Consider the following 57,671-nt stretch of genomic DNA (forward strand, 5'->3'; position numbering starts at 1 on the left):
CCCAGCGTCCCCCACGCCCCCACCGGACCGAGAATCCCGAATCGCACCGCGCCCCCCAAGACACCCGCCGAAGATTCCTCTATAGCGCAGTCCGGCGTGGAGGCACAAACGGGTTAACGCGGGCGTGGGGCCATCGACGAGCGCGAGGTCGTGCCTGCCAGCTCCTTTCCATTCCGGTGCAATGCCGCCGCCTTACCGTTGCCGACACGATCGAGGGCTTCCCGTCCGAAAGGCGACTCACCGGAATGCCGCTGCACATCCATTTCTCGGCCGCCGACCTGGCTCGTGTCATCCTCTCCACCGAGCCGGATCCCCTATGGGAGGTGCTTTTGAGTTTGCACGTCCTGCAAAGCCCGGCGGTGGAACCGCGTCATGAACGCTGGCGCACCGGAGTCAAGTCGAGCCCCGCCATGCGAGCCCTCTTCGATCTGGCGCCGCCACGGGGCTATTCACCGGATTTCCTCACGCCACCGGAATCCGCGGCAGGTCTCGAAAGCGGGCTCGCCGCGCTGCGGCGCACGCCGCGTCATCGGCTTCGGGCCGAACTCGCGCGGCTCGCCGGGCGGGCGATGCCGACACGGTGGGCCGCCAGACTGGCCACCGGCGACCGCGCCGCCCTGGCCGACCTCACGCGCGGGCTCGCCGACTACCACCGGACAGCGGTGGAGCCGTCCTGGGCGCGGATCGAGCACCACGTACGCGAGGACGCCACCGTCCGGACTCGGGTGCTGGTGACGCGTGGAACGGACGGGCTACTGGCGACGCTGCACCCGGCGCTCACCTGGCGTGGTGACACGCTCGAACTGGACGGCGACCACATCGTCCGGGACCTGTGGCTCGGTGGACGGGGATTGCGCTTGTTGCCGTCGTTCTTCTGTCACGGACGCCCGACGGTGCTCGCCGACCCCGCCCTGCCGCCGGTACTCGTCTTCCCCGCCACCGCGCGTCCGGAGCCGGCGACCTGCCCTCCCCAAGCGCGCGCCGCGGACGCGAAGTCACTGGAGGATCTGCTGGGGCCGACCCGCGCCGGGACACTCCGTGCCGTCGGCGACGGCTGCACGACGACGGAGCTGGGCCGGCGAGCGGGCGTCACCGTCTCCGTGGCCAGCTATCACGCGTCGATCCTGCGCTCCGCCGGGCTGATCACCACCGAGCGGGCCGGACCGGCGGTACGTCATCGGCTGACCCGCTTGGGATCGGATCTTCTCGGCCACCGGCACCCGGTGTGAATGCGCGGGGCCGCCTCCGCGGTCGTGGAGACGGCCCCTGTGCTGTGCGCATTCAGTCGATGTTCACCTTGTAAATGGTGCAATCACCGAGCGATTCACTCTGCCAGGCGATGAATCGTTTGGCAGGGTAATGCGTCCCGTGGCATTCGTGCCAGAAGTATCCGGTGTTCGCACCCGACTGCCAGTGAACGGTGTTGAACGAGCGCGCGAGGCTCGACCCGGAGTTCGCGTAACACGTCCAGGAGCCGTTCTTGTTCTTGGCGGCGAAGAAATCCGCCGGGCCCGCACAGGGCCACGCGTCGGTCTGCACCCCGGCCTCGGAGGCACCCGCCGGAGCGGCCGCGATCGAAACCGCCGCGAAAAGCGCCGCGGCACCGGCGACGACCCCCGTCATCCGCCTGCTCGGAACCTTCATTTTCCATCCCTTTCCTCGGTTGCCCTTGCCAACCGAACATAACCGGACGAAGAAGGAGGAGCCAAGCCTTTCCACGACCGTTCAAAAGCGGACGGAAATCGCCTTACTCAATGGCTTTGCAAGGTATTTGCCATGTGCTCGTCGTAAAGTCCGCGAACGCCAGGGAATCATCGCCGTTCAGGAGGAGCCGCTCATGACGATTCTGGTCACCGGTGCCACGGGCACCGTCGGCCGCCACCTCGTGGCGCGCCTGGTCAAGACCGGGCACGGAGTACGAGCGTTGACCCGCGACCCGGCGAAGGCGCACTTCCCCCGGGGAGTGGAGGTCGTCCAGGGAGACCTCACCGAGCCCGGCAGTCTCGCCGGCGCTCTCGAAGGTGTCACCGGCCTGCACCTGATCACCTTCGGCGGCGATTACAGCGCGCCGCTGGAAACCGGCCCGCGACTGGTGGAACTGGCCCACCGGGCCGGAGTACGCCGGGTCAGCGTGCTCTCCGGCTTCTACCCGGGCGGGGTCGAGGCCGCACTCGACGCGAGTGAACTCCCCTGGACTCGTCTGCTACCGGTGGAATTCATGGCGAACGCGCTGGAATGGGCGGATTCGGTGCGTACGGAGGGAGTCGTGCGGGTCTTCGGCAACCTGCCCGGATCGGTGGTGCACGAGTCCGACATCGCCGACGTGGCGGTGGCGGCCCTCACCACCGACGACCATGCCGGGAAGGCCTATCCGATCACCGGGCCGGAACCGGTCACGCCCGAGCGGCGTGTCGCCCTGATCGCCGAGGCGATCGGCAGGCCCATCCGGTTCGAGCAGTTGTCCGAGGAGCAGGAACGAGCCCGTCTCACGGCGTTGGGCTGGGGGCCGGACGACGTGGAGTTCGGCATCCGGCTCGGCCTGAACCCACCCGAGACGGGCGCCGCGGTCGAGCCGACCGTGCGGGAGGTCACCGGCAGACCACCGCGTTCCTTCGCCCAGTGGGCCGCCGAGAACGCCGACCGGTTCCGGTAAGCGCCGGCGATCCGAAGGAGGAAACGATGAACGCCTTGGGCCCCGCCGCCGCGCTGCGGCTCGGTTCGCAGATCCAGGTCTCCAAAACCGTCAGCAGGCTGCTCGGCGGGCTCGGCGACCTGCTCGCACAGGTGGAGCATCCGAAATGGCGGGACGACCCGTATCCGTTGTATGAGCTGATAAGGGCGAAAGGCCCGCTGTACCGCGGTTTGAGCGGGTCGTGGGCCACGGCTTCCTTCGCGCTGTGCGATCAGGTCCTGCGGGATCGCCGGTTCGGCATGAAATACGCGGACGGCACGCCCGCGCTCACCGGCGCGCTGGGCATGGTGTCCCAGACCTACCCGGAGAGCTTTCTCGACCTGGATCCACCCGACCACACCCGGCTGCGCCGGCTCGCCGCGCCCGCGTTCAAGCCCGGGCGGGTGGACCGCTACCGGCCGGCGGTGCAGGCGGCGGTGGACTCACTCCTGGCCAAGGTCGCCGGGCAGGAGACCTTCGACCTCATCAAGGATCTGGCCGCGCCGCTCCCGATCACGGTGATCAGTGACCTGCTCGGTATCCCGGCCGCCGAGCGGTCGGTCTTCGCCGAGTACGGCACTTTGATCGGCGAAGGCCTCAGCGGGGTGCACTCGGTCCGGCAAGCCGAACGGCTGATCACCGTCGGCGAGAACCTGGTCGTGTTGTTCGACCGGCTGCTTCACGAACGGACGGCGGTGCCCGGCGACGACGTGATCAGCGATCTCGCGGCCGCCGTCGGGGACGAAAGGATGACCGCGCGGGAACTGCACGGCACCGCGTTGCTGTTGCTGATCGCCGGTTTCGAGACGACGGTCAATCTGATCGGCAACGGCGTCCGGGCCTTGCTGGGGCACCCACGGCAGTGGGAGTCGTTGTGCGCCGACCCGGGCCTCGCCTCCGCCGCGGTGGAGGAAGCGCTGCGCTACGACCCTCCGGTGCAGGCGTCGCTGCGGATCGCGCACACCGAGGTGGAGCTGGCCGGGCGAACGATCAGGCCCGGCCAGTTCGTCGCCGTGCTCCTGGCCGCGGCCAACCGTGATCCGGAGGTGTACGAAAGGCCGGACGAATTCGACATCACCCGCTCCGGCTCACCGGACCACCTGGCATTCTCCAGTGGAATACACTATTGCCTCGGCGCCAGGCTGGCGCGTATCGAAGGCGAAATCGTCTTCCGCACCCTCGCGGAGCGAATGCCGCTCCTGCGCCAGGCAGGTCCGCTTCGACGCCGGGAAGGCAATTCCATCCGAGGCATGAGCCACTTTCCCGTCACGGCCTGAATTCGTTCCTCGCGCCGGCCGGACGGTGGGTTCGCGGACCCGGCCGAAACGAGCCGTGCGGGGATGACATCGCAAGTCGACTGTCACCAACGAGGGAAAGAGCCGTTTCGTGCCCGATGCGCCACGCGGTTCGCGCTCGTCCGACAACGCGGGGCGCCCACCTCTGACCGAAGCGCCTGCGCCGAATTGATCGGCTCCGCGTGCCCGGGTCACTGGGATCTTTCAATGGGTGCGGGCCACTCCGGCCAGGCCGCGCGACCGTGCCGCATCCTTGACCGGGTTCGGGATATCCGGGCGCCATTGGGGCAGCCACACCAAGCCGGGCTCGACCAGCTCCAAGTCCCCGAAGAACTCGCCGATCTGTTCCCGCGACCGCATGACCGCGGCGTGATTGGTCCGCCGCCCGTACTCCCGCGCCACCTTCTTGCCCGCGTCCTGTGTCTCGACATCCTCGGGCGCGACGTGGATATGGGAGACCGCCAGGAAACTGCCCGGCGGAAGCATCGCGCGGTGGAAACCGAGCGCGGCGTGCGGGCCCTGGTCGTCGGGCATGAAATGCAACAGGGCGACCAGCAGCAGCCCGATCGGCTGGGTCCGGTCGATCAGGCCGGTGTCGAGCACGCGGTCCCACAGCAGGCGCCGGTCGAAAAAGTCGGCGTCCAGTGCCGCGTGCCGGTGCGGGTCCGCGGTCTCCTCGAGCAGGATCTGCGCGTGTGCCCGGGCGATCGGCTCGTTGTCGATGTAGACCACCCGGCATTCACCCGGTGCCACCTCGTCGGCGACCTCGTGCACGTTGCCCTGTGTCGGCAGACCGGAGCCGATGTCCACGAACTGCCGGATCCCCTGCGCGACCATGAAGCGGACCGCTCGGCCGAGAAACGCGCGGTTCGCGCGGGCGAAGTCCCGGATCTCCGGCAGGACCTCGAGCTGCTTCTCGGCGAAGGCCTGATCGACGGCGTAGTTGTGCGTCCCGCCGAGCAGATAGTCATACACACGCCCCACCGAGACCTTGTCCACCGATGCGGCCACCCGTTCGCCGTCATCCATACTCATTCGTGTTCCCCAGTGTCTTCCCGCAGAAGGTCCATCCAGTAGCGGCACAGTACCCGGTCCGGCGGTCGGGCTCGACGTCCGAATCGTCGCCGTGCGGACCGCGGCGACGCCGCATGCTGTCCGGCCGCCGACAAATGGGTCGGCCAGTAACCAGATGGTGTTCGCGCCCGTCAAGCCGGACAACGTGACCGTGGGATATGGCAACGGGCACGTCGTTCACCGGCTTCGAATTCACCAGGTCATAGCGTTCGACTCACCACTTGTGCCGACGCCCTCGATGAGCGCGGCACCAGGTTTGTCCTGACCACTCAAGGCATGTGCGCGATCACCAGTCCAAGGCGCTGTCTTCGCTCACCGATTTCAGCGGGGTCACCGTCGCGTGGCCCTGACCGAGCAGATGGGCGTCGCTGCCCGGCGACAGCTCGCCCTCGCCCGTCACGGCGGTGAGGGTGAACGCGCCGTCCTCGCCGTTCTGGACGTGACTGCGCACCGCACCGAATTCGGCCAGCCCGGTGCGCCTCACCGGTCCCGTCTCGGCACGATCGGGCACGTTGAGGTTCAAGACGGTGCCGGCGGGCAGGCCCGCGAGCCTGTCGAACAACGTCGCGGCGACCGAGACTGCGGTGTCCCAGTGGGGTCGCGGGCCGGGATCCAGTCCCACGTCCAGGGACACCGCGAGAGCCCTGGCACCGTTGAGCGAGGCGGTCAGCGCCGCGCCGACCGTGCCCGAATGCAGGATCGCGCGTCCGACGTTCGCCCCGTGGTTCACCCCGGACAGGACGATCTCCGGTGGATCGCCGAACGATCCCTGCGCGGCCGCCAAGGCGATCAGCCCAGGGTGCGCGGAGACGGCGAACACCGGGATATCGGGCAGGCCGGGCAATTCCCGCCGTTCGACCGCGACACGGCCTTCGCCGCCGGCGCCGGTCAGGCCCGCACTGGTTCCGCTGGCCTCCGCCGCGGGCGCGGCTACCACCACGTTCCAGCCGTGGTCCGCCGCACCGCGGGCCAGCGCCGCCAGGCCCGGCGAGTCGATACCGTCGTCGTTGGTGATCAGGGCGCGCATCAGGACGCCTCCCACGGCTTCAACCGTACTCGCCCGGTGAGTTCACGCACGGCCTCATCGCTCCCCGAGCCGAGACCGTGCCGGGTCACATTGATCGCGCCCGCCGCGGCCCCGAGCTTCACCGCGTCCTCCAGTGACCGGCCTTGCGCCAGGCCGACCGCGAGCCCCGCGGTCATCGAGTCTCCGCCGCCGCGGGTGTCGACCGGGGTCAGGTCGGGTGATTCGACCAGGACCAGCCGTCCTTCGAGGTAGGCGAGCGTCTCCTCGGCCGCGCGGGACACGACGACGGCGCGCGCGTTGCCCGACGCCAGCTCTCGGCAACCGTCCGCGAGGTCGGTCAGCGAATCCGATTTGGCCAGCCCGTCCTCGACCATCTCCTCGTGGCTGACCTTGATCACCGCGGGCTCACCCGCGAGCGCACAGGCGAGCCGCTCCCCGGACAGGTCCACCACGACCGGAGTGCCGTGGCTGCCCAGATCGCGGGCGAGCCGCTCGTACACCGAATGCGGCACGGGCACGTCGTCCTCGTCCGGCCCGCTGAGGATCGCCACGTCCGCGCGCAAAGCCTGAACCAGGGTCAGCTCATACAGATCGTCGAGTTCGTGCCGGGTCAACGCGTCGGCGGGCATCCTCACCACCTCGTCGCGACGGCCGTCACGCCGATCGTGCACGTAGGCGCCGTTGCGCGCCGCGACTTCACGAACCTCGGCGGCTATGCCGATCAGGTGCCGCAACACCCGTCCCGTCTCCCCGCCGAGCGCGCAGCACAACACCGCCTGCCCGCCGAGGGCGTCGATCATCCGCGATTGCCATACCCCCTGTCCGCCCGCGTGCACGTGGACGTCCGGCGCCCCGTCCAGTTCCTCCACCGTCACCGTCAGCTGCGGAGACGGCGCGAACACCGCCACTCGACCCTCAGTCATACCGGTCTATTTACCCATTTCGCCGGATTCCACTCGTGAGTCCGAGGAGTGCCGGGGCGGTGCCCGGCGCGGTCATCGCCCCGGGCACCGCGACCGGTCATTCGGCCGCCATGCGCTCCCTCAGGCTCCGGGGGCGCATGTCCGTCCAGACCTGGTCCACGTGGTCCATGCACTCCTGGCGGGTGCCCGTCTTGCCATCGGGACGCCAGCCCTCGGGGATCTCCTTGCCCGCGGGCCAAAGCGAGTACTGCTCTTCGTCGTTGATCAGGACCTGGAACGTGGTGTCGTCGTCCATCGGTTCTCTCTCCCTAACTTGCGGTGGTTTCCACTTCGGATGGTTCGGACGTGACGGAAAGCCCGCGCAGCGTGCGGTTGAAGGTGGTGAGCAGCGTGACGACCGCGATGGCGCCCGCGCACGCCAGTACCGCGGTGGAGCCGGGCAGGAGTTCGACCAGCCAGCCGCCCAGCGCGGGGCCGAGCGCGGCGGCCAGGCCACCGGTCACTCCCAGCACGCCGCCGAGACGGCCGCGCAACTCGTCGGGTGTGTTGAGCAACTGGTAGGTGCTGATGGCCGTGTTGGCGGCGGGCGGCAGGAAGGCGATCCCCGCGAACAGCAGGCCCATGAGATATCCGCTGTGCACGAAGATCGCGAGGGGTGTCAGGACGGTCAAGGCCCAGAACACGCCGGCGATCAACAGATACGGGCTGAACCTGCGGTACAGGACGGGCGCGGCCAGCGCACCGAGCACCCCGCCGCCGCCGAGCATCGCGGCCATGACGCCGATCTCCCCGGATGGCATGCCCCGGCCGTCGGCGAGCACGATGATCACCAGGTAGTAGGCCGAGAAGAACAGGTTGAGACCGACCACGCAGAACGTCGTGACGCGCAGCCGAGGTTGCCGCCACACCCACTTCAGTCCTTCCGCGATCTCCTTGCCCAGATGCGCGGGCGGCCGGGAAGCGGTGGTCCGGCGGACCGGGAGGCGGACGAAAAGCAGCGAAACGAAGGCGAAGAGGTGGGTCACGACGTCGAAGACGAACGGCACGAACCGGCCGAAGGAGAACAGGAACCCGCCGAGCGCGGTACCCGACAGCTGCCCGGCGCTCGTCCGCGCGGCGTTCAGCGAGACCGCCGACGGGACCTGGTCGGCCGGGACCAGCAGCGGCAGGCTCGCCTCCTCCGCCGGCTCGAACAAGGCGCGGCACACTCCCATCACCACCGCGACGACGACCAGGAGACCGACTCCGGCCGCGTCCCACCACAGCGTGAGCACGAGCGCGGCGGCCGCGATCGCCTGCGCGGCCTCGCAACCGAGCATGATCCGCTTGCGGGACCAGCGGTCCGCGAGCGCGCCGGCGGGCAGCCCGGCGGCCAGCTGGGCGATCGCCACCGCGCCGACCACGAGTCCTGATTGGACACCGGAGCCGGTGATCGCCAGCACCACCAGCGGAAAGGCGATCATGGTGGTGCTGAACCCGGCCTCGGAGACGACCTGCCCGGTCCACAGTAGACGGTAGTCGCGATTGTTCCGCAGCCCGCTCACGTCTCGTCACCACGGCAGTCGGACGCGATGGCGCGCAAGGCGTCGGCGAAGTCCGCGGCCACGGCCGCCACCGTGTCCCGCGTGTTCAGGTGTGGCTGGTAGTACCAGGAGAACTCCAGCCGGCCGTCCCGCACCCCGCCGACCACTTCGAGTACGTGCGGCGGGCGGTTCCCGGGGTCCTGTTCACGCCCGAGCGGCGCGTGCGCCCGGCGGTAGAAACCGCTCCCCTCGCTCGCGTGGTCGCCTTGGCCCAGGTAGTTGAACGCGACCTCCGGAGCCGTGTCACCGAGTTCCGGAAACCGGAAATACCGCAGGGCGCCATAGCCGAAACCGTTGCCGGGCAGGGCACGCAACTGCTTCCGGGTCGCCTTGACGAGTTGCCGCCAGCCCGCCGAGTCGTCGACCATGAGCCCGACGGGGAACAACGTCGTGAACCACCCTACGGTCCGGGACAGGTCGACGCCTTCGAGGATCTCCTCCCGGCCGTGGCCCTCCAGATCGACCGCGACGGCGGATTCGCCCGTCCAGCGGGTGAGCGCCCTGGCCAGCGCGGTCAGCAGGACGTCGTTGATCCGGGTCCGGTAGGCGCCGGGAGCCAGGTGCAGCAGGGCGTCGGTGTCCCGCTCGCCGACCTCCACGGTCACCGATTCCGGTGGCGCGGGCGGAACTCTGGTGCGGTCGCGCGGAATCGTGTGACCAGGAAGCTCCCTCGACCAATGCCCGTGTTCACCGTCCAATCCGCCGGCTTCGACGTACTCGCGCAGCCGGTGCGCCCACTCGCGGAAGGACGTCGTCTTGGTGCCGAGATCGGTCTTCTCGCCGGCTTCGATCTGCCGGTACGCGCGTTCGAGGTCTTCGAGCAGGATGCCCCACGACACCGCGTCGACGACCAGGTGGTGCGCGGCGAGCAGCAGCCGGGGATTCTCCGCGCCGTCCGGTTCCGTCAGCACCGCGCGCAGCTGCGGCGGCCGTGCCAGGTCGAAACCGGCCTGCGCGTCTTCGGCCTCGTCCGCCAAGTCGGCCGCGGGCACCTTCTTCAGCACCGGCCTCGGCTCCGGCGGTTCGTTGTACTGCGTCCACCCCGCGTCGGTCCGCTCGAAGCGCAGACGCAGCGCGTCGTGCTGGGTGATGACGGCGTCCAGCGCGAGCCGCAGCGATTCCTCCGCCACCGGTCCGGCGAGTTCGACGAGCACCGACTGGTTGAAATGCGCCGGGTTGGCCGGTTCGGAGGCGAAGAACCACCGCTGGATCGGGGTCAGCGGGACGTCACCGACGACGGCCTCGCGGTCCGCGTCGGCGGTGTCCACCGGTTTCACCACCGTCGCCAGCTCGCCGACCGTCTGGTGGGTGAACAGGTCCTTCGACCGCATCGCCAGCCCGGCCTGCCGGGCCCGGTGGACGACCTGGATGCCGAGGATCGAGTCGCCGCCGAGATCGAAGAAGTTGTCCGTGGCACCGACCCGGCCCAGGCCGAGGACTTCGGCCCACAGGTCCGCGAGCACCGCTTCCGTCTCGGTGCGTGGCTCCACATGGCCCGCGCCCCGCACCGAGGACGGGTCCGGAGCCGGGAGCGCCGCGCGGTCGACCTTGCCGTTGGCCGTGATCGGGATCGCGTCCACGGGTACGAAGACCGACGGCACCAGGTAGTCGGGCAACGTCTCGCCGAGGAAGGCCCGTGGCTCCGCCACCTCGCCGACGACGTAGGCGACAAGCCGTTTGTGGCCATCGAGCTCACGAGCGACCACCACCGCGTCCCGCACGTCGGGATGACGGCGCAACGCCGTCTCGATCTCGCCGAGTTCCACCCGGAAACCGCGGATCTTGACCTGCTCGTCCACGCGGCCCGCGAACTCCAGCGCGCCCCGGGCGGTCCAGCGGACCAGATCCCCGGTCCGGTACATCCGGCTTCCCCGGTCACCGAAGGGATTCGCCACGAACCGGTCCGCGGTCAGTCCCGGCCGGTGCAGGTAGCCGCGGGCCAGCCCGGCGCCGGAGACGAACAGCTCGCCGGTGGTCCCGATCGGCACCGGCCGCAGCGCGGTGTCCAGGACGTGGACCTCGGTGTTCGGGATCGGGGTACCGATCGGCGGTGGCCCGCCCGGGGTCAGCGGCTCGCTCCACGAAGTGACCACAGTGGACTCCGTGGGCCCGTACGCGTTGATCATCCGCCTTCCGGGCGCCCACCGGTCCACCAGCGCCGCCGGACAGGTGTCCCCGCCGACGATCACCGTGCGGAGATCGGGCAGCTCCGCCTCGGGCACGGTGGCCAGCGCGATCGGCGGGATCAGCGCGTGGGTGATCCGGCGCCGTCGCAGGACGTCGGCGAGGTGGGTGCCGAGCAGCGGCCCCTCGGGCGGGACGACGAGCGCGGCGCCGGCGGGCAGGGACAGGCACAGTTCCAGGATCGAGGCGTCGAAGCTGGGCGAGCTGAAGGCGAGCACACGATCACCCGGCCGCACCTCGCAATGCTCGATCTCGGCGGCCGAGAACGACGCGAGCCCGGCATGGGTGACGACGACCCCCTTGGGCCGCCCGGTCGAGCCGGACGTGTAGATCACGTACGCGGGCTGCGCCGGGTCGACCCGGACACCGAGGTCGGTGTCGTCGTATCCGGCCGCGTCGAGTTCGCCGTCCACCACCAGCACGGGGCCGGCGTCCCGCAGCATGAACTCGATCCGTTCGGCCGGATAGCCGGGATCCACGGGCAGGAACGCGGCGCCGGTCTTGGCGACGGCCAGTTCGGTGACCACGAGCGCGACCGATCGCGGCAGCCGGACGGCCACGATCCGCTCGGGCCCGGCGCCCCGCTCGGCGAGCGACCGAGCCAGCCGGTTCGCCCGCGCGTTCAGCTCGGCGAAGGTCAGCGAACCGGCGTCGGACACCAGCGCGGACGCGGTGGGGGTCCGGCGGGTCTGTGCTTCGACGAGTTCGGCGAGGGAGGCGGCCGGGATCTCGCGCGCGGTGTCGTTCCAGGTTCGCAATCGGTCGAGTTCGCTCCGCGGCAATGACGGCAGAGCCGCCATCGGCTGGTCCGGCTCGGCGGCGAGCGTGGTCAGGAGCGCCCGCAGCCGCGCGATCAGCCGGTCGATGGTCTCCGCGTCGAACAGTCCGGTGTTGTAGTTGATCGCCCCGTGCACCGTGTCGCCGTCCTGCTCGAACTGCACGAGGAGGTCGAAGGGGGCCGACACCGCGGGCAGCGCGACCTCCCCCGCGACGAGCGTGCCGGACCCGGGCCGGTCACCGGTGTTCTGCAGGACCACCATGGCCTGGAACAGCGGGGTCCGGCTCGGATCGCGGACCGGTTGCACGGCGTCCACCACGCGCTCGAACGGGATGTCCTGGTGGTCGAAGGCGTCGAGCACCACGGACCGCACCTGGGTCAGGAAGTCACGGAACGACCGTGCTCTGTCCACAGTGGACCGCAGGGTCAGGGTGTTGACGAAGAACCCGACGAGGCGTTGCAGTTCGGCGCGTTCCCGCCCCGCGGTGACCGTGCCGACGGCGACGTCCCGCTGGCCCGCCCACCCGGCCAGCAGGACCTGGCAGGCGGCCACCAAGGTCATGAACAGAGTGCCGTCCTGGGCGGTGGCCAGCTCCCGGAGCTTCGCGACGACGTCGGCGGGAAGCTCGAACCCCATCCATTCACCCTCCGTCGTGCGCACCGCAGGGCGGGGCCGGTCGGTGGGCAGCTCGAGGGGTTCCAGTCCGGCGAGACGCTCCCGCCAGTGGTCCAGCTGACCGGCGAGTTCGGGCCCGTCGAGGAGTTCCCGTTGCCAGGACGCGAAGTCCGCGTACTGCACGGGAAGTTCGGGCAGTTCCGGGTTCTCGCCGCGGACGAGGGCGGTGTAGACCTCGTCGAGTTCGGCGGCCAGCACACCCGCCGACCAGCCGTCGGTGACGATGTGGTGCAGCGCCAGCAGCAGGATGTGGTCTTCGGACGTCCGCCGGAAGAGCCGCGCCCGCAGGAGCGGTCCGGTGCGCAGGTCGAACGGGCGCGACGCTTCCCGGGCCAGCACGTCTTCGTCGAACTCCTCGACTTGGAGGTCGACGCCGTACGGCTCGTGCACGACCTGGACGCCGCGGCCGTCGATCGCGTCGAACGTCGTGCGCAGCGACTCGTGGCGCGCCACCAAGAGCTCCAGCGCCTGTTCGAGGGCGGTGACGTCGAGTTCCCTGCGAAGCAGCAACGCCGTGGGCGACAGGTATCCGGTGCCACCGGGCTCGAACTCGTCGAGGAACCACAATCGCTGCTGGGCGAAGGACAACGGCAAGGCACCGTCGCGGGCCACGACCGGGATCGGCCGCGTTCCGGCCCGCCGGTCCGGCAGCGCCGCGGCGAACCGGCCGAGGGTCGGTGCGGTGAACAACGCGCGCGGCGAGACGTCGGCGTCCAGTTCCGTTCGCACCCGCGACGTGATCCGCATGCTGAGGATCGAGTCGCCACCGAGTTCGAAGAAGTTGTCCGTCACACCGATCCGGTCGAGTTTCAAGACCTCCGCCCAGATGACGGCGACACGGCGTTCGGTCTCGGTCCGCGGTGCCACGTACTCGGCCGCGGCGTCGCGACCGGGCGACGGCAGCGCGCGCTTGTCGACCTTGCCGTTACGGGTCAAGGGAAGGGCGTCGAGCGCGACGAACGCCGACGGGACGAGGTGGCCGGGCAGGCGGTCCCGCAGCCAGTCCCGCAGTCCCCGGGTGTCGCCGACGACGTACGCGACGAGGCGTCCGTCGCGGGCGGCGACCGTGGTGCCGGTGACCGCCGGGTGCTGCCGCAGCACGGCCTCCACCTCCCCGGGTTCGACCCGGAACCCCCGGATCTTGACCTGGTCGTCCACGCGGCCGAGGTAGTCGAGCCGTCCGTCGGTGGTCCAGCGCACCCGGTCGCCGGTGCGGTACATCCGGGTGCCCGGCGGGCCGAACGGATCGGCGATGAAGAGGTCCGCGGTCAACCCCGGGCGGCCGAGATAACCGCGGGCGAGCTGGACACCGGCGAGGAACAACTCCCCCGGTATGCCGACCGGGACCGGCGTCCCGGTGGCGTCCAGGACGTAGGCCCTCAGGTTGGGCAGCGGGCGGCCGATCAGCGGCCGGTCTCCCTCGACCTGGGTGTGGACGGAGTCGACCGTCACTTCGGTGGGGCCGTAGTAGTTGTACGAGGTGACACCGGACGCGACCAGCTCGCGCCACAGCCGCTCGCCGGCCGCCTCACCGCCGACGAGGACCGTGCCGGGCCGGTGCTCCCCGCTCAGCAATCCGGCCTCCAGCAGCTGCTGGAGGTACGTCGGAGTCAGGTCCATCAGGTCGATCCGGTGGTCGCGGACGTAGCCGACCGCGGCGTGCGGGTCGAGGCGGGTGTCGTCGTCGAGCACGTGCAGCTCGTGCCCGTCGACCAGGGCCAGAAGCGCTTCCCAGGACGTGTCGAACGACAACGACGCGGTGAGCGCCACTTTGCGGCGCTCCTCGGTGAGGAAGACCCGGCGGTGTGCGGCGAGCAAGTTCAGCAAGCCGCGGTGGTCGATGACGACACCCTTCGGCGTCCCCGTCGAGCCGGAGGTGTAGATGACGTACGCCGCGGTGTCCGCGCTCGCCCTGGTCGCGGCCGAGGTCGCGGGACCCGGGTCCGTCCCGTCCAGCACGACGACCGGTCGCGCGTCCTGATGCAGGAACCGTTTCCGGTCCTCCGGAAGGCCGGCGTCGATCGGCAAGTAGGTCGCGCCCGCCTTGAAGATCGCGAGGATCGCGATGACGGCTTCGGCCGAACGGGGAAGCACGACGGCGACCACCGTCTCCGGACCCGCGCCCCGGGCGGCCAGGTGTCCCGCCAGCCGTGTGGCGCGGGCGTCGACCTCGGCGAAGTCCAGCACGGTGTCACGGAAGACCAGCGCGGTCTCGTGCGGCACCCGGGCGACCGTCGCCTCGAAGGCGTCCAGCACCGTGCCGGACGGCACGTCGATCAGCGGACCTCGCCCCGCCGACAGCAGTTCGCGCCGTTCGGACGGCGACAACGGCGAAAGCGCGTCAAGGCGGCACCGCGGGTCCGCGGCGAGGGCACGGACGAAACCGGCGAGCTGATCCGCGAGACGGCGAACCGTGTCCGCGTCGAACAGCCGCGGGTCGTAAGAGAGTTCGAGCCCGAGCTTGTCGTGCAGGTAAGCGGTGAGGTTCAGCGGGAAGTTCGTCGTGTCGAGCGATTCGACGTCGAGCACGCGCACGTCGGCCTGGCCGCTGTCCTCGATCGGGTAGTTCTCGAACACCACCACGCTGTCGAACAGCGCCGTACCGGCGGGAACGGCCGTGAACGCCTGCAGCTCGGACAGGGCGAGGAAGTCGTAGCGGCGCGCATCGGCCTGCGCCGCCTGGGTTTCCCGCAGCCAGTCGAGCGCGAGGTCCCCGCCGTGGACCTCCACGCGCGCCGGGACCGTGTTGATGAACATGCCGATCATCGACTCGACACCCGGCATCCCCTCCGGGCGGCCGGACACGGTCGTGCCGAACAGGACGTCGGTTTCCCCGCTGTAGCGCGCGAGCAGCAACGCCCACGCGCCCTGCACGATCGTGTTGACCGTGAGCGCGGCGGACTTCGCCGTCTGGTGCAGTTTCGCCGACTCCTCCGGGGAAAGCTCGACCAGTACCGCCTCCGCGGACTCCGCCCGGTGCGCTTCCGCCGGCCGCCGATCGAAAGGCAGCGGGGTCGGGGTGGTGAATCCGTCCAGGACGGTGCGCCAGTGCGTCTTCGCCTCGGCACGGTCCTGCGCGGCGAGCCAGGCCAGGTAGTCGCGGAACGGGCGTCGCGGGACCAGCCGCGCGGGGCGGCCTTCCACGATGGCCGCGTACTGCTCGCACACTTCACCGAAGACCTGCGCCGTACTCCAGCCGTCGAGCAGGACGTGATGCGAGGTCCACACCAGCTGCACCTCGTCCTCGGCGAGCCGGGCGATCGCCAGCCGCATCAACGGCGGCGCGGTCAGATCCATCCCCGCCGCCACGTCGCCGGCGAGCAGTTCCTCCAGTTCCCGGTCCTGCTCGTCCGGGGTGAGCGCGCGCCAGTCGCGGTGCCGCACCGGCACCACGACCTCGCGATGGACCCGCTGGACCGGCTCCTCGATGCCGTCCCAGGCGATACTGCTGCGCAGGATCGGCGTGTGGTCGACGACGCGCTGCCAGGCCTCGGCCAGCGCGTCCGGCAGGCTCACGCCCGCCAACCGAAGCCGGAACTGGTCGAAGTAGGCCGTCGATCCGGTGTCGACCAGGCTGTGGAACAGCATGCCCGTCTGCAACGGCGTGAGCGGGTAGATGTCCTCGACATCGCGGCCGTCGCCGGCGAAGCGGTCGACGTCCGCCTGCGAGAGCCGTGCCAGCGGGAAGTCCGACGGCGTGCGCCCACCGCTTTCGGCGCAGTGCGCGATGATCCCGCGCAACGCGCCGAGCATGGCCTCGGCGATCCCGCGCACGGTGGCTTCGTCGTGCACTTCGTCGGAATACTGCCAGGTGAGATGCAATTCGCCGGCTTCGACGACGCCGACGATATCGAGCAGATACGGACGGACGCTTTCCGGATCGCTGTCGTGTCCGAGGGTTTCCCCTCTGCCCCGGATCCATCCGCCTGCCGGGCTCCCCATGTCCCAGCGGCCGTGGTAATTGAAGGAAATCCGCGGTTCGGGGGCCGCCCGTAAAGCGGAACCCGGTGTTCCGTCGCCGCTCGAGTAACGCAAAGCCCCGAAGCCCGCGCCTTTAGCCGGAACCGCACGAAGTTGCTCCTTCACGGATTTGAGGACGCCTCCCCAATCTCCTTCGGGCACGGCGAGCGGCAGCGGGTACTGCGCGGTGAACCAGCCGATCGTGCGCGAAAGGTCCAGCGGACCGGCGATCTCTTCGCGACCGTGGCCTTCCATGGCGATCACGACCCGGGACCGGCCCGTCCAGTGGACCAGCGCCCGGCCCAGCGCGCTCACCAGCACGTCGTTGACCTCCGTGCGGTACGCGCCGGGTACGTCGCGGAGGAGCGCGGTGGTCTCGGCCCGGCCAAGTGACACCGAGACACCGCGCTCCGACTTCACGGTGTTGCGCCCCGGACGGTCTACCGGAATGTCCGCCCGAGCTCCGCGAAACGCAGTTTCCCAGTACTCGATTTCCTTGTCGAGTCTTCCCATTTTCACGTATTCGCGCAGCGAACGAGCCCAATACGTGAACGATGTTCGCACCGGCGCCAGGGTTTCTCCCCGGTACGCGCGTTCGAGGTCGGACAGCAGGATCCGCCACGACACCCCGTCCATGACGAGATGGTGGGCGGTGAGGAACAACTGCGGAGCCCGGTCCCGGAAGGTGAACAGCACCGCACGCCACAGCGGCCCGGCGGTCACGTCGAGCGACGTCTGCGCCCGCACCGCCTCGGTGTGCATGGCGGCGGACACATCGTCCACTTCGGACAGGTCCACCTGTCTCAGCAGGTCGTCCGCGCCGAACGGAGCAGGTTCCTGCACCCACCCCCCGGCCGGGCGGGAGAAACGCATGCGCAGCGCGTCGTGGTGCTCGCCGACCCGGTTCAGCGCGGAGATCAGTCTCGCCATGTCCACAGAGGACAGCACGACGTGCACGGACATGGTCAGCCGCCACGGCTCGTCCAGCCGCTCGAACAGCCAGGACTGGATCGGGCCGAGCGGCGCCGGTCCGGCGTCGTCCACCTCGACCTGCTCCGCCGGTGCTTCAGTACGGGCGACATGCGCGAGTTCGGCGATGGTCTGGTTGCGGAACAGATCCTTCGACGACAGCGTCAACCCCGCCTGCCGGGCCGCCGCGACGACCTGGATGCTGAGGATCGAGTCTCCCCCGAGACCGAAGAAATTGTCCCCGACGCCGACCCGGTCGACGCCGAGCACCTCCGACCACACCCCGGCCAGTACGGTCTCGACGTCGGTGCGCGGGGCCACGTACCGGTTCTCGGTCCGGGCGCCGGGCTCCGGCAGCGCCCGGGTGTCGAGCTTCCCGTTGGCGTTGAGCGGCAACCGCTCCAGCGGGACGAACACCGCGGGAACCAGATGCGCGGGCAGGGAGCGGCCGAGGAACTCCCGCAGCGCCGTCGTCCCCGGCACGGGCCCGGTCAGGTACGCGACGAGCCTCCGCGCGTCACCGGTCCCGTTGGCGACGACGGCGGCCGCCTCGACGTCGGGATGCGCGACGAGCGCCGCTTCGATCTCGCCGGGTTCGATGCGGAAACCGCGGATCTTCACCTGGTGATCGGCCCGGCCGCGATAGTCCAGCTCACCGCCGCCGGTCCACCGCAGCAGATCGCCCGTGCGGTACATCCGCGTGCCGGATCCGCCGAAGGGGTCCGCGACGAACCTCGACGCGGTGAGGCCGGGACGATCGAGATAGCCGCGAGCCAGGCCCGCCCCGGCGACGTAGAGCTCACCGGTCACCCCGGGCGGGACGGGAGCGAGATCGGCGTCGAGCACGTAGGTCCGCAGATCCGGGATCGGGGCCCCGACGGTGGCCGTCCCGTCCGGTTCCAGCGCCCGGTACGTGACGTGCACCGTGGTCTCGGTGATGCCGTACATGTTCACCAGCCGCGGCCCGTCCGGATGCCGCCGGTACCACTCCGTCAGCCGTGCCGGATCCAGCGCTTCGCCACCGAAGATCACGTATCGCAGGCTGAGCTCCGGAGCCGGCAGCGTGCTCAGCCGGTAGAACGCCGACGGGGTCTGGTTCAGGACCGTCACCCGCTGTTCGGCGAGCAGCGCCACGAAGTCCTCCGGTTCGCGGACCGCGTCCTGCGGGACGACCACGAGCCTGCCGCCGTGCAGCAGCGCGCCCCACAGTTCCCAGACCGAGAAATCGAAGGCGTAGGAGTGGAAGAGCGTCCAGACGTCGTTCTCGTCGAAGCCGAACCAGTCCGCGGTCGAGGAGAACAGGCGGGTGACGCCTGCGTGCGGGATCAGCACGCCCTTGGGCACACCGGTGGAGCCGGAGGTGTAGATGACGTAGGCGGCGTTGTCCGGCTCGACCCGCACCCGCGGAGCGTTGTCCGGGCGGCCGTCCGCCTCGACGGAGTCGACCACGGTCACCGGACGCGCGTCGGCCAGCGTCGACTCGATCCGCGCCGCCGGATACGCCGGATCGATCGGCACATACGCGGCGCCCGTCTTCAGCACGGCGAGCACCGCGACGATGAGGTCCGCCGAACGCGGCAGCCGTAGCGCCACCAGCCGCTCCGGCCCCGCCCCCTCTTCGATCAGCCGATGGGCGAGGCGGTTGGCGCGCCGGTCCAGTTCGGCATAGGTCAGCTCCGTGCTTCCGCTCGTCACCGCGACGGCGTCCGGAGTACGCGCCGCGCGCTCGGCGAACAGTTCGTGCAGTACGGGCGAAGGTTCCGCGTCCGCCTTGCCGTTCCACTCGAGCAGCACCCGGTCGCGTTCGGCCGGGCTGATCCAGGGCTGCCGTCCGAGCGGCAGTTCCGGGGCCGTCGCGATGCCGTCGAGCAGGCGGCGAAGCCAGCCGGTCAGCCGTTCGATCGTGGCGGGGTCGAACAGATCGGTGTTGTAGTTGACGAGCGCGTCGAGCAGGCCGCCGGTCTCCTGGAAGTGGATCGTGAGGTCGAAACCGGCGGTCACCACGGGCGGCGCCAGCTCTTCGACGGCCAAGCCCGCCATCGACGGCTGGGGGTCCGGGGTGTTGTGCAGTACCACCAGCACCTGGCACAGCGGGGTGCGGCTGGTGTCGCGCTCGGGCTGCAGGTCGTCCACGACCCTGTCGAAAGGCACGTCCTGATGCGCGAACGCGTCCAGGACGGTGTCCCGCACGTCGTCGAGGAAGGCGTCGAACCCGAGCTTCAAGTCCACTGTGGACCGTAGGACGAGGGTGTTGACGAAGAACCCGATCATGCCTTCGAGGTCGGTCCGCTCACGACCGGAGACGACGGTGCCGACGGCGATGTCGTCCTGCCCGGACCAGCGCGCGAACAGGAGTTTGCTCGCGGCGAGCAGCGTCATGAAGAGGGTGCCGCCCTGGTGCCGGGACAGCTCCTTGAGCCGCGCCGTGGTCCCGGCGGGCACGCTGAATTCGTGCAGGGCACCGTTCTTGGTGCGCACGGCCGGACGGGGCCGGTCGGTGGGCAGGTCGAGCGCGGGCACGCCCTCGAGGCGGTTGCGCCAGAAGCTGAGCTGGGCGTCGAAGTCCGTGCCTCGCAGCCGTTCCCGTTGCCAGACGGCGTAGTCCGCGTACTGCGCCGGCAGCGGCGGAAGAACCGGCTCCTCGTCGCGGCGGAAAGCGCTGTAGCACGTGGCCAGCTCGGCCAGCAGCACGCCGGAGGACCAGCCGTCGGTGACGATATGGTGCAGCACGACGGTGAGCACGTGGTCGCCGGGCGCGAGCCGGGTCAACGCCACCCGCAGGGACGGTCCGGTGTGCAGGTCGACGGGGCCGGTCGCGGCGGCGAGGGCGCTGTCCAAGTCGCCTTCGGTGACGGGCACGTCGACGGTGTAGGGCGGATGGATCACCTGGACGCCGCGGCCATCGACGGTCGCGAAGGTCGTCCGGAGGGACTCGTGCCGGGCCACCAGTGCGGTCAGTGCGCGGTTCAGCGCGCCCGTGTCCAGCTCACCGCGCAGCCTCAAGGCCGTCGGCGACACGTATTCGGCGCTGCCCGGTTCGAATTCGTCGAGGAACCACAACCGCTGCTGCGCGAAGGAAAGCGGCGCCTCGAACCGGCCGCCGTCCCTGGGCAGCACCGGAATCGCCGTCCGCGGTGTGGTGCGTTCGGGCAGCCGCAGGGCGAGGCGCGCCGGAGTGGGCGCGGTGAACACGAGCCGCGCGGGCACCTCGGCGCCGAGCCTGTCCCGTAGCCGCGCGAGTACGCGGATGCCGAGGAGGGAATCACCGCCGAGTTCGAAGAAGTCGTCGTCGACACCGACGCGTTCGACCCCGAGGACGTCGGACCAGATGGCGGTCACCAGCCGCTCACGGTCGTTCCGGGGAGCGACGTACGGCGTCGAGGTGGTGTGGCCGGGGTCGGGCAGGGCCCGCCGGTCCAGTTTCCCGTGCCTGGTCTGCGGCAGCCGGTCCAGGCCGACGAACGCCGACGGGACGAGATGGCCGGGAAGGACGCGGTGCAACACGGTCCGAAGCTGGGCGAGGTCGGCGTCACCGACGACGTAGGCGACCAGCTTGCCGTCCCTCGCGTCCACGGCGGCGTCCGTGATCGACGGCTGGGCGCGCAGCACCGCTTCGATCTCGCCGGGTTCGATCCGGAAACCGCGGACCTTGAGCTGCTCGTCGAGGCGGCCGAGATGTTGCAGCCGCCCGTCGGCGGTCCAGCGGGCACGGTCGCCGGTGCGGTAGAGCCGGGCGCCGGGCGGGCCGAACGGGTCGGCGGTGAAACGGTCCGCGGTCAGCCCCGGGCGGCCGAGGTAGCCGCGGGCGAGCTGGGCGCCGGCGAGGCACAGTTCGCCGGGAACCCCGGCGGGTACGAGCCGCGACCCCTCGTCCAGGACGTAGGCGGTCACGTTGCCGAGTGGCCTGCCGATCACCGGCCGGTCACCGGTCACCGGCGCGCACGTGGCGTCCACAGTGGACTCGGTGGGCCCGTAGTAGTTGTGCGCCTCCGTTCCGGAAGCGGCGAGTTCACGCCAGAGGTCACCGTCGAGGGCCTCCCCGCCGACCATGAGGAACTTCGGACGGCGCTCTCCGTCGAGCAGCCCGGCGGGCAGCAGCTGCCGCAGGTAGGACGGTGTGACGTCGAGGAAGTCGACGTGCTCGTCCCGCACGTAGCGGGTCAGCCCGTCCGGATCGAGCCGGGTCTCTTCGGTGATGACGTGCAGTTCGTGGCCGTCCGCCAGCAGGAGGGGGCCTTCCCACGACGTGTCGAACGACAGGGTCGCGGTCAGCGCGACACGCATCCGGTCGCGGCCGAAGACGGCGCGATGGTTGGCGAGGAGATTGACCAGGGCCGCGTGACCGACGACGACACCCTTCGGCGTGCCCGTCGAACCCGAGGTGTGGATGACGTAGGCCGCGTCCGACGGCTGCGGCGGAGCCGGTCGCGGCCGGTCGGTGGTGACCGCGAAGGTGTCGTCGAGGACCACGACCGGCCGGGTGTCGTCCAGCAGCGTCCGGATGCGCTCGGCCGGCAGGCCGGGGTCGATCGACTGGTGCACGGCACCGGCTTTGAGCACGGCGAACAACGCGACGATCGCGTCCGCCGAACGCGGCAGCAGCACCGCGACGACCTGATCCGGACGGGCGCCGCGAGCGGCCAGTTCCGCGGCGAGGCCGTCGGTGCGGGCGGCGAGTTCGGCGAAGGTCAGCCGGGTGTCGCCGCAGACGAGCGCGGTGTCGTCCGGCCGGGTGCTCGCCTGGTGGTCCAGAAGATCGACGATGGTCGTCGCCGGGACCTCGAGCTCGTTGCTCCCCCACGACAGCAGGCGGCGCTCTTCGTCCTTGTCGGTGAGCGGCAGGTCCGCGATGCGGCGCCCGGGTTCGGCGGCGATCCCGGCCAGCAGCCGCAGCAGGTGGCCGACCAGGTCGTCGATCGTGGTGGCGTCGAACAGTTCTGTGCTGTATTCGACGAGCCCGGCCAGCCTGCCACCGGATTCCTCGAACTCGATCGAGAGGTCGAAGTTCGCCGCGTCCCGCGGGACGTCCGCCGGTTCCACGGCCAGGCCGGGGAACTCGGGACCGTCGCCGGAAGCGGAGTGCAGCAGCACCATGACGTCGAACAGCGGGTTCCGGCCGGGGTCGCGGCCCGCCCGCACGGCGTCGACGACCGCGTCGAACGGCACGTCGTCGTGGGCGAAGGCGTCCAGAACGGTCCGGCGGGCGTGAGCCAGGTGCTCGGTGAAGGACACCGACCGGTCGACGGCCGAGCGCAGGACGACGGTGTTGACGAAGAAGCCGACGACCCGTTCGAGTTCCGGCCGTTCGCGGCCCCGCACGACCGTGCCGAGCGGGATGTCCTCCTGTCCGGTGTAACGGGCGAACAGCACTTGGCACGCGGCGACGAGCACCGTGAACAGCGTCGTCTCCGACGAGCGCGCCAGCTCCGCGAGGCGGCCGGCGACCTCCGTGGGCACGGTGAACTCCCGTGTCGCGCCGTCGGTGCTCCGGACGGGCGGCCGGGGCCGGTCGGTGGGCAGCTCCAGCGGGACGACGCCGTCGAGGTGCGACTTCCAGTAGTCGAGACCCGCTCCCCGGAGCGGCCGGTTTCGTTGCCATACGGCGAAGTCCGCGTACTGCACCGGCTGCGCGGGCAAGCGGGCGCGTTCACCGTCGCGGTAGAGCAGGCCGAGTTCCTCGGTGAGCACGCCCATCGACGCGCCGTCGGTGGCGATGTGGTGCACGCACACCAGCAGCACGTGCTCGGTGCCGGTGAGCCGCAGCAGCACGGCGCGCAGCAGTGGCCCGCGGTGGAGATCGAACGGCCGGGTGTACTCGGCGCGCAGGACGTCGTCGAGCTCGCCGGGCCTGACGTCCACGACGGGCAACGCGACCTCGTGGGGCTCCCGGACGATCTGGAAGCCCTCGCCGTCGATCTCCTCGAAGGTGGTGCGCAAGGGTTCGTGGCGAGCGACCAGCGACCGCAGCGCGGCGGCCAGCGCGGCACGGTCGAGCGGTCCGGTCAGGCGCAGGGCGAGCGCGCTGTTGTACTCCGGGTCGTCCGGCCGCAGCCTGCTGAGGAACCAGAGCCGCCGCTGGGCGGCCGAGAGCGGGATCGGCCGGGAACGGTCGGCGGCGGCCGGGATCTCCGGCGCGGGTCCGGCCGTTCCCGCCATCCGCGCGCGCAGCACCTCCCGCAGGTGGGCGGGCAGTGCCACGATGCGATCCTGTCGGGACGAGGTCATGGTGGCGTCCTCACGCTTCCGTTTCGGAGGCGAGGCTTTCGAGCTCGCCCAAGATGAGTTCTTCGACCGTTCCGGCCAGCCCCGCGACGGTGCGCGCGGTCAGGACGTCGGCCGGGGTGAGCCGGACCGCGAACAAGGCGCCCGCCTTGGCCGCGATGTGCAGGCTCCGCAGCGAATCCCCGCCGAGGGCGAAGAAGTTGTCCTCGACGCCGATCCGCTCCACGCCGAGCACTTCGGCCCAGATCGCGGCCAGCGCCAGTTCGGTTTCGGTTTCCGGCTCGACGTACCCGCTCTCCGGCGCGGCGGGTGCGGGCAGTGCCTTGCGGTCGAGTTTTCCGTTGGCACTGACCGGGATCCGGTCCAGTGCGACGAACGCCGACGGCACCAGGTACTCCGGCAGCCGTTCGGCCAGGAAGCCCCGCAGGGTGTCCTGCCCGGCTTCCGACACGACGTAGGCGACGAGTTGCTTCAGGCCGGGCTGGTCTTCGCGGACGACGACCGCGGCCTGCGCCACGGCGGGATGCCGGGCCAGCACGGCTTCGGCCTCACCGGGCTCGACCCGGAAGCCGCGCAGCTTCACCTGGTCGTCCACCCGCCCGAGGAATTCGAGGGTGCCCACTCCGGTCCAGCGGACGACGTCGCCGGTGCGATACATCCGTTGCCCGCCCGGGGCCGCGAGGAACCGGTCGGCGGTCAGACCGGGCTGGTCGCGATAGCCACGGGCGAGACCAGCACCGGCGAGGTACAGCTCGCCCGGCACACCCGGCGGTACCGGGCGCAGGTCCGGATCCAGTACGCGGGCGACCATGCCGTCCAGCGGCGTGCCGATCGGGACCCGGCCCGGAACCGTCTCGTCCATCGGATGGGCGGTGGCGAAGGTGGTCGTCTCGGTCGGGCCGTAGCCGTCGACGACGCGCAGGCCCTGGCAGGCACCCAGCACGCGCCGCACCGCCTCGGCGGGCACGACGTCGCCGCCGGTCCACACCTCCCGCAGTCCGGTGAAGCAGTCCGGGCTTTCCTGCGCCAGCCCCCGGAACAGACCCGCCGTGACCCACATCCCGGTCAGGCCGTGCTCGCGGATCAAGGCCCGCAGGCGGTGCGCGTCGAGGTCGCCGTCCGGGGCCGTGACGACGCGGCCGCCGGTGAGCAGCGGTACCCACAGTTCGTAGGTGGTCGCGTCGAAGGCCGCCGGGGAATGCAGCAGGACCCGCTCGTGTGCCCCGCCGCGGAACCGGCTGTCCGCGGCCAAGGCGGCGACGTCGCGGTGCCGCACCGCGACGCCCTTCGGCGTGCCGGTGGACCCGGAGGTGTACATGACGTACGCCAGCTGGTCGGGATCGACGACCACGACGGGGTCGCCGTCCGGCTCATCGTCCACTGAGGACAGCCGGATGGCGTTCGGGTGGTCCATGTCGGACACGACGAACCGCACACCGTCGAGCAGCGCCTGCCGCCGTTCCGCCGGGGCGCGCGTGTCGACCGGCAGATACGCGCCGCCCGCCTTGACCACGGCCAGTTCCGCCACGACGGTGCCCGCCCTGCTCGTGACGAGGCCGACCGGTTCCTCGGGGCCCAGGCCGAGTCCGATCAGGCGGTTGGCCAGCCGGTTCGCCCGCCGGTTCAGCTCGGCGTAGGTGACCGGCTCGCCGTCGAGGACGGCCGCGACCGCGTCGGGCCGGGCGCGGACCTGCTCGGCGAAGAGTTCCGGCAGCGACCGGGCGGGGGCCGCCGTGCCGGTTCCCGTCCATTCCGCCAGGAGCAGTGCCTCCGTCGGGGTCAGCATCGACACGTCGGTGATCGCCCGACCGCCGTCCACCGTCAGTTCCCGGAGCAGCGTGAGCAGGTGACCGGCCAGCCGGCTCACCGTTTCGGCATCGAACAAGGCCGGGTCGTAGCCCAGGTCGACGTTCAGCTCACGACCGGGCGACGCGACGACCGTCAGCGGGAAGTTCGTCGTCTCGCGGGCCGACAGGTCTCGCACGGTCAGGCCGTGCCCGGCGTCGGCGCCGGTGATCGGATAGTTCTCGAACACCACCAGGCTCTCGCAGAGGTTCACTCCCCCGGGCAGCTCCGCCCAGCCTTGGACCAGCGCGAGCGGAAGATGTCCGTGGCGGCGCGCCTCGGCCTGGCTCGCCTGAAGACCCGCGAGCCAGTCGGCGACGCGGGCACCACGGTCGATCCCGATCCGGACCGGCAGCGTGTTGATGAAGATGCCGGTGATCGCGTCCACGCCGGTCACTTCGGGCGGGCGGCCGGAGACGGTGGACCCGAACACGACGTCGTCGTGGCCGCTGTAAGCCGACAGCAGCAGAGCCCAGGCCCCTTGCAGAACCGCGTTGTGCGTGAGGCCGTGGCGTTTGACGAACTCGTCGAGCCCGCTCGTCGCCTCCTCGTCCAGGCGTACGGGCAGCCACTCGGAGGAACAGGCGATGAGCCCGGCCGCGGGCGCCCGGTCGCCGGGAACGGGCGTCGGCCCGTCGATCCCCGAGAGGGTACGACGCCAGAAGCGTTCGGCGTCGGTCCGGTCGAGATCGCCCAGCCAGGCGAGGTAGTCCCGGAACGGTGGCCTGGTGGGCAGGGTCTGCCCGGCGTAGGCGCCACAGACGTCGGAGAGGACATGGAAGACGCTCCAGCCGTCGAGCAGCGCGTGGTGGAACGTCCACAGCACCTGGACTTCGGTCTCCGACAACCGCACGAGCGCCACGCGCATCAGCGGCGCCTCCGCGAGGTCGAGCCCTTGTTCACGGTCCTCGGCGAGGAGCCGCTGGAGATCGCGACCGGTCCCGTCCAGCACGCGGACCGGCAGCCGTACCTCGCCGTGTACCACCTGCAGCGGCTCTTCCACCCCGGCCCAGACGAACGCCGTCCGCAGGACCGGCGTGCGGTCCACGACCCGCTGCCACGCCGTGGCGAGCCGGTCGAGGTCGGTGACACCTTCGAGGACGAATGTCGCCTGCTCGACGTACATGCCTTGCGCCGTCTGGGAAAGGCCGTGGAACAGCATCCCGCCCTGCATGGGTGTCACCGGGTACACGTCCTCGACCGCCCGGCCGTCGCCGACCAGCGTGTCCACTGTGGACTGATCGAGGGCGGCGAGCGGGAAATCCGACGGCGTGCGGCCACCGGCCTCCGGTGACCCGCAGTGCGCGATGATCTCGCGCAGGGCGGCCAGCATCCGCTCCGCCAGCTCTTCGACGGAGCCGCGATCGTGCCGGGCCTCCACGTGCGTCCAGGTCAGCTCCAGTGTCCCGGCCACGACACGGCCGACGATGTCGAGCGTGTGGCCGGCGGGAGCGGCCGGGTCGACGTCGGCGCCGAGGGCGCCGGTCCGGAACGCGCCCGCCTCGGCGTCGCCGAACCGGCCGAGGTAGTTGAAGCCGACCTCGGGATCGATGACCGGCGCGGTGCCGGTGAGGTACCGCAGGGCGCCGTACCCGATCCCCCGCCGCGGCACCGCCCGGAGCTGTTCCTTCACCGCTTTGAGCGCGGCACCCCAGTCGTCCGGGACGTCGAGTGCGACGGGGAACATGCTGGTGAACCAGCCGACGGTGCGGGAGAGGTCGACGTCGCCGAACAGGTCCTCGCGCCCGTGGCCCTCCAGGTCGATCACCGGGATCCGCCCGGTCCAGTCCCGCAGGACACGGCCCAGCGCGGCGAGCAGCACGTCGTTGACCTGCGTGCGGTAGACCTCGGGAACGTCCTGGAGAAGTGCCCGGGTCTCCTCGGCGGTGAGCCGGACCGTCACCTCGCCCGTGTCGGCGACCGTGGCCGGTCCGGCGGCCGGCGTCGGCGCCGGGATCCCGCGCCAGTACGCCAGTTCGTCGTCGAATCCGCCGGACCCGGCGTGCTCGGCCAGCCGCCTGGCCCACTCCAGGTACGACGTCGTCTTCGGCCCGAGTTCGCCGCCGCGGTAGGCGGTTTCCAGGTCCTCCAGCAGGATTCGCCAGGAGACGCCGTCGACGACCAAGTGGTGCGCGGCCAGGGTCAGCCGCCGCCCGTCGAGCACCGCCGCCAGCAAGGGACCGCGTCCGAGATCGAAGACGATCTCGTCGGTGAGGAGGCCCGCCTGCCACACCGGTTCGCCGTGCTGGACACCGTCGCGTCCGAACCGCAGCCGCAGCCCGTCGTGGTGCGCCCACACGGCTTCCAGCGCGCGGCGCAGCGCGGCTTCGTCGACGTCCTCGGTGAATTCCAGCACCACTCGCTGGTCGAATCGGTCCGGCAGGGTGTCGAAGTACCAGTGCTGGATCGGGGTGAGCGGCGCCGCCCCGGTCACCGGCCCCTGTTCGGCGCGCGGCCCGGCGTCGCCACCGGCGTGCGCGGCCAGCGCGGCGAGGGTCGGATGCCGGAAGACGTCGTGGGGCAGCAGGCTCAGCCCGGCGCGGCGGGCACGCGACACGACCTGGATGCTGAGGATCGAGTCGCCGCCCAGTTCGAAGAAGTCGGCCTCGGCGCCGACGTCCGCGACGCCGAGCACGTCGGACCAGATCGCGGCGAGCGCGCGTTCGGCGTCGGTCGCGGGCGCGGTCCTGGCCGTCTTGCCGCCGAAGTCCGGCGCGGGCAGGGCACGACGGTCGATCTTCCCGTTGGCGTTCAACGGGAAGCGGTCGAGCCGGACGAACGCGGCGGGCACCAGGTAATCGGGCAGGGTGCGGCCGAGGAATTCGGCGAGGCCGTCCGCGTCGCCGGTGTGGTACGCGACGAGCCGTTTGACGCCGTGATCCTCCCTGGTCAGCACCGCGGCCTGGCCGACGCCCGGATGCGCGGTCAGCGCGGCCTCGATCTCCGCCGGTTCGATCCGGAAACCGCGGACCTTGACCTGCTCGTCGGCGCGCCCGGTGTACTCCAGTTCCCCGCGCGGGGTCCAGCGGACGAGGTCACCGGTGCGGTACATCCGCTCCCCCGGCGGGCCGAACGGGTCGGCCACGAACCGGTCGGCGGTCAGCGCCGGATCACCGGAGTACCCGCGAGCGAGTCCGGCCCCGGCGATGTACAGCTCGCCGGGCACACCCTGCGGCACGAGCCGCAGCTCGGCGTCGAGGACGTAGGTCCGCATGTTGTCGAGCGGTTTCCCGATCGGGACGGCATCGGGGACTTCGGCCGGGATCGGATACGAGGTGGCGAAGGTCGTCGTCTCGGTCGGACCGTAGCCGTCGACGACGACCGTGCCCGGGCATGCCTCCCGCACCCGCCGGACCGCGGCGGCCGGGACGACGTCGCCGCCCGCCCACACCTCGCGCATCCCGCGGAAGGTCTCCGGCGCCTCCTGTGCGAGCAGGCGGAACAGCCCGGCGGTGAAGAACGCCCCGTGGACCTCGTACTCGGCGATGATCCGCCGGAGGGTGTCCACGTCGAGGTCGCCCGGGGGCGCCACGACGACGGTGCCGCCGTTGAGCAGCGGAACCCACAGCTCGTAAGTGGAGGCGTCGAAGGCGGGCGAAGCGTGCAGCAGTACCCGCTCGTGCGCGGCGAACCGCCGGTCGGCGGCGAGGGCGACGACGTCACGCTGGCGTACGGCCACACCCTTCGGCCTGCCCGTCGAACCGGACGTGTACATCACGTACGCGAGGTTGTCCGGCGCCGCCTCGGGCAGCGCCACGTCCGCCGTCCGGCCGTCGGGAACGACAATCTGTCCACTGTGGACCATAGACTTGGCGCGGGCTTCGTCGGTGACGAGGATCGGCACGCCGTCCAGCAGGGTCGTCAACCGTGGTGCGGGCGCCCTCGTGTCCAGCGGGAGATACGCCGCCCCTGCCTTGATCACGGCGAGTTCGGCGACGACCAGGTCCGGGGAACGGTCCATGAGCACGCCGACCACGGTTTCGGGCCCGGCGCCGAGCGACACCAGACGCCGAGCGAGCCGGTCCGCGCGCTCGTCCAGTTCCGCGTACGTCAGGCGGACGCCGTCGCCGTCGAGGGCGACCGCGCCGGGAGCGTGCGCGACCTGCCGTCCGAAGAGCTCGGCGAGACTTCCTTCCGGCAGCGGATACGCGGTGTCGTTCCAGTCACCGAGGATCTGGAGCCGTTCGGCGTCGGTGAGCAGGTCGATGCCGCCGAGCGGACGGTCCAGGTCTTCGGCGAAGGCGTCGAGCACGCCGACGAGCTGGTCCGTGATCCGCTCGGCCGCCGCGGCGTCGAACAGATCGGGGTCGTAGCCGACGTCGAGGCTCAGCCGTTCCCCCGGCGACGCGACGACACTGATCGGGTAGTTCGTCGTTTCGGCGGCGTCGACGTCACGCAACCGCAGTCCGGCACGCGTCGCCGAGCCGATCGGATAGTTTTCGAAGACGACGATGCTGTCGAAGAGGCTGCCGCCGGCCCCGCTCCACGCCTGCAGCTTCGTCAGCGGCAGATGCCCGTACCTGCGGGACTCCACTTGCCGGTCCTGCAACGCCGCCAGCCATCGCGCGACCGGCGACCGGTCGGTGGTGACGCGGACCGGGAGCGTGTTGATGAAGATCCCGGTGATGTCGTCGGCGCCGGTCAGGTCGACCGGGCGACCGGACACGGTGGTGCCGAAGCAGACGTCGCGTTCCCCGGTCAGCCGTGACAGCACCAGCGCCCAGGCACCCTGCAGGACGGTGTTCATCGTGAGGCCCGCCTTGCGCGCGGCTTCCCCGAGCCGCGCGGAGCTCTCGACCGGGACCCGCAGCCACTCGGCCGACCGGCTCGTGTGGTCCCGCGCCGTAAGCCGGGCGGACGCGGTGAAGTCACCGAGCTCCCGTCGCCAGTGGCGTTCCGCCTCGGTGTCGTCCTGACTGCGCAGCCACGCGACGTAGTCCCGGAACGGCGGCCGCTCGGGCGGTTCGCCCCCGGAATAGGCGGTGAACACGTCGGACAGCACTCCGAAGACGCTCCAGCCGTCGAGCAGGACATGGTGGAACGTCCACAGCACCCGGACTTCCGTGTCCGAAAGCCGCGCCAGGGTCAGCCGCAGCAGGGCTTCGCCGTCCAGGTCCAGCCCCTCGGCACGGTCCGCGGACAGGACCTCCTGCCAGAAGCGCTCCTGTCCCGCGGGCGTGTGGGCACGCCAGTCGAGCCGGGTGACCGGGACGGTCACCCGCCGACGCACCACCTGCACCGGTTCCGGCACGCCTTCCCAGGTGATCTTCGTGCGCAGCACGGGGGTGCGGTCGACGACGTGCTGCCAGGCCTCGGCGAGCGCGTCGACGTTCTCGACACCTTCGACGACGAACCCGACCTGCTGGAAATAGAGTCGTTCTTCCCGCTGCGACAGCGAGTGGAACACCATCCCCGCCTGCATCGGCGTGAGCGGGTAGAGGTCATCGATCGCCCTGCCGTCGCCGGCGAGGGTGTCCACTGTGGCTTGATCGAGCGCGAGCAGCGGGAAGTCGGACGGGGTCCGCCCACCGGCCTCCGGCGCCGCGCAGTGCGCGATGATCTTCCGCAGGGCAGCCAGCATCGCACCGGCGAGGCTGTCCACTGTGGACTCACGATGGACACCCTCGGTGTAGTACCAGCTCAGTTCGAGCTCGCCGGACTCGACGCGGCCGACCACGTCGAGCAGATGCGCCCGCGCCGAAAGCTCGCTCTCGTCGGATTCCAGCCTGCCCGAGGTGAAGCGGCCGAGGTAGTTGAAACTCACCGTCGGGTCGATCGACGGCGCGGTCCCGGCGAGGTGACGCAGGGCGCCGTACCCGATCCCGCGCCGGGGCACGGCCCGGAGCTGCTCTTTCACCGATTTCAGGGCCGTACCCCAGTCTTCGGGGACGTCCAGCGCGACCGGGAAGACGCTGGTGAACCAGCCCACCGTGCGGGACAGGTCGACGTCGTCGAACAGGTCCTCGCGGCCGTGTCCTTCCAGGTCGACGACCGGCACCTTACCCGTCCAGTCCCGCAGCACCCGGCCCAGCGCGGTCAGCAGCACGTCGTTGACCTGCGTGCGATAGACGGCGGGCACTTCCCTCAGCAGCGCCTCGGTTTCCGCTTCGGGAAGCCGCACGGTGACCTCACGCATCGAGGCGACCGTGGCCTCGCCCTCGCCGTCGACCGGGATCGAGGTGTTCTCGGGAATCCCTCGCCAGTACGGCAGTTCGTCGTCGAATCCGCCGTCGGCGGTGTGTTCGGCGAGCCTGATCGCCCACTCCCGGAAGGAGGTGGTGCGCGGCCCGAGGTCGATCGCCTCGCCTCGCAGCGCCTGGGCGTAACCGCGGTCGAAGTCCTCGGCGAGCACCCGCCACGAAACGCCGTCGACGACGAGGTGGTGCACGGCGAGGGTGACGCCGCGCTCGGAGATGTCGAGGCGGATCAGCGGTGTCCCGGCCCCGACAGGACCGTTCTCCTGCTTCCAGCCGTCGTCGTGGGTGAATCGCATTCGCAGCGCGTCGTGGTGCTCCAGCAGCGCGTCCACGGTCTTGCGCGCCGCGGTGCGATCGGTCCGCTCGGGTCCTAAATGGACGAACTGGTGGAAGTGCTCCGGATCGGCGGTCTGGGTCGCGAAGAACCACCGCTGGATCGGGGTGAGTGGCACCTCGCCGCTGACCGGGCCGCGGTGGACGGCCTCGGTGGCGGTGCGCGCCGCGGCGGCGAGCGCCGCCGGGGTCCGATGGGCGAACAGGTCGCCGGGCAGCAGTTCCAGCCCGGCGCGCCGGGCCTTGGACACCACCTGGATGCTGACGATCGAGTCGCCGCCCAGTTCGAAGAAGTCATCCGTCGCGCCGACCCGTTCGACACCCAGCACCTCGGCCCAGATCCCGGCGAGCACGAGCTCGCGCTCGGTGCGGGGCACGACGTGGTCACGGGCCCCGAAATCCGGCGCGGGCAGCGCGGTGCGGTCGAGCTTCCCGTTGACGTTGACCGGGAATTCGGCCAACCGGACGAACGCGGCCGGGACCATGTAGTCCGGCAGAGTCCGCCCCAGGAATTCCCCGAGCCCTTCGGTCTCGCCGACGATGTAGGCGACCAGCCGTTTCACCCCGCCGTCCGCGCGGGCCAGTACGGCCGCCTGCTCGACGCCGGGGTGTTCGCCCAGCGCGGCCTCGATCTCGCTCGGTTCGACGCGGAAGCCGCGGATCTTGACCTGCTCGTCCACCCGGCCGACGAACTCCAGTGCCTCCTCGTCGTTCCAGCGCACGACGTCGCCGGTGCGGTACATCCGCTCCCCCGGCGGACCGAACGGATCCGCGACGAACCGGTCCGCGGTCAGCCCCGGCCGTCCGAGGTAGCCACGCGCGAGCCCGGCGCCGGCGATGTGCAGCTCTCCGGGCGCACCTGGTGGCGCCAGGTTCAGGCCGTCGTCGAGGACATAGGCGCGGGTGTTGGCCAGCGGTGCCCCGATCGGCACGACGTCGGGCACCTCGTCCGGCAGCGGATGCACGGTGGCGAAGGTCGTGGTCTCGGTGGGGCCGTAGACGTCGGCAACCAGTGTCCGCGGGCACGCGGCCCGGACCCGGCGCAACGCGACGGCGGGAACGGCGTCACCGCCCGTCCAGACTTCCCGCACGCCGGCGAACATCTCCGGGGCCTCCTGCGCGACGAGCCGGAACAGGCCGGTCGTCATGAAGACTCCCGTCACGGCGTGCGTGGTGATCACGCGGCCGAGCGTGTGGACGTCGAGCTCCCCCGGCGGGGCCAGGACGACCGTGCCACCGTTCAGCAACGGCACCCACAGCTCGTACGTGGACGCGTCGAAGGCCTGCGGTGAGTGCAGCAGCACCCGGTCGTGGGCCGCGAAGCGCCGGTCGGCCGCCAGAGCGAGGACGTCGCGATGCCGGGCGGCGACGCCCTTCGGCTTGCCGGTCGAGCCGGAGGTGTAGATGACATAGGCGAGTTGTTCGGGGTCGGTCGTCACTGCGGGGGGCGTCTCCGGGGAGTCACCCGTGTCCGTGACGATCACGCCGTCGTGGATCTCTTCGGCGGTGGACAGCCAGGCCTGATCGGTGACGAGGACGTCCGCTCCGGCTTCGCTCAGCAGCAGCCGCAACCGCTCGGCGGGCGCGCGCAGATCCAATGGCAGATAGGCCCCGCCTGCCTTCAGGATCGCGAGCTCGGCCACGACGAGGGCGGGCGCACGGTCCATCAGGAGCGCGACCCGGTTTTCGGCGCGGACGCCGAGCTCGCGCAGCCGGTTCGCCAGCCGGTTCGCCCGGACGTCGAGTTCGCCGTAGGTGACGGTCTCCGCATCGGTCATCAGCGCGACGGCGCCGGGATTCCGGCGTGCGCGGGCCTCGAACAGCTCGGGCACCGTCCCTTCCGGTATCGGCCGGGCGGTGGCGTCGCGGTCGCGAAGCAGGTGCCGGATCTCCGGGTCCGACAGCATCGGCACCCGGGTCACGGGCTCGTACGGTGTGTCCGCGAAGCCACGGATCAGCGTTTCGAGGTGCCCGGCGAGCTGCCGGGCGAGCTCCGGTCCGATCAGTTCGGGGTCGTGGGTCAGCATCAGCGACATCCGGCGGCCCGGATACGCGACGACGCCGAGCGGGTAGTTGGTGCGTTCGGCCGCGCGGACGTCCCGCACTCCCGCGACGTCCGCCACCGGATAGTTCTCGAAGACGATGATGCTGTCGAACAGGCTGCCGCCGGTGTCGCTCCAGGACTGCAACCGCGGCAGGCCGACATGGCCGAACCGGCGGGATTCCGCCTGCGCCGCCTGTAGTTCCCGAAGCCAGTCGACGAGGCCGCGCCCGGAGTCGAGCCTGACCCGCACCGGCAGGGTGTCGATGAACAGGCCCGGGATGTCGTCCGCTCCCGGCAACTCGACCGGCCTGCCCGACACCGTCGCGCCGAAACACACCTCGGCTTCGCCGCTGTAGCGGGACAGCAACGCCGCCCAGGCGCCCTGGACGATCGTGTTGAGCGTCAGGTGGTGCCGCCGCGCGAACGCGTTGATCCGGGCGGTCGTGGCGTCGTCGAAGTCCACCGGCACCCGGGCGGACGAGCTGGCGGCGTGTGCCCGGGCGCCGTGAACGCCGGGAAGCGGTGTCGGCGTCACTCCGTCGAGTTCGGCCCGCCAGCGGGCTTCGGCGGCCTCGTCGTCCTGCGCGGCGAGCCACCCGGCGTAGTCGCGGAACGGACGCCGCACCGGCGGTTCTTCACCGCGCAGCACGGCGAGGACGTCGGACAGGACACCGAAGACGCTCCAGCCGTCCAGTAGTACGTGGTGGAAGGTCCAGATCACGCGTACCGAGGTCGCCGACTCCTTGGCCACGACCAGCCGCGTCAGCGGGGCACGGGTCAGGTCGAGCCCTTCGGCGAGGTCTTCGGCCAACCGGAGCCGCAGGGCCTCCTCGGCGTCCACTGTGGACCAGTCCGGACAGCTCACCGGGATCTCCGCCGAGCACCGCACGACCTGCAGTGGACGTGGTACCCCTTCCCAGACGATCCGGCTGCGCAGGACCGGGGTCCGGGCCACCACCCGTCGCCAGGCCGCGACGAGTTCCCGTGGGTCGGGAACGTCGTCGACGGTGAAGGTGATCTGTTCGAAGTAGTTTCGATCGCCGGGCTGGGCCAGGCTGTGGAACACCATGCCTGCCTGCATCGGCGTCAGCGGGTACACGTCCTCCACATCCCGGCCGTCGCCGACCAGTTCGTCCACAGTGGACTGGTCGAGGCCCGCCAGCGGGAAGTCCGACGGCGTCCGCCCACCCGCGCCGGGTTCGGCGCAGTGCCCGAGGAGTCCACGCAGGTGCTCCAGCATGCCGTCGGCCAACCGGGTCACGGTCGCCTCTTCGTGCACGCCTTCCGCGTAGTGCCAGGTGAACTCCAGCGTGTCGCCGGTGACCTGGCCGACCACGTCGAGCAGATGGGGGCGGACGCCGCCGGGGTCGGCGACCAGGGACAGTTCGCCGGGCGAGCCGGTGTAGAGCTCCCCTGTGAGCTCGAACTGCCCGAGGTAGTTGAAGCTGATCTGGGGATCGATGCCCGGCGCCGTGCCGGAGAGGTAGCGCAGCGCGCCGTAGCCGATGCCCCGTCGCGGGACCGAGCGCAGCCGCTCCTTCACGGCCTTGATCGCCGTGCCCCATTCGTCCGGCACGTCCAGCGCCACCGGGAACAGGCTGGTGAACCAGCCCACCGTGCGCGACAGATCCACGCCGTCGAACAGGTCCTCCCGGCCGTGGCCCTCCAGGTCGATCACCGGGACCCGGCCGGTCCAGTCCCGCAACGTCCGGCCGAGCGCGGCGAGCAGGAGGTCGTTGACCTGCGTCCGGTAGACCTCGGGGACGTGCCGCAGCAGTGACCGCGTCTCCCCGGCGGTCAGCCGGACCGTCACCGCGCGGGCTCGGTCCACCGTGTTCGTGCCGATCCCGTCGACCGGGATCGGCACGACCTCGGGGATCGAGCGCCAGTGCTCCAGTTCGTCATCGAATCCACCCGCTTCGGCATGGTCCGCGAGGCGTGCCGCCCAGTCCTGGAACGAGGTCGTCCTCGGCCCGAAATCGGCCTTCCGGTAGGCCTGGTCGAGGTCGTCGAGCAGGATCCGCCAGGACACGCCGTCGACGGCGAGATGGTGCGCGGACAAGTGCAGTACGCGCCGCTCCGGAGGGCCGGACAAGCTCCAGCGCAGCAGCGAATGCCCGTCCTCGACTCCAGTGATGCGCAGCCGCCACTGATCTCCGTCGCGGGTGAAGGTCGTCCGCAACGCGTCGTGGTGCTCGATCACCGCGTCGATGGCGGCGGCGAGCGCGTCCTCGTCGGTGCCGTGCGCCAGTTCGACCGCGATGGCCTGGTCGAACCGGGCGGGCTCGGGGATCGTGTCGAAGAACCACCGCTGGATCGGGGTCGGTACGACGTCGCCGGTGACGGGCCCCTGGTCCGTGGCCGTGGAGACGCCGGTCAAGGCCGGGGCGAGGGCGGCGATGGTCTGATGCCGGAACAGGTCCGCCGTCGTGATCGACAGTCCCACCTTCCGTGCCCGCGCGCTGACCTGGATGCCGAGGATCGAGTCGCCGCCGAGGGCGAAGAAGTTGTCTTCGACACCGACCCGGTCGAGACCGAGCACGTCCGCCCAGATCCCCGCGAGCACCGCTTCCCGCTCGGTCCGCGGCGCCGTGCCCCCGCTCGCGGCGGGCTCGAAGCCCGGCTCCGGCAGTACGCGCCGGTCGACCTTCCCGTTGGCGTTGAGGGGAAGCGCGTCGAGGACGACGAACGCCGACGGCACGAGATAGTCCGGCAGGCTCCGGCCGAGGACTTCGCGCAGCACCTCAGTGTCCACTGTGGAGCCGCCCGCGGCCACCACGTAGGCGACCAGGTGCTTGCGACCGGATCCGGTACGCGCCGTCACCACCGCCTCCGCGACCTCGGGCCGGGCGGTGAGGGCACGTTCCACCTCGCCGGGTTCGACCCGGAAGCCGCGGATCTTGAGCTGGTCGTCGGCCCGGCCGGCGAACTCGAGGGTCCCGTCGGTACGCCATCGCCCGCGGTCGCCGGTGCGGTACATACGTTCGCCGGGGGCGCCGTACGGGCAGGCGACGAACCGATCGGCCGTCGCGCCCGGCCGTCCGGCGTACCCGCGGGCGAGCCCCGGGCCGGCGACGCAGATCTCGCCGAGCGCGCCGCGCGGGACCGGCCGCAGTCCGTCGTCGAGCACGTAGACGCGCATCCCGGTCAGCGGGGTACCGATCGGGATGGTCTCGGGAACCGTCTCCGCGGACGTCATGCGGAACGAGGTCGCGAACGTGGTGGTCTCGGTGGGCCCGTAACCGTCGACGACCGTGACGCCGGGACAGCTCTCCAGCACGCGGCGCACGGCTTCGGGTGGCACGACGTCACCACCGGTCCAGATCTCCCGCAGGCCGCGGAAGCACTCGGGCGCGTCACCGGCGAAAAGCCGGAAGAGACCGGCGGTGAGCCAGAGGGCGGTGACACCGTGCCGCGCGATCAGGTCGCGGACGACCTCCGCGTCGACGTCCCCCGGCGGCGCGACGACCACGGTGCCGCCGTTCAGGAGCGGAACCCACAGCTCGTAGGTGGAGGCGTCGAACGCCAGCGGCGAATGCAGCAGCACCCGCTCGTGGGCGTCGCCGGTGAACCGGGGATCCGTGGCCAGCGCGACCACGTCGGCGTGCCGGACCGCCACGCCCTTCGGTACGCCGGTGGAGCCGGAGGTGTATTCGACATAGGCCAGGTTCGCGGGTTCGACCGCGACCGTGGCCGCGTCCCCGGTGGACGGCAGCGTCAGTATTCGTCCGTTGTGGACGGTGGCGGCGGTTCCGTGCCACGTCTCGTCGGTGAGCAGAAGCGACGTGCCGTCGAGCAGCAGGCGCAGGCGATCGGCCGGAGCACGCAGATCGAGCGGCAGGTACGCGGCGCCGGCCTTGAGGATCGCCAGCAGCGCCACCACCAGGTCGGCCGAGCGGTCCATCAGCACGCCGACCCGGTCCTCCGGGCGCACGCCGAGATCGATCAGCCGTCCCGCCAGCCGGTCGGCCTCGGCACGCAGCTCGCCGTAGTCGAGGCGGTCGTCACCGAAGAGCACCGCGGGGGCCTTCGGATGCTGCTCGGCGTGCTGGTCGAACAGGCGCGTGATGGTCGTCGACGGCGCGGGATCCGGCGACGGCAGGAGCAGGCGGTCGGCCTCGGTGAGCAGCGGCAGCTCGCCTACCGGGCGCTCCGGATCGGCGGCGATCCCGGCGAGGAGGGCTTCGAGGCTCGCGGTCAGCCGCTCGATCGTCGCGCTGTCGAAAAGCGCGGTGGCGTACTCGACGGTGATCCTCAGGCCGTCTTCCCTCGGCCAGAACTCGACGACGAGGTCGAACCGGGCCGATGGCCGGGGAAGGTCGTACTCCGAAACCCGCAGACCGGAGACCTCACGCGGGCGGACCAGCGCGCTCTGCAGGACGACCACGGCCTGCACCAGCGGCGTCCGCGACGGATCGCGCTCCGGCTGTACCGCTTCGACGACCCGGTCGAAGGGGACGTCGGCGTGCGCGAACGCCTCCAGCACCGTCTCCCGGAACCCGGCAAGGAAATCCGGGAAAAGGCGGGCGCGATCGATGTGGGAGCGCAGTACGAGGGTATTCACGAAGAACCCCGTGAGCGGCTCCCACTCTGGCCGGTCCCGTCCGGCGACCGCGGTGCCCACGGCGATGTCGCGCTGACCTCCGTAAGCCGACAGGAGGAGCTGCACGGCCGCGGTGAGGGTCATGAACAACGTCGCCCCGTGCGGACGTCCCGCGGCGGTGAGGCCGCGGACCAGGTCCGCGGGCAGATCGTGACGGTGTACCGCCCCCGCCGTACCGCGCTGGGCCGGTCTCGGGCGATCGGTCGGGAAAGCGAGCGGTTCGAGTCCTTCGAGCGTTTCACGCCAGTAGCCGAGCTGGGCGTCGTCGTCGGACTGACGACGCCAGTGCGTGTATTCGCGGTAGCCCGACTCCAGCGGCGGCGGGGTCGCACCGGCGTAGAAGTCCAGAAGCTCGCCGGTCAGGATGCCGATCGACCGGCCGTCGGTGACGATGTGGTGCTGGCACAGGACGAGCAGGTGCTCCTCCGGCGCCTGACGATAGAGCGTGGCTCTCGTCAGCGGGCCGGTGCGCAGGTCGAACGGCACGCTCACTTCCGCCGCCAACGTCGCGTCGTCCGCGACCGTTTCCTCGACGCGCAGCGGTATCTCGGCCGTGTCGGCGATGTGCTGGAAACCCTCGTCGAAGGTGGTGCGCAGGGATTCGTGGCGGGCGCAGAGCGCGGCCAGTGCGCCGCGCAGGGCGTCGAGGTCCAGCGGCCCGGAGAGCCGGAGACCGACCGCGGTGTTGTATTCGGCGCTGTCCCCGGTCAGCTCGTCGAGGAACCACAGGCGCCGCTGGGCGGGGGAAAGCGGGACCACCTGGGACGACGGTGCGGCCGGGATCGTGTCGTTCCCGGCAGGCCGCGCCTCGTCGATCAGCCGGGCCAGCCCGGTCACGGTGGGCGCGTCGAACACCGCGCGAGCCGACAAGGTCACGCCGAAGGTCCGGCGCAGCCGGGACAACGCCTGCACCGCAAGGATCGAGTCGCCACCCAGTGCGAAGAAGTCGTCTTCGCTCGCGACATCGTCCATTCCGAGCACGCCGGCGAGCACCTCGGCGACGGCACGTTCGGTTTCCGAACCCGGTCCGGTGTCCGGCCGGCTCTCTTCCCGCGGCGCGGGCAGCGCGCGGCGATCGACCTTCCCGTTGGCGTTGAGGGGAAGCGCGTCGAGGGCGACGAACGCCGACGGCACCATGTAGTCCGGCAACACCGCCGCCGCGGACTCCGCCAGGTCGCCGAGCGCCTCGCCCTGCCGGGCCACGACGTAGGCGACCAACCGCTTGACGCCCGGCCGTTGCTCGCGGGCGACGACCACGACCTCGCCCACCTCCGGCACGGCGGCGAGCACCGATTCGATCTCGCCGGGCTCGACCCGGAAACCGCGGACCTTGACCTGGTCGTCGGCCCGGCCGAGGAACTCCAGTTCGCCGTCGTCGTTGTACCGCACCAGATCGCCGGTCCGGTACATCCGGCCGCCGGGTACACCGGGATCGGCGACGAAGCGGTCCGCGGTCGCACCCGGTTCGCCCCAGTAGCCACGGGCCAGGCCGGCCCCGGCCAGATGCAGTTCCCCCGCTTCCCCGGCTGGGACGGCGTTCAACGCGCCGTCGAGGACGTGGGCGCGGACTCCGTCGAGTGGACGGCCGATCGGCACGGAGTCCGGCACACCGTCGCTTGTGGACATCGCACGGGCGGTGGCGAAGGTGGTGGTTTCGGTGGGGCCGTAGCCATCGGTCACGGTGAGGCCGGGGCAGGCGTCCAGCACGCGGCGGACAGCGGCCGCCGGGACCACGTCGCCGCCCGTCCATACTTCTTCCGCACCGAGGAAACAGTCCGGCGCCTCCTGTGCCACCACCCGGAACAGCCCGGCGGTCAGCCAAAGCGACGTGACCGCGTACCGGCCGACGACCTCGCGCAGCGCCTCCACGTCCAGGTCGCCCGGAGGCGCGATCACCACCGTCCCGCCGTTGAGCAGCGGTACCCACAGCTCGTAGGTCGACGCGTCGAAGGCGGCCGGGGAATGCAGCAGGACCCGGCGGTGCGGACCACCCGCGAACCGGCTGTCGGCCGCCAGCGCCGCGACGTCCCGATGCCGGACCGCGACTCCCTTCGGTGTCCCGGTCGAGCCTGACGTGTGCATGAGATACGCCAGCTGATCCGCGTCGACGCGCGGAGGCGCCACGTCCGGCGCCGGAAGTGATCGTCCCTCGATGAGAATCCGTCCACTGTGGACCCGCGCCGCCCGTTCCGGCTCGTCGGTGATCAGCACCGAGACCCCCGCGGTGGTCAGCACCAGCCGCGCGCGATCGTCGGGGGCGCGCCGGTCGAGCGGCACGTAGGTCCCGCCCGCCAGCACGATCGCCAGTTCGGCGACGACGAGTTCGGCGGACCGTTCGAGCAGCAGCCCGACCCGGTCCTCGGCACGCACTCCGAGCCGGGCCAGCCGGGCGGCGAGGCGTGCGGCCCGGTCGGCGAGTTCGGCGTAGGTCAGCCGTCCACCGTGGCCGTCCACGGCGACCGCGTCGGGAGTGGAGCGCACCCGTGCGGCGAACAGTTCCGGCAGGGCGACGGCTCGTTCGGCTTCGGGGGCGTCCGTCGTGTCGAGCACGGTCATCTTTTCGGTACCTTCCAGGCACAACAAGCAAACCCACCGAGGCGGGCCAGGGGGACGGGGAGGGAGAAGGCGGTTCAGTGACGCCGCGCGAGACGGCCGCCGATTTCGATCGCGGTCGCCTCACCGGGCGTTCCGCGCAGCCGGCCGCACGGTGTCGGGCGCCCGGTGACGGGGTCGCGCACCGTGAACGAGGCGTCGTCGTGGAGGGTGAGTTCGGGGAAGACCTCGCCGTCGGCGACGAGTTCGGCTCCGCCGTGTTCGCCGGGGCGGAGCGTGTAGTCGAGTGCGCCGTTGCGGTAGACGCCGAAGTCACCGGCCGGGATCGGGACCGAACGGGCCGGTGCGGGCGGCCGCCGCTCCGGGAGCGAGAGGCCGAGCGCGCGGAGCTCGGCGACGAGGTCGTGCCACATGTCCGTGCCCGCGGCACCGTTCGCCGTGAACGCGACGACGCAGGCGCCCGCCTGATCGATCCGCAACTGGCAGGAGGTCCCGTCCGCCGTGCCGTCATGGCCGAGCCAGACTTCGTCTTCGTCCTCGTAGTGCGCGATTCCCAGCCCCCAGCCGTCGGCCAGGCCGAACGGCTCGGCGTCGGGCACCCGGCGATGCATGTCCGCGGCGGTCACGACGTCGAGCAGACCCGGCTTTCCCAGATGGACCCGGCCCAGTGCGACCAGGTCCGCGGCGCTCAAGGCCAGCGCGCCCGCGGGTTCGAGCATCGGCGGCAAGGCCTGTTCGACCGGGCGCGCACCGGCCGGCCCGGTGGCCCGTCCGTGGCCGGGAACCGTTCTCGGGCTTTCGGCGTAGGCGGGCTCGATCTTCAGCGGACGCAGGAGTATCGCCTCGACGGCTTCACGCCAGGTCATCCCGGTGACCGCCTCGATCAGCGATCCCACCAGGGCATAGCCGAGATTCGAATACGAGAAGGCGGTCCCGGGCGGGCATACGGGGAGCGCCGCGCGAATCTCGCGCAGGCAAGTCCCCGTGACGTCGGCCGGATCGGAGGGCAGGCCGCTGGTGTGGCTCAGCAGATGGCGTGGCGTCGCTCCCCCGGCGAGACCTGGGTCGCCCAGCAGCTCGCCGACCGGTTGATCCAGTTCGAGATCGTCGTCCGCGATCAGCGTCATCACGACCGTGGCGGTGGCCAGTTTCGTGACCGATCCGATCGGTACGGCGGACGACGGCCCCATCGGTCTCCGTCTGTCCTGATGTTCGAAACCGGTCTGGACCACTGTGGTCAGACCGTCTTCGAGCACCGCGAGCTGTGCTCCCGGAACACCGTGCCTGCCGGCCAAGCCGGTCAGTATTTCTTGAAGCCGCTCCGTCTGCACCGGGTTCCGTCCATTGTGGCCGTACCGTTCTGGCGCAAGCCGCATGACCTATTCCTCCCCTGTCCGCTGGAAACCACGAGTCGATAGCCACGTCTGTCCACATCGGGCCGGAACAACACGCTGCCCGGGCCAGTAGATCGTCTGTACCGCCAATGGTGGGAAAGCCGCTTCGACCGAAAAACACTCGACGCTACACAGGGTGGCAATAACTGCCATTCATTTTATTGAACCAGCGTCAATTCGGTGCACATCCTGGAATGACATCGGATACCGAGCACGCACAAGGCATGACCAAGCCAACGCATCCACCGGCCGTCGGATGCGTGAACAGTAAATGGAGAACGAATTTCCGACCGCCGGTCTCATCACCGGCGGAACAGTCGCAGGCTTCCTCCCCTCGTCCAATTCTTCCAGCTCAGGCCGCCTTGGGGCGCAAGCACATGCCCGGACAGCGCCTGCTGGTTCCCCTCACGCCGTCGAGCCAAACGCGGAAAAGCGGAAAAGAGCCGCCGAAGATCGCTTCTTCCCCGGCGACGACGCCGCCAACTGCGAAAACAAGAAAGTGATCTTGCCGAATCTGATTCTCACCATGCGAGCAGCACGGCCATGCGCACGTGCACCGTCTCGTGCAACCGGCGAATCGACCTTCGCGACAGCCTTTTTCGATCATCGAAGACATTGGAGTGAAGCGGGAGAACGCGAATTCACCCGGTTGCCTGTAACGGAATCGGCATCGCCATTCACCCGACCATCGTCGGTTGCCCGCCCGGCCCGGCGCTTGGTAACGGCGGATCCCACTCCCCACTGTGGTCCAGACCACATTGGGGCAGCGAAGGAATCCTTGGCGTTACGACCATCCGCGTTGACGGCCAGGCCCGAATCCGGTGGCCGCCGTAGGCACCTGTCTCGCTTCGTCATCCGGAAAGTTGGCGCTGCCCGCGGAAATTACCCACAGAGCCACGCTGACGATGTGCTTGACTGCCCCCGTGCTGAAGAAACTCTGCGCCGCCGCGGCGATCACCCTCCTGCCCTTCGTCGTCACCACGCCCGCACAGGCAGCCACCTACTATCAGCAGACGGTCACCGGATCCACTCTCGCCGAATGCAACGCGACCGGCTCCCAACTCGCCCGGCAGAAACGCGCCGAAGGCTACCTCGTGACCTGGACCGGCTGCGGTCACAAGAACTTCGGCTACATCGGCGTGGTCGCCTGGTCGAACTGACCCCCCTGATGGTCGTTCACCCGCGTTGCCGCGAATAGCCGGCGTCGGCGGAACCTCCCTGGTGCCGCCGGCGCGGCCACCGCCGCCCGATGTCTGGAGCCGACCGCATTCGGAAGGTTCCGCGCACGGCGAGGACGAGGAGGCGCTTCCTCCCGGACCATCTACGCCATGAAGAACTCCACGAGGGCGCGGCCGACCCTGCCGGGGGCGTTCTCCGTGGGGATGTGGTCCGCTTCCGGAATACGGATGAGCGTGGTCCGCGGGATCTCCGAGGCGAACTTCTCGGCGTATTCCACCGTCTCGAAGGCATCGTCCTCGCCCCAGATCAGCAACTTGGGCGTGGTGGACCGTTTCAGCGCGGGAACGAGATCCAGGGTGTAGCGGCTGTCGGCCGCGCCGGCCAAGGCGAGCCAGGAGCGGCGGACCCGTGGATCGTTCCACGGATCCAGATATTCGGCGACGAGCCGTTCGGTGGCGGCACCGGCGAGCGCCGAGGTCACCGCTTGGCGGCGGGCATCGAGAAGGGTGCCGGCGATCTCCGGATCCTCGAAGCGGGCTACGTGCGGCGCGGGCCAGGAGTCGTAGGTGACCGAATTGACCAACGCCAGCCGGGATACCTCCAGGCGGCCGTGGACCAGGAGATGCTGTCCGATGGCGCCGCCGATGTCGTGCGCTCCCACGGCGATCGGCCCGGAAATCCTCGACGCGGACAAGAATCGCCTCACCCAGCCCGCGAGGGCCGGGACGGTGGCCGTTTCCAGGGTCAACTCGCCTCCCGAGCGTCCCAGGCCAGGGAGATCGACCGCGATGGGTCGTAGTCCCGCCTCCGCGAGGCGGCCCAGCACCGGAAGCCACACCCGGCTCCAATACGTACCGTGCAGTAGCAACACGACCGGGCCGTCCTGCTCCACGGTCAGGTAGCTGGCGGCTTCGCCATCGACCTCGACCGTGGTCCTCGACACGCCCGGTTCCGCGGTTTCATTCATGCGACCAGCATGCGCGAAGGGCGCCTACTCTCCGAGAGTCCGAAAAGACATCCATGAGTACATTTCTGCCATCGCCCCGCCCACCTCGGCGGCCGGGCGGCCCGCGATCGAGTCCGTGACGCTGGCCGTCGGCACGCGGAACGCCGCTGTCCCACAACGGATCACGCCGCGGACAGGGGATGCGTCGCGGCGAAGACGCCGTGGTCGGCCCTCACCACGTCGCTCCGGCGTGTCGCACGCACGCGTCGACCACCGTGACATCCGGCCGCGACATCGGTCAGCCGAGGCCTTCGACGATGCGGAAATCGCGTTCGAAGCCGTCGGGGAGTTCGGCCAGCGCCTTCTGGTAGGCCGCGCTCGCGCGTGCGGCGACCGCCTGTTCGAAGTTGTCGAATTCGATCAGGACGACGCGTTCGGCGATTCCGGCTTCGTGTGCCTCGACCCGGCCACCGATACCGGCGAGCACCCGCCCGCCCGCGCCCGCAACGGCGAGACCTGCCAGCTTGTTGTAGGCATCAAGCCTCTCGGGTTCCTCGATGGTGGGGTAGACGCTGACCCAATAGCCCTTGGGCATGGAACCTCCAGTGTGGGGATGAGTGCATCCGGCTTACGACCAGGGCGGATGGGCGGCGAACCGCCCTGCCGAACCGCATGTGTTCGCGCGAGCGCCCGGCGGTTGCCAGATGCGCCGATCGCGCTCCGCGGCAATCCCAGGTGACGCTTCCTCGGCGCCGGCCAAGAACCCATGGTCAGACCGGCGGGCGGGCGTAGGTGACCGAGTACGGGTTGCCGTGGATGACGAACGGCAGCGTGCCGCCGTTGTCCTGCACGAAGGCGTTGATCCGCCAGGTCCCGCAACCGCTGGCCGGCTGCGTCACCGTCAACTGCCCGAGTAGCCGCAGGTGGTGCAGATTCCCGCTCACCGCCGCGGTTTCCGAGGACGTGGCCTGGGCGACGCAGCCGGGTGCGGTTGAGGACGGCGTCGCGACCGTCCGGAACCGCACCATCGCGGTATTGGCCTTGCCGGGGTAGGTGGTGCCGTCGGGGCAGGCGTTGCCACCGTCGCCGTAACAGCTCGTGGCGAAGAGATCGGTGGTGGCGAGGAAGCCGGTGGCTCCCGGCAAGGGGGTGTAGTCCACCGGGTTCACCTGCTTGCCGGGTGCGTCCATCCCGAGGAAGGTGTTCTGCGAGGACCCGAATGTCTGCACGACGCCCTCGGGGCCGATGGCTCCGTCGATGTCCCCGATGAAGCCGCTGTACAGCCTGGCGGTCTCGCGACCGGGCTGGCCGGCCGCGTACCCGTTGAGGACGTACGCCCGCAGCAGGCACTTGTAGTTGCCCGTAGTGGCCGGCTTGAACAGCATGCGCACGACGAGCGTGACCCTGCCGCCGCCGTGCAGCAGGTTCTGGCCGCTCCAGATTTGCCCGTGCTGGGTCGCCGTGTTCGGCAACGTCGTGCCACCCACCGGCTGACAAGTGATCTTGTGCCCGATCGCGATGGCGGACACCGCACCGTCCACTCGGCCGTCGCCGACCTGGATCTCACTACGCAGGTTGTGCGAAGTGCCCGCGGTGACCGTACCGAGCACGAGCCGGGCGCGGACTTCGCCTTCACCGCCGGGTGACTCCACCATCGTCACCGGCGCGGCCTCGGCGATCTTGTCGTAGGCATGGGCGGTTCCGGCGAGCACCGGCATCAGGAACAGGGTGCTGAGTATGGCCAGAAGGGTTCGCACGTCTCCACCATGCCGCAGGCGACTACACTTCGCACCCGGTTCGGCGGCGGGAGCGGTGCACGGACGCTGGCCGGGCTGATGACGGCGTCCGACGGTCAGGTTCTCGCCGGAACACTCGATCTTGATCGGCCGGCGACGGGTATCCAGGCCTTCAGAAACTCCGCGGCATCCCCCGATCGGCTACGGGGCGGGCGGTGCGTGGTGAGTGGACACTGTGGGCATGGAGTTCTTCTGCTACCACCGCGATCGGCCCGACTCCCTGGCTTTGCGCGAAGAGCTGTTGGAAGAGCACTGGTCCTACATGGACCGGTACGCGACAAGGATGATCGCCCGCGGTCCGACCTTCGCAAGCGACGGCGAGACCCCCACCGGAAGTGTGCACATCGTCGACCTGCCCGATCCCGCGGCCGCACGGGCGTTCGCCTTCGACGAGCCGAACTATCAGGAGGGGGTGTACCGGGACGTCATGTTGCGCCGGTGGGGCAACATGCTCGGGCGCACCATGTGGGACTTCCCCGGTGGTCGTACCGGTGACAACCGATACCTCGTGCTCGGTCTCGGCACGGGGCGGGCCGCCGACATCGACGCGCCGTCCGATCAGGACGATCTGATCGCGTACGGGCCGCTGCTGTCCGACGACAGCACCAGTTGGCTGGGCAAGGCGGTGCTGGCCCAGGCACCGGACCCGGAGGCGGCACGCGCCGTCCTGATCCCGGACCGGTTCGCCCACATCGAGGTCCACGAATGGAGGTTCGGCGGGCGCCCGTCATGAATCGAGTCGTCGCCGGGGTGAACCCGGTCGGGTCCTCAGGCTTCGGCGGACCGGCCGGCTTCGGCTGGATAGGGCAAGGTCAGGGGCAGCCGGAAGCTTCGCAGCACGTCCTTTTCGAAGCGGGTCATGGCGCGGATCCGGCTGCCGGCTAGGGTGAGCACCATCAGCCCGTTCGCGTGGCAGACGCCCGCCTGGGGATCCGGTACGTACATGCCGAACGCGGGCTGGCCGTTGGCCCTGGTCGCCACCAACCGGTAGGTACGGCCCCGGCGGAAGGTCACCGCGGCGTGGAATCGGGCCGCCAGATCGCGGCCCTGGTATTCCAGCGGCAGTGGCGGCATGGTCAGCCACACGTCGTCGGTCAGCAGTGCGACCAAGCCGTCCACGTCGCCGACCTCGAAGGCCCGGGTGAAGCGGATGACGAGTTCCCGCTCGGCGGCGGAGTTCGACGGCGGCGGCTCAGGCGCGGCTGACGGTGACGGGCGCTGCCGCAGCGTGGTGCGTGCGCGCTTGAGCGCGCCGGCGACCGACTGCTCGGTGGTGTCCATGATGTGCGCCACCTCGCGAGTGGGGAATTCGAGGACGTCACGCAGGATGAGGACGGCGCGCTGGCGGGGCGGCAGCAGCTGCACCGCCGTCACGAACGCCAGAGAGATCGATTCCTTGGCCTCATAACGCTGTCCGGGGCCGGGAGCGGTGTCCACCCGGTCTGCCAGCAGGATGTCCGGATAGGGCTCGAGCCATTCCACCTTGCCGAGGCGAGTGGGTTCCGGCGGGTCGAACCCGGGCACTGGCCCGCCCGTTTGTGGACGCCGGCCCGCCGATCGCAACGCCTTGAGGCATCGATTGGTCGCGATCCGATACAGCCAGGTCCTCACCGAGGAGCGCTCCTGGAAGCCGTCCAGCCCCTGCCAGGCCGACACCAGGGTCTCCTGCAGCGCGTCCTCGGCATCCTGCGTCGAACCCAGGATCCGGTAGCAGTGCACGTGCAACTCACGCCGATAGGGATCGGTGAGCTCACGGAACGCCTCCCCATCCCCGTTCCGCACTCGCGTTATCAGGTCCCCGGTCATTCCTGCACTCCCACGAAATTCGCCGTCAGCCGGCGCCGACGGAGTCGTTTCCGACAAGGTAGTTCAGTACGACGACGCCCGACTGGCGAGAATGCGTGCCGACCAGCGTCAGCGGCGTTTTGGGATTCTCGCGGAACGGCCCCGAAGCCCGGCCCACGACGACGGGGTGCACCGCGAAGCGAAGCCGATCCAGGAGACCGTGTTCCAGCAGGGTGTGCGACAGCCGCCCATGGCCGAAGACGACCAGGTCGCCGCCGCCCTCTTCCTTCAGCTTCCGCACCTCGGCGACCACGTCACCGCGTACGACCACCGAATTGTTCCAATCGGCCCGCTCGAGCGTCGAGGAGAACACGTACTTACGGATCCCGTTGATCGCATCGGCGAAGTCCCCCTCCTGACCCGGCCAGCGCCAGGCCAGATCCTCGTATGTGCCGCGGCCCATCAGCATGGCGTCGCATCCCTGCAGAAGCTCGAACGCCTCCTTGAGGAACTCGTGGTCGAAGTAGTCCAGTGCCCACGATCCGGGGTCGTCGACCACTCCGTCGAGGCTGCTCAGCGTCGACTCGACGATCTTGCGCATGCGTAGTCCTTTCGGTTGTCAGCTCTGCTCGGCGGCGGGCACGGGCGGCCTGAGGTAGACCTTGTCCGCGGCGACGCGCACGGCCACCCGCGCCGCTTCTGGCTCCGGCGGCGGTTCCGCGCCGTCCAGGTAGCGGTCGTACATTTCGCGCAGGAGCACCTTGCCGGGGTCGTCGGTGATCGTCACGGTCCCGCGGATCTCCACGTACGCGGCCGTATTCGCCACCACGAGCAGGCTCACGCGGGGATCGCGCTCCATGTTGCGGGTCTTGAGCCGCCCCCTGATCGTGCTGAACACGATCTCGTCTCCATCGCGCTTCACGAAGATCACCGAGGACTGCGGCCGTCCGTCGGCGTTCGTGGTCGCGAGGATCGCGGTATGCGGCCCATCGAGCATTTCCCGGGCCACTGCGGGCAGCGTGACGGTCAAGGGGTCCCCTTCAAAGGTCGGGCGTTCTTTTTCGGGCAGACCCCGCGCACGGCCAGGATGGGGCGCTCGCCAGGAGGTTCGTGGCCTGGATCACATGGCGGTGGTCGGGAGGAGGACTGGGTTGCCCGTCGAGATCGTCATCGCGGGGCTGTCGATCGACGGCGCGGGCCCGCGGCATGGAGGAACCGCCGGAAGGCCGTACGGGCTATCGTGGCCCCGGTGTTCCTTCCAGTCGCACACGATCGCGTCGAACTCGTCGAGGTGCTCGGTCCCGACGGCACCGGAGACGATCAGCTGGTGGCCATCTGGGAAGCGGACGAGGCCCAAGCCGCGCTGACGCTCGTCGCCGGCCTGCCCGAGGGTGAGCTCAAACGGTGCTTCATCCCCGTCTGGAAGATCCGGGCGCACAGCGGCACGGGGTTCCTTTTCGAGATCAGCTTCTGCTTCCGGTGCCATGGCGCACTACTGCGCGGGCCCGCCGTTCCGCCCGAGCAGGACATGATTCACGCCTTCGACTCCGAGGACTCGACCAGCCGAGAACTGCTGGCGAGACTGAAAGCGGCAGGGCAGAGCTGACCTCACTCCGGTAGGTCCGGGCGCCGGGCATCGAGCAACGTCGCCACCGCGCGGTACGGCTATCCGGCGGTTCGCTCGATGCGGCCGAGGATGACGCCGGTCAAGGCCGCGACCGCGTCGGCGGCGCTCGTGGTGCCCCGGTTCAGTTCGCCGGCGATCGCCTCGGCGGCTCCGAGCGCCCCGACGCAGTGCAGTCGCAGCGCCGCCCGGTCCAGGCCGGAGTACGGCGTCAGGGCACCGGCCATCAGCTCGGTGTAGCCCTCGTGCATCTCGTGCTGGATCTCCTCCATTTCCGGATTTCCTTTCAACGCCGAGGAAACGGCGTTGAACTCCGGCATGTCGGTGGCGCAGGCGAAGTAGGCGACGCTGACGGCTTCCGCGACGTCCGCCGCGGTCGGCGGGGTTTGTTCCAGTGCCCGCGAGATGGCGGCCCGGTGCCGTTCGTCGAGGCGCCGATAGAGCGCCAGCAGCAGTCCGGGGCGGGTGCCGAAGTGGTTGTACACGATGGGCCTGCTCACCTCGGCCGCCTCGGCGAGGGTGGGCAGCGTCAGCCCGTCGGCACCGTCGGCACGCACGATCTCCAGGGCCACGTCGAGCAACTGCTCGCGCCGGGCCTGCTTGGACAGCCGGGTCGGTGCGGTGGTCATCGCCCCATCCTAGCTACATCGTGTAAGTTACAAAATGTAGGTTATGGGGATCGAGGAGGACGACATGGGACAGCGAGGATCGGTTCTGCTACTGGGCGGGGCGGGACAGGCGGGCTCGGATACCGCCACTCTCCTACGGCGGCGGTACCCGGAGCTGCCGTTGACCATCGCGGGCCGGAATCCGGAACGCGCGCGGAAGGTGGCCGGCGAACTGGGCGGCGCCAACGCGGTGACCGTCGATCTCGCCCGCGGTGATCTCGGCCTGCCCGCCGGCCGGGAATACGCGGCCGTGGTCGCGACGCTTTGGGACAGCAGGCTGAACGGGCTGCGTTTCGCCCAGGACCACGGCGTGCCCTACGTCAGCCTGTCCAGCGGCATGATCGACATCGCGCCGGAGGTCACCGCCGCCGTACAGCGCCCAGCGGCCGCGCCTGTGCTGATGGCCAGCCACTGGGCCGCGGGCGTCATCACTCTCACAGCATTGGCGTGGGCCGAAGAGTTCGCCCGGGTCGACACGATCCGGATCGGCGCGATCCTCGATGAGAACGACGCGGGCGGCCCCGCGGGACTCGCGGACCTGGAGCGCTGGGCGAAGGTCACCTCGGCCGGGTACGCGCGGCGCGACGGCGTGTTCGCCTGGTCCGGTGCGGCCGACTCCCGGGTGGGGTTGCGCAGCCTCGACGGCACCACGGTCACCGGCCAGACCATCCCGATCCTCGACGTGACCAGCCTGGCGTTCGCGACGGGCGCGCCGGACGTCGAGTTCGCGTTCGCGGTCGGTGAATCCGCGGGGACGCGCCGGGGCGACGGCCCGTCCGTCGAGGTCCGGATCGATCTCGAAGGGACGGGCCCGGCGGGCGCCCCGCTGAGCGTCAGCCGGTACCTGGCCCACCCGCGCGGCCAGCGTCCGCTGACCTCGCTCGGCCTCGCCATGGGGATCGAACGGTTGCTCGGTCTGCGCGGGGAAGCGGTCCCGCCTGGCTTCTACACCCCGGAGACCTTGCTCGAACCGGCCCACGTGGTCGAACGACTCGCCGACGCGGGCACGCTCTTCGTCGACGCATGAGTTCGACGCCGGGCGGCGACGTGCGCACGCCGCCGCCCGGACCGCTCAGGCGGGATAGGAGACGTACCGGCCCGCCCAGTATCCGTCGAAGTCGACCGGTTTACCCGCCATGTCCCAGCCGAGGATGTTGTCCTCGCCGGTACTCTCCAGCAGCTCCAAGAGGACCTTCGTCATCGGCCCGGAATGCTCCTCGTGCCAGGAGTCCCGGTCGTTGTAGGCGACCGCCCACTCGTCCGGGTCCGCCGAGCCGGGCACCCACCAGAACGATCCCCCCGCGCCGTTGGTCCCCCAGGGGTAGATCCCGCCCGGCTCCGGGAAGAGCCGGTACGGGACACCCCGCAGGTATTCGAGATCCTCGTCGCCGAAGATCTCGAGCAGTTCGGCGTTCTCCTTCTTGACGTTCCCGCACGCCTCGACGCTTTCGGCGGGATTCGAGAACGAGATGACGCCGCGGAATCCTCCGGAGGGGAAGCGGGTCAGCAGCTCCTTGTAGTCGCCGGGGAGCGGTGTCCCCAGTTCGCGTTCGACGGTGGCCCAGTCCGTCCCGGGCACGAAGTCCCCGGGACGCCATCCGACGAGCTCGCAGATTTCGTCGACGTACGACCGTTTCGGCACGTCCGTCCTCCGTTCTCTCGATCGTCAGGCCGTCCGGAAGGCGGGACAGGTTTCCTTGACGAGGTTACCGGTGGGGATGTTCTCGATCTTCGCGAAGCACTTCGCGCCGTTCGAAGCGATCGCCTCGATGAAGATCCACCTCGGCATCGCGGCGGTCTTGGTCGCGTACTGGACGTGGACCTCGTAGATGACCGAGACGTCCCGGTTGGGATACCGGTCCAGCATGTCCCCCACCGCGTTCTCCACCTTCTTGACGTCGGAGAGGTTGACCTTCGACCACTGGGTCACGATGTTGTCCACCAGCATGGAACCGTGGAGCCTGGCGGGCACCAGGTGTCCCTTGTGGACGGCCGTACCGTTCAGCTTCGGCGGCGAGGTGTCGGGATGCCCGACGGGCGCCGCCGGTTCTCCCGATCGTTTCGCGGTCTGGTTGACGCAGACGATGCCGCCGGTGGCGCGTTTGGCGTCGTTGCCGAGCCAGGTGAAGTCCTCCATGGGGTAGTTGAAGGAGATGTTCGCCGGGATCACGCTCTTGAAACAGCCCTCCACCTCCCGCTGCCGGGCGATGGTGCTGAGCCGCTGTCCCGGTTGAGGACTGACCGCGGGCTGCTTCTTGTGTTCGTCCTCCACCTTCTTGCGCAGTGCTTCCCGGTCCACGACCTGGCAGGCGGGCGGTGCCGCCGCCGACGCCACCGCGGCGGGGTTCTTGCATCCCTTGAGCTGCCTGATCAGGTCACGCAGGTTGTCGGTGATGCGGCGGCCGAGCATCTTCACGTCCTTGAAGGTGCGGATGCCCTTCACGATGCGCACGGTCGCCCCGACCGCGTCCGGGATCTTCCGCAGCACCGACGCGATCTTGAGGATCGGCAGCGCGTTGATCACGGTCATCACGCAGGAGATGAAGTCGCCTTCCATGAAGCACCGCTTCGCGTCGGTGTAGCCGATCAGGTCGAGGATGACCTGGCCGCCTTCGTCGACGATGAGGCCCATGAGGTCCTTGTTCGCGTCGGCGCGGGCGCGGTTGTACTCGTCGACGCCCGCCTGCCCCTTCTCCGCGCGCAGCAGTTCCTCTTCCTCCGGCGTCAGCGCGGGAACCTCGCTGTCGTCGGTGATGGCCTGTTCGGCCTCGGCGCGTTCGCGTGCTTCTTCCTCCTGGCGAAGCAATTCCTGCATCTCGGCCAGCTGGTCCTGGATCGCCTTGGCGTCCGCCGCCGCGTTCGCCGCCCGGTCCTCCACGTTCTTCGCGTACTTCTCCGCGTTGGTGGCCGCGGAATCGGCGTCACGGGCGTAATCCGCGGCCCGGTTCGCGGACTCGCGGGCGGCGTCCGCGTCACGCTGGGCCTGCTCCGCCGCTCGCTGAGCGGCGACCGCGTCCTGCTGGGCCCGGGTGGCGGCGGCGGTGGCTTCGTTCGCCGCGCGGGTCGCGTCGTCGGCGGCCTTCCTCGCCGCGGCGGCGTCGGCCGCCGCCTGGTCGGCCGCCCGTCCCGCCAGCGCGGCATCGGCCGCCGCCTGGTCGGCCGCAGCACGTGAGGCCTTGGCGTCCGCCTGTGCCTCGGCGTCGACGGCGTCCGCCTCGGCCGATGCCGCCCTTGCCGCGGCCGCGGCCACCGCCGCGGCTGCCGCGGACTGCTGGGCCGCCGCCGCCGAATTCGCCGCGTTGGCCGCCGAAGTGGCGGCCGCCGCCGCGGCCTCGAACGCCGGCTTCACCTCGAGCCCGGCGTTCCTGGCCGCCTCGGCGGCCCGGCTCGCCTGCGCGGCGGCATCGGCCGCGGCGGCTTGTGCGGCCCGGACCTGGGTGTCGCCGACGTCCTTCGCCCGGTTCGCCACCATGAGCACGAAGTCCGCGTCGAGGTCGTCACCGGTGAACGGGCTGACCAGGTTGATCGCCTGGTCGGCCGGGGCGGCGATCCCGGACCCCGACAATCCCGCCGCGACCGCCGCACGGGTCGCGATCCCCGCCTGGGTGGCCGCGGTGGCGGCCTCCGCCGCGGCGGCGTTGGCCTCCTCCTGGGTCCGATGCGCGGCGGTGAGCGCTTGCTCCGAGTGCACCGCTGCCTCCTGCGCCAGGTTCGCCGCGTTGCGGGCGTTCTCGGCGGCCCGCGATTCCGCGGCCGTCGCCTCCTCCGCCGACGCACGGGCCTTCATCGCCTCCGCGTGGACAGCGGAGGCTTCCCGCTCGGCGCGCGCCGCCGCCTCGTTGGCGCGCGCTGCCGCGGCCTCCGCTTCGTTCGCCGCTGTACGGGACTTCTCCGCCGCGACTTCGGCTTCCCTGGCCGCCGCCCGTGCCTGCGAAGCCGCCGCCTGCGCTCGATCCGCGTGTGCCCGCGCCCTGCCCGCCGCGGCCTGTGATTCCGTCGCCGCCGCACGAGCCGACGCCGCCGCCTGACCGGCCTGGGTGGCGAAGCCGTCGGCCGCCTGCGCGGCGTCCCTCGCCGTGTTCGCCTCGGCCCGGGCCTGAGTCGCCGCGGCCCGCACCTTTTCCTTTTCCTCCTGGAGGATCTCCGACGACGCTTCCGCCCGCGCGGCCAGCTGTTCGAGCGCCTGGGCCTTCTTCGCGGTCGTCTCGGCCGACTGCCGCACCCGTGCGGCGTCCTCCCGGGCCTGATGGGCCTTGCCCTCCTCGACACCGGCGTTCTGGTCGATGCCCGCCGCGATCTGTTCTTGACGCCGGGCCTCCTTGGCGGCGTCGGCGGCGATCTGTTCCTGTCCTTGAGCGGCGACGCGCTTCTCGGAGGCGATCCGCTGCTGTGACTCGGCCTCCTGCCGCTTCTGCTGGGCGATACCCGCCTCGCGTTTGGCCTTGTCCCGCTCGCTCGCGGCTTCCCGCTGCTTGGCCTCGGCCTCCTGCCTCTTGAGCGCCGCCTGACCACGCCATTGTTCGGCCTCACGCCGTTTGGCATCGGCGATATCGCGTTCCCGCTCGGCGTCCGCACGTGCCTGCTTGACCTTCGCGGCGTGCGCCTTCGCGTTCCGCAGCGCGGTTTCCGCGTCGGTCTTCGCCTGCTGCGCCTGTGCCGCCGCTTGAGCGGCCGCCGCGGCCTGTTCACCCGCGGCCGTGGCCAGGCGCTCCGCCGCGTCGGCGTGGGACTGCGCGTTGGCCCGCCAGCGGCGGGCGTTCTCTTCCCGGGCCCTGGCCTTCTCCGCGGCGTCGGTGGCCGCGGCGTCGGCGGCGATCGCGTCGATCGCGTGCGCCGCGGTTTCGGCGGCCTGCTTCGCGGCGTTCGCGGCGGCCGCCATGCCTTGGACGACCTTCGCCCACTGGGTGCCGTGCGGCATCTGGTTCTGCACGAGGATGTCCACCTGGGCGCTCGCCAGCGCGGCCGCCGACTGGGCCTGCTGGGCATCGGTCCGCGCGTCCCGGACGAACCGGGCGGCGTCGTCCTTCGCCCGCTGGTACAGCTCGGGGTGATAGCTGTTCCCCGCCTGATCGGCGGCCAGCGCCCGCGCGGCCTCCCGCGACGCGTTCGCCGCCAGTGTCATGTCGTTGGCGGTTCGCTCCAGTGCTTGGACGCCGCTCGCGTGCGCGGAAAGCAGGTTCTGCCGCGCCCGCATGACCCGCGCGATCCGTTGCGCCAGTTCCGAGTTCGCTTCGGCTTCCTTGCGCTGTCGTTCGAGTTCGGCGAGCCGGGTCTCACGGGCCTCCGCGTCGCGTTTGGCCGCGGCCAGGTAACCCGTCTTGAGGTATTCCTCGATCGCGGCGCCGCCCTGGGCCAGCGCCGCCTTCGCGGCGGCGGAGACCTCGGGTGTCCCCCGGTCCGCGGCGATCTGCACATGGGCGCGCCGACGGTCCCGGATCTCCTTCTCGTAGGCGCCGGAACGGCGGTCCTGTTCCGTGGCGATGTCCCGCCCGAAGGCCAGGAAGTTCTCGCGGTCGTAGGCGTTGCCCCGCAGCGCGCGGTCGACGGCGGCGTTGAACGCCGGGCCGCCGGTGCCCGCGAGGGACTGGATCACCGCGCGGTTGCGGTCGTCGGCTTCCTGCTTACGGCGTTCCGCCCGCGCCTTGGCTTCCTGATGCCCACGCTCGAAGAACGTCGTGATGGCCGCGTCGTCGCCTGCTTCGGCCTTCTTCAAGGCTTCCCGCGCCGCCACGCGGACTTCCTCGTGCTCGTCCAGCGCCGCGATGTCGGCGAGCAGGTCCAGCTGCAACTGCCGGAGCAGTGCCTCCTCTTCCGGGTCACTCGTCGCCGTCGCCGGGACGGGCGGCGTCGCCGGAGCCGGTGACGTGGCGGGCGCCTGCTGCGCGGCCCCCACCACCGGGACGGCGGGCGCGGCGGCGGCGAGTTCCAGCCCCGCGCCCGAGATGACCAAGGCCGTGGTCACGGTCAGCACGACCGCGCCGCGGCACCAGCCGGAGGCGAGCGGCCCCCGTCTGGCGCGTCGCGTCTTCCTTTTCATGGCACACCACTCCCCAGTAGCAGAAAGATTTCGTGAATTACGCACGAGAAGAATCCCGGGATGGTTTCCGGGCACCGGCGAAAACGGGACGGGTGCAGCTGTCCGCTACCCCGCCCCGTCGGCCGTCGATTAACCGTCTCGGCGTTGAATCGAGCACACCGGAGCCCTTTTCGAAATTAATCGAAAGAAGAAGGTCTTCAGTGCTTGAAAAGAGTTGCCCGGCCGAGCTCAGCCCGCGGGCGACATTTGGTCTCGATGCTCTTTCGCATGCTTTTCGACACTCGCCCAATACTGGGTCTGCCCGTCGGCGAACGTTCCGTCGGCGGCCCAGCCGGCCCGATTCTTGTCCGCCCTGGTGGCGATCATCGCCCAGACCGGGTCGACACTGGCGTTGGCCCGGTCGATCACCGTCCGCCAGTACCTGGCCTGCTCGGCGCAGGCCAGCGCTTCGTTCTCCCAGACCGTGCGGGCCTCGTCGGCCTTTTCCCTGGTCGTGGCCCATGCCCGGGCGGCGACCGCGCGGGCTTGCTCCGCCGCGGCACCCTCGGCCGCGAGCGCCTCCCGCTCGGCTTCCTCCGCGTCCGCGATCAGCTGCGGAATCAGGGCGTAGAAGCGGACACCCGCCTCCTGCGTGCGGATCCGGTAGACCTCGACATCCGTCGCGGCCGCGGCCATCCACTCGGAGGCGAAGAAGGCCCGAAGGTGACTGTCCGTACCTCCGGCCCGCAAAGCGTGCTGGGCGGCCAGGCGCACCTGCTCACCCGGATCGAATTCCGCCAGCAACCGCACGAAGGCACGGTCTTCCTCGAGAATCTGCTGTTTGTGCTGTTCATCGGCCTCGCGAGCGGCATCGTCGAGCGCCTTCGCCGCCGCGAAACCGGTCCGGAAGAACTGTTCCTGCTGCGCGGCGCTGCCCTTGTACGCCGCCGTGGCCTCGGCGTGCACGTTCGGCGAATACTGCGCGCTGTAGTTGGTCATGACCCGCCGCGCGAACTCCTTGTTCCGCGCGTGGTACCCCTCGGCCCGCTTCCTGGCCTCGAAGAACCCCGTCCGGACGAACGCTCGCAGCGCCGGCTCACCCTCGTCCGATCGCAACGCCTGCCACGCCGCCACCCTGACCAGATCCTCCGAGTGGTACAGCGCGTTCTGGCGGACGATCGGATAGTAAATCGAATTCTCGATACCGGGAACACTAGAACCAATGGCCGTTTCCGTTACTCCATTCGCCGTAGCGACATTTGCGCCGATCCCGATGATCGACACCACGAGGGCGCCGAACAGTGCACGAAGTCTCATCCCCAGAAC

26 protein-coding genes are annotated in these 57,671 nt (G+C 70.4%); 7 read left to right on the top strand and 19 right to left on the bottom strand.

Annotation, left to right across the window (positions count from 1 at the left end; translation table 11 throughout):
* Positions 1-245: 245 nt before the first annotated feature.
* On the top strand, positions 246-1,229 hold the full coding sequence (locus tag ACXIZN_RS16250) for a DUF5937 family protein (protein WP_457955427.1): 984 nt from the start codon (positions 246-248) through the stop codon (positions 1,227-1,229).
* Between the two features lie 52 nt (positions 1,230-1,281).
* Here ACXIZN_RS16250 and ACXIZN_RS16255 read toward each other — a convergent pair whose 3' ends face one another.
* Positions 1,282-1,644: a hypothetical protein gene (locus tag ACXIZN_RS16255; protein ID WP_457955428.1), complete on the bottom strand. Its 363-nt coding sequence runs from the start codon at positions 1,642-1,644 to the stop codon at positions 1,282-1,284.
* 193 nt (positions 1,645-1,837) lie between these two features.
* On the opposite strand from ACXIZN_RS16255, the gene ACXIZN_RS16260 reads away from it, so the two are divergent.
* Together ACXIZN_RS16260 and ACXIZN_RS16265 are read left to right on the top strand one after the other, a co-directional pair.
* Positions 1,838-2,653: an NAD(P)H-binding protein gene (locus tag ACXIZN_RS16260; RefSeq protein WP_457955430.1), complete on the top strand. Its 816-nt coding sequence runs from the start codon at positions 1,838-1,840 to the stop codon at positions 2,651-2,653.
* Positions 2,654-2,679: 26 nt separating this feature from the next.
* Entirely contained in the window at positions 2,680-3,948 is a 1,269-nt protein-coding gene (locus tag ACXIZN_RS16265; RefSeq protein WP_457955432.1) for a cytochrome P450, read from the top strand.
* 222 nt (positions 3,949-4,170) lie between these two features.
* On the opposite strand, the gene ACXIZN_RS16270 is transcribed toward ACXIZN_RS16265, so the two are convergent.
* The 8 genes from ACXIZN_RS16270 to ACXIZN_RS16305 all read right to left on the bottom strand — a co-directional run bounded on the left by ACXIZN_RS16270 (position 4,171) and on the right by ACXIZN_RS16305 (position 42,313).
* A complete protein-coding gene (locus tag ACXIZN_RS16270; RefSeq protein ID WP_457955433.1) occupies positions 4,171-5,001 on the bottom strand; it encodes an SAM-dependent methyltransferase in 831 nt (276 codons plus the stop codon).
* 325 nt (positions 5,002-5,326) lie between these two features.
* On the bottom strand, positions 5,327-6,082 hold the full coding sequence (gene surE, locus ACXIZN_RS16275) for a 5'/3'-nucleotidase SurE (RefSeq protein WP_457955435.1): 756 nt from the start codon (positions 6,080-6,082) through the stop codon (positions 5,327-5,329).
* Positions 6,067-6,990 (bottom strand): 1-phosphofructokinase family hexose kinase, encoded by a 924-nt coding sequence (locus ACXIZN_RS16280; RefSeq protein WP_457955437.1) that lies wholly within the window; start codon positions 6,988-6,990, stop codon positions 6,067-6,069. Before ACXIZN_RS16280 ends, surE begins: the two co-directional genes overlap by 16 nt.
* A 97-nt stretch (positions 6,991-7,087) precedes the next feature.
* On the bottom strand, positions 7,088-7,285 hold the full coding sequence (locus ACXIZN_RS16285; RefSeq protein WP_219151391.1) for an MbtH family protein: 198 nt from the start codon (positions 7,283-7,285) through the stop codon (positions 7,088-7,090).
* 13 nt (positions 7,286-7,298) lie between these two features.
* Complete coding sequence (locus ACXIZN_RS16290) at positions 7,299-8,534, bottom strand: MFS transporter (RefSeq protein ID WP_457955439.1); 1,236 nt, start codon at positions 8,532-8,534, stop codon at positions 7,299-7,301.
* Positions 8,531-23,365 (bottom strand): amino acid adenylation domain-containing protein, encoded by a 14,835-nt coding sequence (locus ACXIZN_RS16295; RefSeq protein WP_457955441.1) that lies wholly within the window; start codon positions 23,363-23,365, stop codon positions 8,531-8,533. The genes ACXIZN_RS16290 and ACXIZN_RS16295 overlap by 4 nt, the downstream gene beginning before the upstream one ends.
* 10 nt (positions 23,366-23,375) lie before the next feature.
* Positions 23,376-41,018 carry a non-ribosomal peptide synthase/polyketide synthase gene (locus tag ACXIZN_RS16300; RefSeq protein WP_457960528.1) on the bottom strand — a complete coding sequence of 5,881 codons (17,643 nt, stop codon included), beginning with the start codon at positions 41,016-41,018 and terminating at the stop codon, positions 23,376-23,378.
* Positions 41,015-42,313: a serine hydrolase domain-containing protein gene (locus tag ACXIZN_RS16305; RefSeq protein WP_457955443.1), complete on the bottom strand. Its 1,299-nt coding sequence runs from the start codon at positions 42,311-42,313 to the stop codon at positions 41,015-41,017. The genes ACXIZN_RS16300 and ACXIZN_RS16305 overlap by 4 nt, the downstream gene beginning before the upstream one ends.
* A gap of 941 nt (positions 42,314-43,254) precedes the next feature.
* Between ACXIZN_RS16305 and ACXIZN_RS16310 the strand changes: the two genes are divergently transcribed.
* A complete protein-coding gene (locus tag ACXIZN_RS16310) occupies positions 43,255-43,491 on the top strand; it encodes a hypothetical protein (RefSeq protein ID WP_457955445.1) in 237 nt (78 codons plus the stop codon).
* A 161-nt stretch (positions 43,492-43,652) separates the two neighbouring features.
* On the opposite strand, the gene ACXIZN_RS16315 is transcribed toward ACXIZN_RS16310, so the two are convergent.
* From ACXIZN_RS16315 to ACXIZN_RS16325, 3 genes are all read right to left on the bottom strand, one after another.
* Entirely contained in the window at positions 43,653-44,477 is an 825-nt protein-coding gene (locus ACXIZN_RS16315; protein ID WP_457955447.1) for an alpha/beta fold hydrolase, read from the bottom strand.
* 277 nt (positions 44,478-44,754) lie between these two features.
* Complete coding sequence (locus tag ACXIZN_RS16320) at positions 44,755-45,051, bottom strand: DUF1330 domain-containing protein (RefSeq protein WP_457955448.1); 297 nt, start codon at positions 45,049-45,051, stop codon at positions 44,755-44,757.
* Positions 45,052-45,226: 175 nt separating this feature from the next.
* Positions 45,227-46,213 carry a hypothetical protein gene (locus ACXIZN_RS16325; protein WP_457955449.1) on the bottom strand — a complete coding sequence of 329 codons (987 nt, stop codon included), beginning with the start codon at positions 46,211-46,213 and terminating at the stop codon, positions 45,227-45,229.
* A gap of 220 nt (positions 46,214-46,433) precedes the next feature.
* On the opposite strand from ACXIZN_RS16325, the gene ACXIZN_RS16330 reads away from it, so the two are divergent.
* Positions 46,434-46,985 (top strand): YciI family protein, encoded by a 552-nt coding sequence (locus ACXIZN_RS16330; RefSeq protein ID WP_457960529.1) that lies wholly within the window; start codon positions 46,434-46,436, stop codon positions 46,983-46,985.
* 35 nt (positions 46,986-47,020) lie between these two features.
* Here the strand turns inward: ACXIZN_RS16330 and ACXIZN_RS16335 are convergent, their stop codons facing one another.
* Genes ACXIZN_RS16335 through ACXIZN_RS16345 form a run of 3 tightly spaced genes read right to left on the bottom strand, consistent with a single transcriptional unit; the run spans position 47,021 to position 49,067 of the window.
* On the bottom strand, positions 47,021-48,058 hold the full coding sequence (locus ACXIZN_RS16335) for a sigma-70 family RNA polymerase sigma factor (protein WP_457955450.1): 1,038 nt from the start codon (positions 48,056-48,058) through the stop codon (positions 47,021-47,023).
* Between the two features lie 25 nt (positions 48,059-48,083).
* Positions 48,084-48,638, bottom strand: coding sequence for a dihydrofolate reductase family protein (locus tag ACXIZN_RS16340; protein ID WP_457955451.1), 555 nt, complete (start codon positions 48,636-48,638; stop codon positions 48,084-48,086).
* Positions 48,639-48,656: 18 nt separating this feature from the next.
* Positions 48,657-49,067: a PPOX class F420-dependent oxidoreductase gene (locus tag ACXIZN_RS16345; protein WP_457955452.1), complete on the bottom strand. Its 411-nt coding sequence runs from the start codon at positions 49,065-49,067 to the stop codon at positions 48,657-48,659.
* Between the two features lie 219 nt (positions 49,068-49,286).
* On the opposite strand from ACXIZN_RS16345, the gene ACXIZN_RS16350 reads away from it, so the two are divergent.
* Positions 49,287-49,643: a hypothetical protein gene (locus tag ACXIZN_RS16350; RefSeq protein ID WP_457955453.1), complete on the top strand. Its 357-nt coding sequence runs from the start codon at positions 49,287-49,289 to the stop codon at positions 49,641-49,643.
* Between the two features lie 59 nt (positions 49,644-49,702).
* Here ACXIZN_RS16350 and ACXIZN_RS16355 read toward each other — a convergent pair whose 3' ends face one another.
* Positions 49,703-50,290: a TetR/AcrR family transcriptional regulator gene (locus ACXIZN_RS16355; RefSeq protein ID WP_457955454.1), complete on the bottom strand. Its 588-nt coding sequence runs from the start codon at positions 50,288-50,290 to the stop codon at positions 49,703-49,705.
* Between the two features lie 43 nt (positions 50,291-50,333).
* Here ACXIZN_RS16355 and ACXIZN_RS16360 point away from each other — a divergent pair, with 43 nt between their 5' ends.
* Positions 50,334-51,356 (top strand): saccharopine dehydrogenase, encoded by a 1,023-nt coding sequence (locus ACXIZN_RS16360; protein WP_457955455.1) that lies wholly within the window; start codon positions 50,334-50,336, stop codon positions 51,354-51,356.
* A 45-nt stretch (positions 51,357-51,401) separates the two neighbouring features.
* On the opposite strand, the gene ACXIZN_RS16365 is transcribed toward ACXIZN_RS16360, so the two are convergent.
* From ACXIZN_RS16365 to ACXIZN_RS16375, 3 genes are all read right to left on the bottom strand, one after another.
* A complete protein-coding gene (locus ACXIZN_RS16365; protein WP_457955456.1) occupies positions 51,402-51,971 on the bottom strand; it encodes an SMI1/KNR4 family protein in 570 nt (189 codons plus the stop codon).
* A 24-nt stretch (positions 51,972-51,995) separates the two neighbouring features.
* Positions 51,996-56,366, bottom strand: coding sequence for a DNA/RNA non-specific endonuclease (locus ACXIZN_RS16370; protein WP_457955457.1), 4,371 nt, complete (start codon positions 56,364-56,366; stop codon positions 51,996-51,998).
* A 228-nt stretch (positions 56,367-56,594) separates the two neighbouring features.
* Positions 56,595-57,662 carry a hypothetical protein gene (locus ACXIZN_RS16375; RefSeq protein ID WP_457955458.1) on the bottom strand — a complete coding sequence of 356 codons (1,068 nt, stop codon included), beginning with the start codon at positions 57,660-57,662 and terminating at the stop codon, positions 56,595-56,597.
* Positions 57,663-57,671: the final 9 nt, after the last annotated feature.

The organism is Amycolatopsis sp. TRM77291, from assembly GCF_054166285.1.

What these genes read in the sequence shown, in the direction of transcription:
- ACXIZN_RS16285 (WP_219151391.1), bottom strand. Translation starts at nt 7,285, where the DNA reads ATGGACGACGACACCACGTTCCAGGTCCTGATCAACGACGAAGAGCAG.
- ACXIZN_RS16295 (WP_457955441.1), bottom strand. Translation starts at nt 23,365, where the DNA reads ATGACCTCGTCCCGACAGGATCGCATCGTGGCACTGCCCGCCCACCTG.
- ACXIZN_RS16330 (WP_457960529.1), top strand. Translation starts at nt 46,434, where the DNA reads ATGGAGTTCTTCTGCTACCACCGCGATCGGCCCGACTCCCTGGCTTTG.
- ACXIZN_RS16340 (WP_457955451.1), bottom strand. Translation starts at nt 48,638, where the DNA reads ATGCGCAAGATCGTCGAGTCGACGCTGAGCAGCCTCGACGGAGTGGTC.
- ACXIZN_RS16260 (WP_457955430.1), top strand. Translation starts at nt 1,838, where the DNA reads ATGACGATTCTGGTCACCGGTGCCACGGGCACCGTCGGCCGCCACCTC.
- ACXIZN_RS16355 (WP_457955454.1), bottom strand. Translation starts at nt 50,290, where the DNA reads ATGACCACCGCACCGACCCGGCTGTCCAAGCAGGCCCGGCGCGAGCAG.
- ACXIZN_RS16280 (WP_457955437.1), bottom strand. Translation starts at nt 6,990, where the DNA reads ATGACTGAGGGTCGAGTGGCGGTGTTCGCGCCGTCTCCGCAGCTGACG.
- ACXIZN_RS16270 (WP_457955433.1), bottom strand. Translation starts at nt 5,001, where the DNA reads ATGAGTATGGATGACGGCGAACGGGTGGCCGCATCGGTGGACAAGGTC.
- ACXIZN_RS16335 (WP_457955450.1), bottom strand. Translation starts at nt 48,058, where the DNA reads ATGACCGGGGACCTGATAACGCGAGTGCGGAACGGGGATGGGGAGGCG.
- ACXIZN_RS16375 (WP_457955458.1), bottom strand. Translation starts at nt 57,662, where the DNA reads ATGAGACTTCGTGCACTGTTCGGCGCCCTCGTGGTGTCGATCATCGGG.
- ACXIZN_RS16250 (WP_457955427.1), top strand. Translation starts at nt 246, where the DNA reads ATGCCGCTGCACATCCATTTCTCGGCCGCCGACCTGGCTCGTGTCATC.
- ACXIZN_RS16320 (WP_457955448.1), bottom strand. Translation starts at nt 45,051, where the DNA reads ATGCCCAAGGGCTATTGGGTCAGCGTCTACCCCACCATCGAGGAACCC.
- ACXIZN_RS16265 (WP_457955432.1), top strand. Translation starts at nt 2,680, where the DNA reads ATGAACGCCTTGGGCCCCGCCGCCGCGCTGCGGCTCGGTTCGCAGATC.
- ACXIZN_RS16305 (WP_457955443.1), bottom strand. Translation starts at nt 42,313, where the DNA reads ATGCGGCTTGCGCCAGAACGGTACGGCCACAATGGACGGAACCCGGTG.
- ACXIZN_RS16255 (WP_457955428.1), bottom strand. Translation starts at nt 1,644, where the DNA reads ATGAAGGTTCCGAGCAGGCGGATGACGGGGGTCGTCGCCGGTGCCGCG.
- ACXIZN_RS16370 (WP_457955457.1), bottom strand. Translation starts at nt 56,366, where the DNA reads ATGAAAAGGAAGACGCGACGCGCCAGACGGGGGCCGCTCGCCTCCGGC.
- ACXIZN_RS16360 (WP_457955455.1), top strand. Translation starts at nt 50,334, where the DNA reads ATGGGGATCGAGGAGGACGACATGGGACAGCGAGGATCGGTTCTGCTA.
- ACXIZN_RS16315 (WP_457955447.1), bottom strand. Translation starts at nt 44,477, where the DNA reads ATGAATGAAACCGCGGAACCGGGCGTGTCGAGGACCACGGTCGAGGTC.